Origin of the sequence: Luteimicrobium album (genome assembly GCF_030161555.1) — a bacterium.
GTDB lineage: Bacteria > Actinomycetota > Actinomycetes > Actinomycetales > Cellulomonadaceae > Luteimicrobium > Luteimicrobium album.
Genome location: NZ_BSUK01000001.1, coordinates 2,551,557 through 2,608,289, shown reverse-complemented (window position 1 = coordinate 2,608,289; position 56,733 = coordinate 2,551,557). Strand labels below are relative to the sequence as shown.

The 56,733-nt window shown below is 74.4% G+C and carries 46 protein-coding genes and 11 pseudogenes (1 of these 57 cut by a window edge); 23 read left to right on the top strand and 34 right to left on the bottom strand.

Annotated features, from left to right (window positions below; all coding sequences use genetic code 11):
• Positions 1–145 precede the first annotated feature (145 nt).
• Both QQK45_RS13465 and QQK45_RS13460 read left to right on the top strand, forming a co-directional pair.
• Positions 146–835 carry a class I SAM-dependent methyltransferase gene (locus QQK45_RS13465; protein WP_284293686.1) on the top strand — a complete coding sequence of 230 codons (690 nt, stop codon included), beginning with the start codon at positions 146–148 and terminating at the stop codon, positions 833–835.
• A gap of 49 nt (positions 836–884) precedes the next feature.
• Positions 885–2,063 carry a DNA glycosylase AlkZ-like family protein gene (locus QQK45_RS13460; protein WP_284293685.1) on the top strand — a complete coding sequence of 393 codons (1,179 nt, stop codon included), beginning with the start codon at positions 885–887 and terminating at the stop codon, positions 2,061–2,063.
• Positions 2,064–2,144: 81 nt separating this feature from the next.
• On the opposite strand, the gene QQK45_RS22355 is transcribed toward QQK45_RS13460, so the two are convergent.
• Together QQK45_RS22355 and QQK45_RS22350 are read right to left on the bottom strand one after the other, a co-directional pair.
• The gene (locus tag QQK45_RS22355) at positions 2,145–3,458 is read right to left on the bottom strand and encodes an aldehyde dehydrogenase family protein (protein ID WP_348525233.1); all 1,314 of its coding nucleotides are present in this window, start codon (positions 3,456–3,458) and stop codon (positions 2,145–2,147) included.
• Positions 3,455–5,740 carry a proline dehydrogenase family protein gene (locus QQK45_RS22350; RefSeq protein WP_348525232.1) on the bottom strand — a complete coding sequence of 762 codons (2,286 nt, stop codon included), beginning with the start codon at positions 5,738–5,740 and terminating at the stop codon, positions 3,455–3,457. The genes QQK45_RS22355 and QQK45_RS22350 overlap by 4 nt, the downstream gene beginning before the upstream one ends.
• 88 nt (positions 5,741–5,828) lie before the next feature.
• Here QQK45_RS22350 and QQK45_RS13450 point away from each other — a divergent pair, with 88 nt between their 5' ends.
• The 3 genes from QQK45_RS13450 (at position 5,829) to QQK45_RS13440 (ending at position 8,500) form a co-directional block, all read left to right on the top strand.
• Positions 5,829–6,614, top strand: a complete 786-nt coding sequence (locus tag QQK45_RS13450; RefSeq protein ID WP_284293684.1) for an aldo/keto reductase — start codon at positions 5,829–5,831, stop codon at positions 6,612–6,614.
• 171 nt (positions 6,615–6,785) lie between these two features.
• Positions 6,786–8,057, top strand: a complete 1,272-nt coding sequence (locus tag QQK45_RS13445) for a Glu/Leu/Phe/Val family dehydrogenase (RefSeq protein WP_284295053.1) — start codon at positions 6,786–6,788, stop codon at positions 8,055–8,057.
• Positions 8,054–8,500, top strand: coding sequence for a GNAT family N-acetyltransferase (locus QQK45_RS13440; protein WP_284293683.1), 447 nt, complete (start codon positions 8,054–8,056; stop codon positions 8,498–8,500). Before QQK45_RS13445 ends, QQK45_RS13440 begins: the two co-directional genes overlap by 4 nt.
• A 92-nt stretch (positions 8,501–8,592) precedes the next feature.
• Here the strand turns inward: QQK45_RS13440 and QQK45_RS13435 are convergent, their stop codons facing one another.
• Together QQK45_RS13435 and QQK45_RS13430 are read right to left on the bottom strand one after the other, a co-directional pair.
• Positions 8,593–9,207 (bottom strand): maleylpyruvate isomerase family mycothiol-dependent enzyme, encoded by a 615-nt coding sequence (locus QQK45_RS13435; RefSeq protein ID WP_284293682.1) that lies wholly within the window; start codon positions 9,205–9,207, stop codon positions 8,593–8,595.
• A complete protein-coding gene (locus tag QQK45_RS13430; protein WP_284293681.1) occupies positions 9,204–10,103 on the bottom strand; it encodes a sulfurtransferase in 900 nt (299 codons plus the stop codon). Before QQK45_RS13430 ends, QQK45_RS13435 begins: the two co-directional genes overlap by 4 nt.
• Positions 10,104–10,268: 165 nt before the next feature.
• Between QQK45_RS13430 and QQK45_RS13425 the strand changes: the two genes are divergently transcribed.
• Positions 10,269–11,006: a FadR/GntR family transcriptional regulator gene (locus QQK45_RS13425; protein ID WP_284293680.1), complete on the top strand. Its 738-nt coding sequence runs from the start codon at positions 10,269–10,271 to the stop codon at positions 11,004–11,006.
• Positions 11,003–11,803 carry an ABC transporter ATP-binding protein gene (locus QQK45_RS13420; RefSeq protein ID WP_284293679.1) on the top strand — a complete coding sequence of 267 codons (801 nt, stop codon included), beginning with the start codon at positions 11,003–11,005 and terminating at the stop codon, positions 11,801–11,803. Before QQK45_RS13425 ends, QQK45_RS13420 begins: the two co-directional genes overlap by 4 nt.
• A gap of 244 nt (positions 11,804–12,047) precedes the next feature.
• Here QQK45_RS13420 and hemQ read toward each other — a convergent pair whose 3' ends face one another.
• From hemQ to QQK45_RS22345, 7 genes and pseudogenes are all read right to left on the bottom strand, one after another.
• Complete coding sequence (gene hemQ, locus QQK45_RS13415) at positions 12,048–12,812, bottom strand: hydrogen peroxide-dependent heme synthase (RefSeq protein ID WP_284293677.1); 765 nt, start codon at positions 12,810–12,812, stop codon at positions 12,048–12,050.
• Between the two features lie 40 nt (positions 12,813–12,852).
• Positions 12,853–13,986, bottom strand: coding sequence for a ferrochelatase (locus QQK45_RS13410; protein WP_284293676.1), 1,134 nt, complete (start codon positions 13,984–13,986; stop codon positions 12,853–12,855).
• Positions 13,987–14,170: 184 nt separating this feature from the next.
• Positions 14,171–15,136, bottom strand: a complete 966-nt coding sequence (locus QQK45_RS13405; protein ID WP_284293675.1) for a carbohydrate ABC transporter permease — start codon at positions 15,134–15,136, stop codon at positions 14,171–14,173.
• Positions 15,137–15,257: 121 nt separating this feature from the next.
• Positions 15,258–16,133 carry a carbohydrate ABC transporter permease gene (locus tag QQK45_RS13400; protein ID WP_431310341.1) on the bottom strand — a complete coding sequence of 292 codons (876 nt, stop codon included), beginning with the start codon at positions 16,131–16,133 and terminating at the stop codon, positions 15,258–15,260.
• Between the two features lie 203 nt (positions 16,134–16,336).
• Positions 16,337–17,755 carry an ABC transporter substrate-binding protein gene (locus QQK45_RS13395; RefSeq protein ID WP_284293674.1) on the bottom strand — a complete coding sequence of 473 codons (1,419 nt, stop codon included), beginning with the start codon at positions 17,753–17,755 and terminating at the stop codon, positions 16,337–16,339.
• Between the two features lie 97 nt (positions 17,756–17,852).
• Positions 17,853–19,540 (bottom strand): annotated as a pseudogene (locus QQK45_RS13390) (glycoside hydrolase family 13 protein).
• A 251-nt stretch (positions 19,541–19,791) separates the two neighbouring features.
• Positions 19,792–20,812 (bottom strand): annotated as a pseudogene (locus tag QQK45_RS22345) (LacI family DNA-binding transcriptional regulator).
• Positions 20,813–21,003: 191 nt separating this feature from the next.
• On the opposite strand from QQK45_RS22345, the gene QQK45_RS13370 reads away from it, so the two are divergent.
• From QQK45_RS13370 to QQK45_RS13350, 5 genes and pseudogenes are all read left to right on the top strand, one after another.
• On the top strand, positions 21,004–22,773 hold the full coding sequence (locus QQK45_RS13370; RefSeq protein WP_284293672.1) for a beta-N-acetylhexosaminidase: 1,770 nt from the start codon (positions 21,004–21,006) through the stop codon (positions 22,771–22,773).
• Positions 22,774–23,193: 420 nt separating this feature from the next.
• A pseudogene (locus QQK45_RS22340) lies at positions 23,194–25,200 on the top strand (hypothetical protein); the annotation flags it as partial.
• A 206-nt stretch (positions 25,201–25,406) separates the two neighbouring features.
• A complete protein-coding gene (locus QQK45_RS13360; RefSeq protein WP_348525230.1) occupies positions 25,407–25,874 on the top strand; it encodes a type III PLP-dependent enzyme domain-containing protein in 468 nt (155 codons plus the stop codon).
• A gap of 75 nt (positions 25,875–25,949) precedes the next feature.
• Positions 25,950–26,336 (top strand): RidA family protein, encoded by a 387-nt coding sequence (locus QQK45_RS13355; protein ID WP_431310340.1) that lies wholly within the window; start codon positions 25,950–25,952, stop codon positions 26,334–26,336.
• An 11-nt stretch (positions 26,337–26,347) separates the two neighbouring features.
• Positions 26,348–27,574 (top strand): MFS transporter, encoded by a 1,227-nt coding sequence (locus QQK45_RS13350; RefSeq protein WP_284293671.1) that lies wholly within the window; start codon positions 26,348–26,350, stop codon positions 27,572–27,574.
• Here the strand turns inward: QQK45_RS13350 and QQK45_RS13345 are convergent.
• From QQK45_RS13345 to idi, 9 genes and pseudogenes are all read right to left on the bottom strand, one after another.
• Positions 27,552–28,747: pseudogene (locus QQK45_RS13345) on the bottom strand (glycerate kinase). The gene QQK45_RS13350 and the pseudogene QQK45_RS13345 sit on opposite strands and share 23 nt — an antisense overlap.
• Before the next feature lie 57 nt (positions 28,748–28,804).
• A complete protein-coding gene (locus tag QQK45_RS13340) occupies positions 28,805–29,716 on the bottom strand; it encodes a prenyltransferase (protein ID WP_284293670.1) in 912 nt (303 codons plus the stop codon).
• Positions 29,713–30,081: a lycopene cyclase domain-containing protein gene (locus tag QQK45_RS13335; protein ID WP_284293669.1), complete on the bottom strand. Its 369-nt coding sequence runs from the start codon at positions 30,079–30,081 to the stop codon at positions 29,713–29,715. The genes QQK45_RS13340 and QQK45_RS13335 overlap by 4 nt, the downstream gene beginning before the upstream one ends.
• Positions 30,078–30,440: a lycopene cyclase domain-containing protein gene (locus QQK45_RS13330; RefSeq protein ID WP_284293668.1), complete on the bottom strand. Its 363-nt coding sequence runs from the start codon at positions 30,438–30,440 to the stop codon at positions 30,078–30,080. Before QQK45_RS13330 ends, QQK45_RS13335 begins: the two co-directional genes overlap by 4 nt.
• Positions 30,437–31,657 (bottom strand): phytoene desaturase family protein, encoded by a 1,221-nt coding sequence (gene crtI / locus QQK45_RS13325; protein ID WP_348525363.1) that lies wholly within the window; start codon positions 31,655–31,657, stop codon positions 30,437–30,439. The genes QQK45_RS13330 and crtI overlap by 4 nt, the downstream gene beginning before the upstream one ends.
• Positions 31,600–32,013, bottom strand: a pseudogene (locus QQK45_RS22335) (NAD(P)-binding protein); the annotation flags it as partial. The gene crtI and the pseudogene QQK45_RS22335, both read right to left, overlap by 58 nt.
• Positions 32,014–32,024: 11 nt before the next feature.
• Positions 32,025–32,921: a phytoene/squalene synthase family protein gene (locus QQK45_RS13320; RefSeq protein WP_284293667.1), complete on the bottom strand. Its 897-nt coding sequence runs from the start codon at positions 32,919–32,921 to the stop codon at positions 32,025–32,027.
• Positions 32,918–33,908 (bottom strand): annotated as a pseudogene (locus QQK45_RS13315) (polyprenyl synthetase family protein). The gene QQK45_RS13320 and the pseudogene QQK45_RS13315 overlap by 4 nt, the downstream one beginning before the upstream one ends.
• Positions 33,895–34,434: pseudogene (gene idi / locus QQK45_RS13310) on the bottom strand (isopentenyl-diphosphate Delta-isomerase); the annotation flags it as partial. The pseudogenes QQK45_RS13315 and idi, both read right to left, overlap by 14 nt.
• 108 nt (positions 34,435–34,542) lie before the next feature.
• Here idi and QQK45_RS13305 point away from each other — a divergent pair.
• The gene (locus tag QQK45_RS13305; RefSeq protein WP_284293665.1) at positions 34,543–35,076 is read left to right on the top strand and encodes a MarR family winged helix-turn-helix transcriptional regulator; all 534 of its coding nucleotides are present in this window, start codon (positions 34,543–34,545) and stop codon (positions 35,074–35,076) included.
• On the opposite strand, the gene QQK45_RS13300 is transcribed toward QQK45_RS13305, so the two are convergent.
• Together QQK45_RS13300 and QQK45_RS13295 are read right to left on the bottom strand one after the other, a co-directional pair.
• Complete coding sequence (locus QQK45_RS13300; protein WP_284293664.1) at positions 35,070–35,543, bottom strand: MarR family winged helix-turn-helix transcriptional regulator; 474 nt, start codon at positions 35,541–35,543, stop codon at positions 35,070–35,072. The genes QQK45_RS13305 and QQK45_RS13300 overlap by 7 nt on opposite strands.
• A 5-nt stretch (positions 35,544–35,548) precedes the next feature.
• Complete coding sequence (locus QQK45_RS13295; protein ID WP_284293663.1) at positions 35,549–36,325, bottom strand: isoprenyl transferase; 777 nt, start codon at positions 36,323–36,325, stop codon at positions 35,549–35,551.
• Positions 36,326–36,595: 270 nt separating this feature from the next.
• On the opposite strand from QQK45_RS13295, the pseudogene trhA reads away from it, so the two are divergent.
• Positions 36,596–37,269: pseudogene (gene trhA, locus QQK45_RS13290) on the top strand (PAQR family membrane homeostasis protein TrhA).
• Between the two features lie 128 nt (positions 37,270–37,397).
• On the opposite strand, the gene QQK45_RS13285 reads toward trhA, so the two are convergent.
• The 3 genes from QQK45_RS13285 to mca are packed head-to-tail and all read right to left on the bottom strand — an operon-like array spanning position 37,398 to position 39,569.
• Complete coding sequence (locus tag QQK45_RS13285) at positions 37,398–38,297, bottom strand: carbon-nitrogen hydrolase family protein (RefSeq protein WP_284293662.1); 900 nt, start codon at positions 38,295–38,297, stop codon at positions 37,398–37,400.
• A gap of 10 nt (positions 38,298–38,307) precedes the next feature.
• Positions 38,308–38,676, bottom strand: coding sequence for a hypothetical protein (locus QQK45_RS13280; protein ID WP_284293661.1), 369 nt, complete (start codon positions 38,674–38,676; stop codon positions 38,308–38,310).
• Entirely contained in the window at positions 38,673–39,569 is an 897-nt protein-coding gene (gene mca, locus QQK45_RS13275) for a mycothiol conjugate amidase Mca (protein ID WP_284295049.1), read from the bottom strand. The genes QQK45_RS13280 and mca overlap by 4 nt, the downstream gene beginning before the upstream one ends.
• A gap of 110 nt (positions 39,570–39,679) precedes the next feature.
• On the opposite strand from mca, the gene QQK45_RS13270 reads away from it, so the two are divergent.
• From QQK45_RS13270 to QQK45_RS13245, 6 genes are all read left to right on the top strand, one after another.
• On the top strand, positions 39,680–40,081 hold the full coding sequence (locus QQK45_RS13270; protein ID WP_284293660.1) for a DUF4307 domain-containing protein: 402 nt from the start codon (positions 39,680–39,682) through the stop codon (positions 40,079–40,081).
• A gap of 135 nt (positions 40,082–40,216) precedes the next feature.
• The gene (greA, locus tag QQK45_RS13265) at positions 40,217–40,699 is read left to right on the top strand and encodes a transcription elongation factor GreA (RefSeq protein ID WP_284293658.1); all 483 of its coding nucleotides are present in this window, start codon (positions 40,217–40,219) and stop codon (positions 40,697–40,699) included.
• A gap of 210 nt (positions 40,700–40,909) precedes the next feature.
• On the top strand, positions 40,910–41,941 hold the full coding sequence (locus QQK45_RS13260; protein ID WP_284293657.1) for a hypothetical protein: 1,032 nt from the start codon (positions 40,910–40,912) through the stop codon (positions 41,939–41,941).
• A 220-nt stretch (positions 41,942–42,161) separates the two neighbouring features.
• On the top strand, positions 42,162–43,292 hold the full coding sequence (locus tag QQK45_RS13255; RefSeq protein ID WP_284293656.1) for an MFS transporter: 1,131 nt from the start codon (positions 42,162–42,164) through the stop codon (positions 43,290–43,292).
• Positions 43,283–44,011 carry an MFS transporter gene (locus QQK45_RS13250; protein WP_431310276.1) on the top strand — a complete coding sequence of 243 codons (729 nt, stop codon included), beginning with the start codon at positions 43,283–43,285 and terminating at the stop codon, positions 44,009–44,011. Before QQK45_RS13255 ends, QQK45_RS13250 begins: the two co-directional genes overlap by 10 nt.
• On the top strand, positions 44,008–44,445 hold the full coding sequence (locus tag QQK45_RS13245) for a MarR family winged helix-turn-helix transcriptional regulator (RefSeq protein ID WP_284293655.1): 438 nt from the start codon (positions 44,008–44,010) through the stop codon (positions 44,443–44,445). Before QQK45_RS13250 ends, QQK45_RS13245 begins: the two co-directional genes overlap by 4 nt.
• Positions 44,446–44,535: 90 nt before the next feature.
• Here the strand turns inward: QQK45_RS13245 and ilvA are convergent.
• The 6 genes and pseudogenes from ilvA to QQK45_RS13215 all read right to left on the bottom strand — a co-directional run bounded on the left by ilvA (position 44,536) and on the right by QQK45_RS13215 (position 51,097).
• A pseudogene (gene ilvA, locus QQK45_RS13240) lies at positions 44,536–45,769 on the bottom strand (threonine ammonia-lyase).
• A 166-nt stretch (positions 45,770–45,935) separates the two neighbouring features.
• Positions 45,936–46,931: pseudogene (locus tag QQK45_RS13235) on the bottom strand (AI-2E family transporter); the annotation flags it as partial.
• Positions 46,932–47,068: 137 nt separating this feature from the next.
• Positions 47,069–47,512, bottom strand: a complete 444-nt coding sequence (locus tag QQK45_RS13230; protein WP_284293654.1) for a hypothetical protein — start codon at positions 47,510–47,512, stop codon at positions 47,069–47,071.
• A 95-nt stretch (positions 47,513–47,607) separates the two neighbouring features.
• A complete protein-coding gene (locus tag QQK45_RS13225) occupies positions 47,608–49,323 on the bottom strand; it encodes an alpha/beta hydrolase (protein WP_284293653.1) in 1,716 nt (571 codons plus the stop codon).
• 117 nt (positions 49,324–49,440) lie between these two features.
• A complete protein-coding gene (locus QQK45_RS13220) occupies positions 49,441–50,214 on the bottom strand; it encodes a HEAT repeat domain-containing protein (protein ID WP_284293652.1) in 774 nt (257 codons plus the stop codon).
• Positions 50,215–50,269: 55 nt separating this feature from the next.
• Positions 50,270–51,097 (bottom strand): LysR substrate-binding domain-containing protein, encoded by an 828-nt coding sequence (locus QQK45_RS13215; protein ID WP_284293651.1) that lies wholly within the window; start codon positions 51,095–51,097, stop codon positions 50,270–50,272.
• Between the two features lie 86 nt (positions 51,098–51,183).
• Here QQK45_RS13215 and QQK45_RS13210 point away from each other — a divergent pair, with 86 nt between their 5' ends.
• Entirely contained in the window at positions 51,184–51,537 is a 354-nt protein-coding gene (locus tag QQK45_RS13210; RefSeq protein ID WP_284293650.1) for a DUF5997 family protein, read from the top strand.
• A 29-nt stretch (positions 51,538–51,566) separates the two neighbouring features.
• On the opposite strand, the gene QQK45_RS13205 is transcribed toward QQK45_RS13210, so the two are convergent.
• Together QQK45_RS13205 and QQK45_RS13200 are read right to left on the bottom strand one after the other, a co-directional pair.
• Positions 51,567–51,911, bottom strand: a complete 345-nt coding sequence (locus QQK45_RS13205; protein WP_284293649.1) for an Rdx family protein — start codon at positions 51,909–51,911, stop codon at positions 51,567–51,569.
• A complete protein-coding gene (locus QQK45_RS13200) occupies positions 51,908–53,176 on the bottom strand; it encodes an aminotransferase class I/II-fold pyridoxal phosphate-dependent enzyme (RefSeq protein WP_284293648.1) in 1,269 nt (422 codons plus the stop codon). Before QQK45_RS13200 ends, QQK45_RS13205 begins: the two co-directional genes overlap by 4 nt.
• 81 nt (positions 53,177–53,257) lie before the next feature.
• Here QQK45_RS13200 and QQK45_RS13195 point away from each other — a divergent pair, with 81 nt between their 5' ends.
• Positions 53,258–53,998 carry a hypothetical protein gene (locus QQK45_RS13195; protein WP_284293646.1) on the top strand — a complete coding sequence of 247 codons (741 nt, stop codon included), beginning with the start codon at positions 53,258–53,260 and terminating at the stop codon, positions 53,996–53,998.
• On the opposite strand, the pseudogene QQK45_RS13190 reads toward QQK45_RS13195, so the two are convergent.
• Positions 53,961–55,365 (bottom strand): annotated as a pseudogene (locus QQK45_RS13190) (cystathionine beta-synthase). The gene QQK45_RS13195 and the pseudogene QQK45_RS13190 sit on opposite strands and share 38 nt — an antisense overlap.
• A 102-nt stretch (positions 55,366–55,467) precedes the next feature.
• Here QQK45_RS13190 and QQK45_RS13185 point away from each other — a divergent pair.
• A protein-coding gene (locus QQK45_RS13185; RefSeq protein WP_284293645.1) for a glycoside hydrolase family 15 protein crosses the window boundary here: on the top strand, positions 55,468–56,733 show its 5' portion. 1,056 nt of this gene lie beyond the right edge of the window; only the first 1,266 of its 2,322 coding nucleotides appear in the window; the start codon lies at positions 55,468–55,470; its stop codon lies off the right edge, out of view.

The window sequence follows — 56,733 nt, the reverse complement described above, 5'->3', positions numbered from 1 at the left end:
GGGCTATGGCTGACGCTGCGCCCCCGACGAGCACCCCTTTGTCAGGCGTCCGGTCGGCGACTACGGGATCGATGCACCCTGGATCCCCGTCCTCTGGTTCGGGCTCGCGCTCCTCTTCCTCGCGGGCGGGATCGTCACCGTCGTCGTGGCTGCTCGGGCCTCCGACGGGATCGGCGTCGGGCTGCTGATCTGGCTGCTGTACACCTGGGTCGGCTTCGTCGTCTGGACGGTGGGCGGCTGGCTCTACGTGCACGCGAGCCGGCGCGGCAAGCACGAGGTGTGGGCCGAGGTGCTCGACGACCTCGACCTGCGGGGCGACGAGCACGCGCTCGACCTGGGCTGCGGGCGAGGCGCGGTCACCGTCGCCCTCGCGTCGCGCCTGCCCCGCGGGGGCGTCGACGGCGTCGACCTGTGGCGGTCCGTCGACCAGTCCGGCAACGACCCGTCAGCGACCCGCAGGAACCTCGCCGCGAACGGCGTCCCCGAGGCGTCGCCCGACTCCGACCCCACCGGCCGGCCCGCGGGTGCGGTCGCCCTGCACACCGCCGACATGACGCGGCTCCCGTTCCACGACCACACGTTCGACCTGGTCACCGCTGGCCTCGCGATCCACAACGTCCCGACGGCGCAGGGCCGCGCCGACGCCGTCCGGGAGGCCCTGCGCGTCCTGCGGCCCGGGGGCCGGCTCGTCGTCGTCGACATCTCCCGCGTGCGGGAGTACGCGACGGTGGCGGCAGCAGCGGGGGCGCACGTCGAGACGGACCGTGGGCTCGGGTGGCGGCTGTGGTGGTCCGGGCCGTGGATGGCGACGCGCCTGCTCGTCGTCCGGCGCTGACGCCCACGACGCCCCTGCACGTGTCGGCAGGCGTCCGTAGGCTGCCGAGATGGTCGACGCACTGACACGCCAGGACGTCCTCGCCCGGCGCCGGCACGCGCAGGGGCTCGACGCCCCACCCGGTTCCGTCCACGACCCGGACGCCCTCGCCGTCCTCGACCTCGGCGTCCAGGACACGGGCGGCGACGGTGCGCTGTGGGCGCTCGTCGTCCGTGGGCTCGCGCTCGGCGACGACCCGTGGGACGGCCTCGCCCTCGCCTGGACGCTGCGCGGGGCTCCCCACGCCTACCGGCGCCGCGACCTCGCGGCCGTCGCCGTCGCCACCGCCCCGTTCTCCGCCGACGACGCCGCCAAGCGCGTTTTCGACGCCGCGAAGCCCTTGCGCGAGGCCGGTGTCCCCGTCCTCGACCCGCTCCGCGAGATCGCCGCCCTCGAACGGGAGATCGTCGGCGAGCCCACCGTGAAGGGCGAGCTGTCGACGCGGCTCACCGAGCGGCTGCGGCCGGAGCAGGTCCGCTGGTGCAACCCGTGCCAGGCGACTCACTCGTGGGAGCTGCCGTTCCGGCTCGCCGCGCTCCAGGGCGGGCTCGAGCTCGAGCCCGGCACGTCGCCGCCCGTCCTGCGCCACGTCCCCGGCCTCGAGCCGCCCGCGTACGCACGCCCCGGCACCGAGGCCGAGCCGCGGTTCGACGTCGTCCGGGCGTACCTGCACCTCTTCGGGCCGGCGACGGTGCGCGAGGTCGCGGCCTACCTCGACGCGCCCGCCCGCACTGTCCAGGAACATTGGCCGGGCGACGCCGTCGAGGTGGAGGTGACGGGCGTCGAGCCCACGCTCCTGCGGGGCAGGCCCGAGCCGCGGTTCGTGCTCGCCGACGACCTCGCCGGCCCGCGCGGGGACCGGGACGCCGACCCGCGCGGGCCGGGCGACCCGGCCGTCCACCTGCTCGGGCCGTTCGACCCGTACCTGCAGCTCCGTGACCGCGCGACGCTCGTCCCTGACCCGGCCGCGCAGAAGTCCCTGTGGCGCACGCTCGGGCGGCCCGGCGCCGTCGTCGCGGACGGCGAGGTGCTCGGCGCGTGGCGTCCCCGGACCTCCGGGAAACGGCTCACGGTGCGCGTCGAGACCTGGGCCCCGCTCGACGACGCCACGTGGGCGGGCGTCCAGGACGCGGCCGAGCGGCTGGCCGCGTTCCGGGGCGTCGCCCTGGCGAGCGTCGACCGGGCCTGAGTCGTCCGCCGAGTGCGACGTCGGAGCGGGTCGTGTCGCGACACGTCACTGTCGGCGAACAGGGCGTCACCCTCGGCGTGCTCAGCGGGGCTGCACGTGCCCGTAGCGATGCCGCGTCCGGCTCACGGCCTGCTCGCGCAGCACGGCGAGGAGCTCGCGCTCGGCGCTCGCGACCACCGGGCGGTCGAGCACGGTCACGAGTCCCGCCCGGCGAACGGCGGCCTCGCGCAGACCGGGTGCCCGCCCGACGACACGCACCCGCCCCGTCACCTCGCCGGCCGCGACCCGCGCCGCGAATGCCTCGTCGGTCTCGGGCGTCCCCGCCCCCGGGACGGCGACGCCGGGCGCGGCGCTCACGACCGCGGGGACGCCGGCGGTCCGCGCCGCGTGGAGCACCCGCCGCATCTCCACCCCGCGCGCGCCCTCGCCGACGCGCACCGTCAGCACGTCGACCGGGCGGTAGCGCAGGCTGTTCTCCTCGGCCCGCAGGCCGGACGGGTCGTGGGCGCGCGAGAAGACGGAGTCCCACGCACGGCGGTCGTCCGCCTCCGCCCACGCGAGCCACGCCTCGGGCTCGTCGTCGCGCGGGGGCACGGGGCCGCCGTCGGGCGCGAGCGCGTCCCGCCACGCCCCGAGCTGCGCGACGTAGTGCGGGCCGCCCGCCTTCGCCCCAGGCCCCACGACGCTCGCCTTCCAGCCACCGAACGGCTGGCGCCGGACGATCGCGCCCGTGATGTGGCGGTTCACGTAGACGTTGCCCGCCTCGACGCGGTCGAGCCAGCGGTCGATCTCGTCCTCGTCGAGCGAGTGGATGCCGGCGGTCAGCCCGAAGTCGACGGCGTTCTGCAGGTCGATCGCCTCGTCGAGCGTCGCAGCCGTCATGACGCCCAGGACCGGCCCGAAGCACTCGGTCCGGTGGAACCACGAGCCCGGCGCCACGCCCTCCTTGAGGCCTGGCGTCCACAGGCGACCGTCGTCGAGGGACCGGGGCCGCACGAGCCAGCGCTCGCCGGGGTCGAGGGTCGTGAGCGCACGCAGCAGCTTGCCCTCGGCCGGTTCGGTAAGGGGCCCCATGACCGTGCCCAGGTCGGTCGGCAGCCCGACCGCGAGCGAGCCCACCGCGTCCACGAGCTGACGGCGCAGCCGCGCGCCGGTCGGGGTGCGGCGGTCCCCCGCGGCACCCACGAGGATGACGAGCGACGCCGCCGAGCACTTCTGCCCGGCGTGCCCGAACGCCGAGCGCACGACGTCGGCGACCGCCAGGTCCGGGTCGGCCGCAGGCGTCACGACGATCACGTTCTTGCCCGACGTCTCCGCAAGGACCTCGCGCTCCGGGCGCCAGGACGCGAACAGGCGGGCCGTCTCGATCGAGCCCGTCAGCACGACGCGCGTCACGTCCGGGTGCGTGACGAGCCGCCGGCCGGGGTGTCGTCGCCCTCGCCGTCCGCGACGCGCACGAGCTGGACGAGGTCGGGCTCGGCGCCGCACTCCGCGAGCGCCGCCCGGGCGGCGTCGACGACGACCTCGAAGCACCGCGGCGTCGGGTGGGCGGGCTTCGCGATCACGGGCGAACCGGCCGCGAGCGCCGCGAGGACGCCGCCCGCCGGGATGGAGACGGGGAAGTTCCAGGGCGGGGTGACGAGCGTGACGCCCTGCGGCTCGAACACGGCGCCGGGGACGGCGTCGGGGTGGGCCGGGTCGAGTCGCTCGGCCGAACCGGCGTACCAGGCGGCGAAGTCGACGGCCTCGCTGACCTCCGGGTCCGCCTCGGCGACCGTCTTGCCGGGCTCGTGGACCATCGCGGCGACGAGGTCGGCGCGCGCCGCCTCGAGGTGCCGGGCCGCGGCGCGGAGGACGCGCCCCCGCTCGGACGGCGCGGTGCCCGCCCAGCCGGGCGCGAGCCGGGCGGCGCGGGCCACGACCTCATCGACCTGCGCCGTCGTCGTCAGGGGGACGGCGCGCGGGGCGCCCGCCTCGGCCGGGTCGCGCGCGACGATCTCGGCGGCCCAGGTGCGGGACGCCGCGACGGCGGGGTCGGTGTCAGCCGCGTTCTCGAACTCCGCCGTGTCAGAACGCGCGTCCCGTATCCGTACACCACTTTCTGACAGGTCGGGGGCAGGGTGGGGGCGGCGGCGGGGCGTCAGGTCGTCCGCGGTCGTCGCGGCGGCCCGCCCGACGGCGGCGCGGAACGCCCGTTCCTGGCTCGCGATCCCACCGCTCGCCCCGCCCGACGGTGTGGCGTCGCCCGCGAACATCGCGTGCAGGAAGTTCTGGGGCGCGGCGTTCTCGTCGAGCCGGCGGACGAGGTAGGAGATCGCGACGTCGAAGTCCTCGTCCCGCACGACCGGCGTGTACAGGACGACCCGTCCCCCGTGTACAGCACCGGGCTGCCGGTCGCGCGCGACCTCGTCCCGCACCGCACGCGCCTCGGCGGGGGCCATGCCCTGCAGCATCTCGACGTCGAGCGCCTCGGTGACCCCGCGCTCGCGGGCGAGCCCCACGGCGTACGCGACATGGAAGAGGTTGTGGCTCGCGCAACCGATCCGGACGCCGTGCGTGCGGGCCGGGTCGAGCGCGCGGACGAGGAGCCGGACGTAGTTCGCGTCGGTCTCCTCCTTGGTGTCGTAGGGCGCCGGCGTCCAGTCGTGGAGCTCGGCCTCGACGTGCTCCATCGCCAGGTTCGCGCCCTTGACGAGCCGCACCTTGATCCGCGCCCCGCCGCGCTCGACGCGGCGCAGCGCGAAGGCGGTGAGCTCGTCGAGCGCGGCGACGGCGTCGGGCAGGTACGCCTGCAGGACGATCCCCGCCTCGTACCCGAGCAGCTCGTCGCGGCCGAGCAGGTCCTCGAACACTGCGACGGTGAGGGCGAGGTCGCGGTACTCCTCCATGTCGAGGTTGACGAACGTCCCGGAGTCGCGCGCCGCCCGGAACAGGGGAAGCAGCCGCTCGACGACGCGCCCGCGCGACCCGTCGAGATCCCACGTGACGAGCTGCGCCGCGACCGACGACACCTTGACCGACACGTAGTCCACGGACGGGCGCCGGACCAGCTCGATCGTCCGATCGAGGCGGGCGCGGGCCTCATCGTCGCCGAGGACGGCCTCGCCGAGCAGGTTGACGTTGAGCCCGAAGCCTTGCGCACGGGTCCGGGCGAGGTGGTCGTCGAGGCCGGGGCCGGCGTCGGCGACGAGGTGCCCGACGAGCTGGCGAAGCCGCCGCCGGGCCGCCGGCACGACGACGCGGGGTGCGGCGGGTGCGAGCCTCGCCCCGGCCTGCAGCGCGAGGCGGTCGAGGGGGCCGAGGAAGCTCGACCCGGCCCGCCCGACGCCGGACGCCAGGCCGCCCAGGCGCGCGAGCCCGGCCGCGGCGACGTCGAGGTCGAGGGGGCGGGCGACGTCGTCGACGAACCGCAGCGCGAGCTCGAGGCCCGCCGGGTCGGAGACGAGGGCGCCCAGGCGGTCGGCGGTCCGTTGCTCGCGCCGGACGCCACCGCCCGACTCGGCACGCGCCCGGCCGAGCCAGGCACGGGCACGGCGGACGGCGTCGTCGACCAGGCGGGGGCCGGCGTCGTCGCCGGGGACGGTCACAGGGGCGGAGGGCGTGGACGGGCGGCCGAGGGTGGGGCCGCCGGGTCCCGCCGCGCGGCCAGGGGTGGGGCCGCCGGAAGGGTGCGTCATGCGCCCAGCGTGCCGCCTCCCCGCCCGTGACGCACGTCTCGCCGCCCCGGCGTGCGGAGCACACCGCCCCGAGGGTGAGGATGGAGTCATGGCACCGACCCCTGCATCCATCCCCCACGTGTCCCTGCCCGGCGGGGACATCCCGCTGCTCGGCCTCGGGACCTGGCAGTCCGAGGGCGACGACGCGTACCGCGCCGTCCTGCACGCGCTCGAGGCCGGCTACCGGCACGTCGACACCGCGACCGGCTACGGCAACCAGACCCAGGTGGGCCGTGCGCTCGCCGAGTCCGCGGTCGCGCGCGACGACGTCTTCGTCACCACCAAGCTCCCGCCGAGCCAGGCGCACCGCGTCCGCGAGACGCTCGAGGAGTCGCTCGAGCAGCTCGGCACCGACCACCTCGACCTCTGGCTCATCCACTGGCCCGTCGACGGCGAGGCCCGCCCCGACGTCTGGGAGCAGTTCGTCGCCGCGCGCGACGAGGGCCTCGTGCGGTCCATCGGCGTGAGCAACTACTCGGTCGCGCAGATCGACGAGCTGGTCGCCGCGACCGGCGAGGCACCCGCGGTCGACCAGATCCCGTGGAGCCCCACGGACTACGACGCCGACCTGGTCGCGGCCCTGCACGAGCGCGGCGTCGTCCTCGAGGGCTACTCGCCGTTCAAGCGCACCGACCTCGACGCCCCCGTGCTCGCGGAGATCGCCGCCGCGCACGACGCGACCCCCACCCAGGTCGTCCTGCGCTGGCACCTGGACCACGGCTTCGTCGCGATCCCGAAGTCCGTCCACCCCGAGCGCATCGACGCGAACCTCGACGTCACGGGCTTCACGCTCGACGCCGACGAGCTCGCCCGCATCGACGCCCTCGGCGCCTGACGACGCGCGCGGGACCGGCGGGTTCGCCCGGCGGTCCCGCGCGTCGGACGTCCGGCGCACCCGCCCCAGGGCGATAGCGTGGACCCGAGCCGCAGACCCCGCGGCGCGCCACGCGGCCGGCCCCGACCAGGCTCGGCAGCACCACAGGCCTCAGGAGAAGCCGCAGAGATGATGACGACGACGTCACGCCCGTTCCGCTCCGACAACCCCGCCCTCGACAACGCGCTCGGCCAGCTCGCCGGTGCCGTCCAGATCCTCGGCTACCACGAGGGCATCCACGAGACCCTCGCCACCCCGCGCCGCGAGATCAACGTCGCGGTCCCGCTGCGCCGGGACGACGGCCACGTGCAGGTCTTCCGGGGCCACCGCGTGCAGCACAACGTGTCCCGCGGGCCCGGCAAGGGCGGCCTCCGCTACCACCCGAGCGTCGACATCGACGAGGTGCGCGCGCTCGCGATGCTCATGACGTGGAAGTGTGCCGTCGTCGACCTGCCGTACGGGGGCGCGAAGGGCGGCATCGACATCGATCCGGCCGAGCACTCCGCGGCCGAGCTCGAGCGCGTCACCCGCCGCTACACGAGCGAGATCATGCCGCTCATCGGCCCCACGCAGGACATCATGGCGCCCGACATGGGCACCGGTGAGCGCGAGATGGCGTGGGTCATGGACACCTACTCCGTCAACGTCGGCCACACCATCCCCGCCGTCGTCACGGGCAAGCCGCTCGCGATCGGCGGCTCGCGCGGCCGCGGTACCGCCACGGCCCGCGGCATCGTCCACGTCGCCGACGCCGCGCTCACCCACGCGGGCGAACGCATCAAGGGCTCCCGTGTCGCCGTCCAGGGCTTCGGCAAGGTCGGCGCCAACGCGGCCCAGATCTTCTCCGACGAGGGTGCCGTCGTCACGCACGTGTCCGACGCCTTCGGCGCCGTCCGGGACGACGACGGCCTCGACATCGAGGCGCTCCTCGCCCACGTCGCGGCCGCCGGGTCCGTCGTCGGGTTCGAGCGCGGCGACGCCGTCGACGGCGCGTCCGTCCTCACCGCCGACGTCGACGTGCTGGTGCCTGCCGCCATCGACTCCGTCCTCACCGTCGACAACGCGAACGACGTGCGGGCACGGTTCGTCGTCGAGGGCGCCAACGGGCCCACCACGCAGGAAGCCGACACGATCCTCGGCAAGAACGGCGTCACGATCGTCCCGGACATCCTCGCCAACGCGGGCGGCGTCATCGTGTCGTACTTCGAGTGGGTCCAGGCCAACCAGACGTACTGGTGGACCGACGCCGAGATCGAGGACCGCCTCGCCGGACGCATGCGGTCCGCCTACGCCGAGGTCGCGCACCACGCGCACGACCACGACCTCACGCTCCGCGACGCCGCCCTCGTCATCGGGGTGCAGCGCGTCGCCGACGCCCACCGCCTGCGGGGCCTCTACCCGTGACCGACGCCCGCGTCGTCGTCAGTCCGGTGCCCGACACCGAGATCGACGACGTCGTGGCAGTCCTCGCTGACGCCGTCGGCGGCACGCGGTCCACTGTGGCTGTCCGCGCGGCGAGGATCATTCGCACGACGACCAACGTCCGTGCGTACGACGACGGGCGCCTGGCGGCGGTAGCGTGTGTCGCCGTCGATCCGCGCGCCACCGGCCGCGGTGTGGTCGAGCTCGTCGGGACTGATGCGGAACTGCGCGGCCGAGGGCACGCCCGTACCGTCCTCGAGTCTGCGGCGTGCCGGCTCGGGCTGACCGAACTCGTCGCCGAGACGGACGCCGAGGCCGTCGGCTTCTACCGGCGCTGCGGGTTCGACGTCGTGAGCCTCGGTGAGCGCTACCCCGGGGTCGAGCGGTTCCGCTGTCGTCTCGGCGACCGGCCGCCGTCGAACTGACGACGATCGTCGCAGAATCACCGGACGGACGACCATCTCCGTCAGTTCGGTGACGCGCGGCGACGCGGAGGCGCGGCGCGGCGCGGCGGCGCTCAGACCAGGCTGAAGCCGTCCGGAAGCGTGCCCCGACCCAGGAGCGCGTCAAGGACGACGTCCGCCTCGCCCGAGTCGACCGCGACCTCCGCGGCGAGGAGCGCGACGGCGCGCAGAAGCACCGTCGGGACGTCGAGCTCGAGGCCGAGCGCGCGGGCGAGGTCGCGGCTGTGCACGACGAGCTCGAGGACCCGGGTCGGGAGGTAGTCGCGCACCCGGATGCCGCCGACGATGCTCGTCATGAGGTCGTCGGGCTCGGCGCCGTCGAGCCTCGCGAGCGCGCGGCCCCGCAGGTCGCGGACGGCGGCGAGCGGGTCGTCCCCCAGCGCGCTCCCTGCTGCGCGGGCCCGCTCGTCGACCGCGCGGGGATCGCTCGCCGCGAGCACCGTCGTCGTCGCCACGTAGTACGCCGACGCCGACTCGACCGCGACCGACGACGGCCGCTCGTCGAGATACGTCAGCACGGTCACGAACGAGCGGCTCGTGTGCCCGACGAGGTCCCGCACGTTCCAGGTCCCGAGCGCCGGACGCTCCCACGCGTCGTCGGGCACGCGGGCGACGAGCCCCACGAACAGGGCTCCGGCCTCCTCGTAGAACGCGTCGCGCACGGTCACGCCCCCGTGGCGGCGGGGAGCGTCGTCGCCGCGTACTGCGACCAGCTCCCCGGGTAGAGGCGCGCCCGGCCGAGGCCGGCCTGCTCGAGCGCGAGCAGGGTGTGGCACGCGGTCACGCCCGACCCGCACATGGAGACGACGTCGCCCGCCTCGACCGCGGCCGGCGTCACCCCGGCCGTTGCGAACCGCTCGCGCAACGTGCCGACCGGCAGCAGGTGCCCGCGCTCGTCGACGTTCTCGCGGCACGGGACGCTCGCCGCGCCGGGCACGTGCCCGACGCGCGGGTCGACGTCCGCGCCCTCGCCGCGGTAGCGCTCGGCGGGGCGCGCGTCGAGGACGACGGCCGCGTCGTCGCGCGCGCCGGGGGCGACGTCGTCGAGCGTCGCGAGGAGCTCGGCGGGCCAGGGTCGCGGGGTGAACGTGGCGGGCCGGCGCGCCACGACGTCGGCCGTCACGCCGCCCGCCCACGCCCGGACCTCCGGCGCGAAGAAGCCGCCGTCGAGCAGCGCCGCCTCGCGACCGAGCGCCCGCAGCATCCAGACGAGCCGGGCCGCGATCACGCCGCCCGCGTCGTCGTACGCGACGACCGTCGTGTCGTCCCCGATCCCCAGCGAGCCCATGCCGCGCGCGAACACGTCGGGGTGCGGGAGCGGGTGCCGCCCGTCGGCTGCGGTGGCGGGCCCGGCGAGCCACGCGTCGAGGTCCACGTAGACCGCGCCGGGCAGGTGGCCCTCCGCGTAGGCGGCGTGCGCGGCGCTGCCGTCCGCGTCCGTCATGTACCAGCGCACGTCCGCGAGCACGACGTGCGGGCCTGTGCCGCCGCCGGGCGCGTGGGCGGCGAGCCAGGAGGCGTCGACGACGGGCGCGATCCGGGGTGCGGTGACGGTGTCGCTCACGCTCTGACCCTAGTGCGCCGTCGAACCTCCCGTGAGTGCGGAGTCTTTGCGCGACACGCCTGGCGTGTCGCGCAAAGACTCCGCACTCAGCGGGGGCGGGGTGGTCGGAGACGTGCGCTAACCTGAGACCTCAGGTCATCAGACAAGCGTCACCGGAGGTCTCGCATGGCGCTCCAGCGCGCGTCGCTCGCCGACCAGGCCGCCGACGTCCTCGCCGACCGCATCGGCGCGGGCGAGTGGCCCGTCGGCAGCCCGCTGCCCGGCGAGCACGCGCTCGCAGCCGAGCTCGGCGTCGGGCGGTCGACGGTCCGTGAGGCCCTCCGCGCGCTGAGCTCGCGCGGTCTCGTGCGTGCCCGGCAGGGCGCCGGCGTGTTCGTCACCGCAAGCACGCCCTCCCCCGACTGGGACGACCTGCTGCGCCGCGCCCGCGTGGCCGACGTCGTCGAGGCGCGCGTCGCGATCGAGGTCCAGGCCGCCCGGCTCGCCGCCGCACGGCGCACCCCCGCGGACCTCGACGCGCTCCGGGCGACGCTCGCCGCCCGGCGGGAGGCGGAGCTGACGCCCTCGCCCGACGACGGCGCGTACGTCGACGCGGACCAGCGGTTCCACGCGGCCGTCGTCGAGGCGTCGCACAACCCAGTCCTCGTCGAGCTCTTCGCAGCGTTCGCGCCGCGCGTCCGGGCCGGCATGCTCGACCTGCTCACCCTCGCCGGACCGGGCTCACCGCACCACCACGACCAGGACGCGCACGCGGCGATCGTCAGCGCCGTGGAGGACCGCGATCCCGACGGCGCCGCCACCGCCGCCTCCGACCACCTGCAGGCGGTCCTCGACGCGCTCTCCGGCGCCCGTGCCGCCACAGACCCTGCCACGACCAGCCCCGACCCCGAGGAGACCCGGTGACCGACGTCGTCCTGCGCCTCGACCACGTGTTCGTGGTCCGCACGTCCAACGTCCTGCTCGACGACGTGGAGCTCGAGGTCCGCGCGGGCGAGCACTGGGCGCTGCTCGGGCCGAACGGCGCCGGCAAGTCGACCATGCTGGGCCTCGTCGGCGCGCAGACGCACCCGACGCGCGGCACCGTCGACGTGCTCGGCCGCCGCATCGGCCGGATCGAGCTGCAGGCCCTGCGCCGCGAGATCGGCCACGTCGACCCCCGCCACCCCGTCCGCGGGCCGCTGACCGTCGAGGAGGTCGTCCTGACCGGCCTCACCGGCACCAACCTGACGATGCTGCGCTGGGAGCCGACCGACGCGCAGCGCACGCACGTCCGCGAGCTCGTCGAGCAGCTCGGGCTCACGGGCAAGGCCGACCGGCCCTGGGCCGTCCTGTCCCAGGGCGAGCGCGGGCGGACGCTCATCGCCCGCGCGCTCGTCAACGAGCCGCGGCTCCTCCTGCTCGACGAGCCCGCGACCGGCCTCGACGTCGCCGCGCGCGAGCAGCTCCTCGAGACCGTCGACCACCTGCACACCCTGTGGCCCGACCTGACGTCCGTGCTGGTGACCCACCACCTCGAGGAGCTCCCGGTCACGACGACGCACGCGGCCCTGCTGCGTCGGGGTCGTCTCGTGGCGACGGGCCCGGCGGACGACGTCCTCACGACCGAGCAGGTCAGCGCGACCTTCGACCACCCGATCCGGATCGCGCGCGAGCACGGCCGGTGGCGTGCGTCGTCGGGCCGCGCTGCCCTCGCGAGGTAGGCCCCCGCGGGCCCCTCTCGCGAAGTACCCCGGCAGGCACGACCTCACCAGCAGCCCCTGCCTGCCGGCCCGCACTCCCCGGGGCGGTGCGACGACCGCGCAAGGCGTGGGGCGGGGGTGTCGCGCGCGGTCGTGGCGGGTCTGGCGGGAGCCGAGCGAGGAACGAGCGAGGCGGATGGAAGACCGCGCGCGACACCCCCGCCCCACGCCGACCCGACCATGAAGCTCCGGCCACGCAGAGACGTCAGGCCAGCGGCTGCTGCCCCGCCCACTCGACCAGGTCCACCCGCGGCCCGGTGTAGAACGGGATCTCCTCGCGCACGTGCAGGCGCGCGTCGACGGCGCGCAGGTCACGCATGACGTCGACGATGCGGTGCAGCTCGTCGGCCTCGAACGCGAGGATCCACTCGTAGTCTCCGAGCGCGAACGCGGACATCGTGTTGGCGCGCACGTCCTTGTAGGCGGCGGCCGCCATGCCGTGCTCGCGGAGCATCGTCGACCGCTCGGCGGGGTCGAGGAGGTACCAGTCGTAGGACCGGACGAACGGGTAGACGCACGCGTAGCCGCGGGGCGCCTCGCCGGCGAGGAACGCCGGGACGTGCCCGCGGTTGAACTCGGCGGGACGGTGGAGCGCGGCGACGGACCAGACGGGCTCGAGCTGGGAGCCGAGCTCGGAGGCGCGGAGCCGGTGGTAGGCGCCCTGGACGGACTCGATGGAGGGGCCGTGCCACCAGACCATGAGGTCGGCGTCGGCGCGGAGGCCGGCGACGTCGTACCAACCGCGGACCGTCAGGTCGCTGGTGGCGTCGGCGGGGTCGACGCCGTCCGCCTCGCTTCCGCCCACGGCCCGCTCGGCGGCCCGGACGAGGGCCTCGCGGGCGCCGTCGTCGGCGGGGAGCTCGCCCGTGAGGGCGAACACCGAGTACATGGCGTAGCGGATGCCCTCGTTGATGGACTGGGTCTCCACCGTCTCGCCGGTGTCGCCGTGGACGTGGTGCTGGTCGGTCATGACCTGGTGTGCCTTCCGGGAGCGGGTCTGGGGGTGGAGGTCAGGCGTCGAGCGCGACGCCGCAGAGTGCCGGGATCCCCGAGGGCTCGCCGTCGCGCCGCAGGCAGCAACCCGGGGCGCACACCGAACGGAAGGCCGGCAGCGAACCGACCGTCGCCTCGTCGACGTCCTCGCCGCGCGCGATCGCGGCGCGCTCGAGGAGAAGGTCGACCAGCCCGGAGACGAACGGCTCACGGGTGCCCACCGTGCCCGCTCGGACGGCGGTCATGCCGAGCGCGCCCGCCGTCTCCATGGCTTCGGTGTCGAGGTCGTAGGCGACCTCCATGTGGTCGGAGACGAACCCGATGGGCGAGAGCACGACGTCGCGCACCCCGTCGGCGGCGAGCTTCTCGAGGTGGTCGTTGACGTCGGGCTCGAGCCACGGCTGGCTCGGCGGACCGGAGCGCGAGCAGTAGGCGAGGTCCCAGGGCACGTCGAAGCCGAGACGCTCGGAGACGTTCGCGGCGACGACGGCCGCGAGATCCAGGTGCTGCTCCGAGTAGGTCGCGTGCGAGATGCGCGACGCGGCCTCCATGGTCGTGGGGATGGAGTGGGTGACGAAGACGACGCGCGCGGCCCGGGGGTCGCCGCCCTTCGCGGCCAGGGCCTCGAACCCCTCGACGACGGCGTCGACGTTGGCTGCCGCGAAGCCGGGGTGGTTGAAGTAGGACCGCACCTTGTCGAACTGGACGGTGGTCGAGCCGTCGGGGCCGAGCTTCCCCAGCCCGTCGAGCGTCACGGCGAGGTCCTCGCGGTACTGCCGGCAGCCGGAGTACGACGAGTACGCGCTCGTCACGAGCACGACGGCGTGCTCGGCGCCGAGGCTCTCGAGCTCGGCGACCGCGTCCTTGGTGTACGGCTCCCAGTTGCGGTTGCCCCACACGACGGGGAGCTCGATCCCTCGCTTCGCGAGCTCGGCCTCGAGCGCCGCCTTGAGCGCGAGGTTCTGCTCGTTGATGGGGCTCTTGCCGCCGAACCCGTAGTAGTGCTCGCCGACCTCCTCGAGGCGGGAGTCGGGGATCCCCTTGCCGGCCGTGACGTTCCGCAGGAACGGGACGACGTCCTCGGGCTTGTTGGGACCACCGAAGGAGTACAGGAGCAGCGCGTCGTACGGGGTGAGGCTCACGTCTTGCATCCTCCCACTCCGCTGCGTGCGGGCCCGGCCGGAGTCAGGCAACCGGGACGTGACATCGACACGACACGGTGTCAGGTCCGGGGACGTGAACCGGGCCCGGCCGCGCGGCAGGGGTCACGCGCGTCCGGGCCCGGATGGGGCGTCGTCGAACCGGGTTCGGCCGGCCGACGACGGTCTGGTGGGCTCAGCCCTTGACGGCTCCTCCGAGCCCGGCGCCCGACAGGAACAGGCGCTGGAAGACGAGGAACAGCACGACGGGGATGAGCGTCGAGATGGCGAGCGCCGCGAGGAACACGCCCAGGTCGGTCTGGGCGGCGATCGCGGGGAGGCGCACGGACAGCGGCTGCTTCGACGGGTCCTTGAGGACGAGCATCGGCCAGAGGAAGTCCTTCCAGCTCGCGATGAACGCGAACACGGACACCACGCCGAGGATCGGCTTCGACATGGGCAGGACGATCGACCAGAACAGCCGGAACGGGCCCGCGCCGTCGACCCTGGCCGCCTCGAACACCTCGCGCGGGAGGCTGTCGAAGAACCGGGCGACCAGCACGACGTTGAACGCGCTCGCGCCGGCCGGCAGCCAGACGGCGAAGAAGTTGTTGATCAGGGACGTCCCGATGACGGGCGGGTCGAGGATCGTCAGGTAGAGCGGCACGAGGAGCACGACGCTCGGGACGAACAGCGTCGCGATGACGAGCCCGTTGACGATCTTCGCCCACTTCGGGCGCAGCACCGAGAGCACGAAGCCGCCGGTCGTGGCGACGAGGAGCTGCATGAACCACGAGCCGATCGCGAGCCAGATCGTGTTGAGGAAGTACTTGCTGATCTCGACGTCGTTCCACGCCTCGGTGATGTTCGCCCATCGGACGCCGTGCGGGAAGATCGCCAGCGGCGTGCGGATGATGTCCTGCGTGGGCGTGATCGCGTACTTCGCGAGGAGCAGCATCGGCCCGACGCCGACGACGACCAGCAGCACGAGGAGCACGATGTGCAGCGTCTTCATGGTCGCGTTGACGCTGGGACGCCTCCAGTCCTGCTCGGAGACGAAGCCGCGGTCGCCGTCGAACTGGGAGCTCTTGCGCGTCTTCTTCCGGGCGGCGGCGGCGAGCACCGCGTCGCCCGCGGGGTTCGCGATGTCGCCAGGCGCCATGCCCGACGTGGTCACGGCCTCGCCGACGGCGAGCTGCCCCGCCCCTCGGGGACGGTACGGCCCGCTCCGTCGGAGGACGGGTAGGTCATGGTGGTCTCCTCCCCCGGGTCCCGGCGGCCGGTCACGACTTGCTCCACGAGCTCGTCAGCTTGAAGTACACGAGCGACAGGATCGCGAGGAACGCGGCGAGCATGACCGACAGTGCGGTCGCGGCCCCGTAGTCCCCGCCGAGCGAGCGCCCGAACGCGTAGTTGTAGATCATCAGCAGGATCGTCAGCGTCGCGTTCGCAGGACCGCCGCCTGTGAACAGGTACGGCTCGAGGAACACCTGGACGGTGCCGATGATCTGCAGGATGAAGGTGATGAAGAGGACCCCGCGCAGCTGCGGCATCGTCACGTGCCACACTTTCTGCCAGATCCCCGCGCCGTCGACCTCGGCGGCGTCGTAGAGCTCGCCGGGGACGCCGATCAGCGCGGCCAGGTAGATGATCACGGTGCCGCCCGCGGCAGCCCAGGTCGCCTCGATCACGAGCGAGGGCATGGCGAGACTGGGGCTGGACAGCCAGGCGTACGGCCCCAACCCCACGTACCCGAGGATGGTGTTGAAGACGCCGTCCGCGGAGCCGTCGTAGAAGAACTTCCACAGGAGGACCGCGACGACCGGCGGCACCACCACAGGGAGGTACGCGAGCACGGAGTAGAGCCCCTTGAGGCGCTTCACCGAGCTCATGAGGACCGCCGCGACGAGCGGGATCGGGAACCCGATCACGAGCGCCAGCAGGGCGAAGTAGAGGGTGTTCCGGATCGCCGTCGGCAGGTCCGGGTCCGTGAGGACGTACTGGAAGTTGTCCCAGCCCACCCACGTGGCCGGGGCCACGAGGTTGGTCTTCTGGAAGCTCATGACGACCGATCGCACGATCGGCCACCAGGAGAAGACCCCGAAGATCACCAGGACGGGGAGGGCGAACACGAGGGTGCTCAGACCCCCGCGCTTCACCCAGGTCACCGGGTTCCGGCGGACCCGCCGGACGGGCGGCGGCCCCGCCGCCTCGACGGCGACCGTGCCGTCGGGCCGGCCGCCCGACCGCGGCAGTGCGCTCGCAGCGCTCACGTCACATCACTCCTCACCCGGGGCGGCGGGGCCGCCGGACGTCTCCGACCGGCGACCCCACCCACCTGCGGTCATTCTTGCTGTTCGGCTCAGCGGCCGGCCGAGTCGATGGCGCGCTGCGCCTTCGTGTTCGCCTCGTCCAGGAGCTTGTCGATGTCGGCGTCCTTCTTGGTGAGCACAGCCTGCACCACCGGGTCGAGCGCCGCGTAGACGTCCTGGGTGGCGACGGCCGGCTCGTTGACGAGCGTCGCGTCGAAGATCTTGCTCGTGAAGCTCGTCATCTGGTCGAGCGGGACGTTGACGTACGGCTTGATCCAGGTCTGGTACTTCTCGTACTGCGCCTGGCTGAAGATCGGCAGCTCAGGCGTGCCCACGGGCTGCTTGCTCGCGACCTGGGTCTGCGCGTTCGTCACCGCGGCCTGCTCGTTGGTGTACTTGCGCAGGTAGTGGAAGTCGATCCACTTGATCGCGGCGGCCTTCTCGTCGTCCGTCGCCTTGCTGGAGACGGCCGCCATGGTGCCGCCACCGAGGACGCCGGAGTTGTCACCCTCGAGCGGGATCATCGTGAGGCCGTACATCTTCGGGTCGATGTTGTTCGTCTGCACGAGGCTCGTGTAGACGTCCTGGCCCGAGGTGTACATGCCGACCTTGCCAGCCGCGAACGCCTGGTTGATCGTGCCCCAGTCGTAGTTGAAGTTGTTGCCCATCGAGTTGTCGGTCCACCGCAGGTCCTGGAGGAACTGCAGGGCGGCCTTGGTGCCGTCGTTCGTCAGCGTCGCCGTCTTGCCGTCCTCCGACTCGACACGGCCGCCGCGGGCGTACGTGTCGACGGTGAGCTGCCAGCCGCCCGTGCCGCTCTGCGACATCTGGGCGAAGCCCGCCTGGCCGGTCTTGTCCGCGATGGCCTTCGCGTCGGTACGGACCTCGTCCCACGTGGTCGGCGGCTTGTCGGGGTCCAGCCCGGCCTGCGTGAACAGGTCACGGTTGTAGTGCAGGCCCACGGCGTAGATGCTCTTCGCCGGGATCGCGTAGACGTCGCCGTCCTGCCCCTGGCCGTACTGCAGCAGGTTCTTGTTGAAGTCCGCCGCGTACGGGAGCTGGTTCAGGTACGCCTGCATGTCGGTGATCTGCTGGTTCGCGATCAGCGTCTTGGCGTCCGTGAACGGGATCTCGAACACCGTCGGCAGCGTGCCGCCCGCGAGGTCGGCCGCGAACGTCGTGGCCTTCCACTCGTAGTCCTGGGTCTGGACCGTGATGTTCGGGTTCTCGGTCTGGAACTCCTTGACCTCGTCGGCGAGCGCGGCCTGCGCCTCCTTGGTCGAGCCCGGGAGCAGGCCGACGACCTTGAGCGTGACCTTCGTGTTCGGGTCGAGGGTCGGGGCGGCACTGGCGGACGGCGTGCTCTTGCCGCCGCCGTCGCCGCTGTCGGACGAGCACGCGGCAAGGGTGCCGCCGAGCGCGAGCGCACCCACGAGGGTGTACGCCAGCGTGATGCGTGGAGACTTCATCGTCGCTCCTTGTCAGGTGCAGGCATCCGGTCCTGCACTGGGGTGAGATCGACGGGATCGTTCCCGTCGGGTCGTCGGTGAGGTAGGTGGGTCTCCGTCAGGCTCCGGACCGGGTCCGGATCCAGACGGCGGTGTCCGTGGGCAGCGTGTCGCCGGGGAGGTCCCCGGAGGCCAGCAGCACCGCGGTGTGCGGGGGCAACGGCGCCGGGTCGACGCCGAAGTTCACGAGGCACGCGACGTCGCCGCGCGCGAAGGCCAGGACGTCGCCGTCCGTGCCGGGCAGGTCCAGCCAGGCGAAGCCGCCCTCGCGGAGCCCGGCCTCGGCGCGCCGCGCCGCGAGCGTGGTCCGGTACAGGGCGAGCATCGAGGTGGGGTCGGCCTCCTCGGCGTCGACGGCGTAGCGGCCCCACCACGTGGGCAGCGGGAGCCACGGCTCGGCCGTCGTGCCGTCGGCGGCGGGCGTCGAGAAGCCGTGCCCGCGGGCCGCGTCGGCGGTCCAGGGCAGCGGCACGCGGCAGCCGTCGCGGCCGGGGTCGACGCCGCCGGACCGGAAGTGCATCGGGTCCTGGATGGCGTCCCGCGGCAGGTCCTCGTCCTCGGGCAGGCCGAGCTCGTCGCCCTGGTAGAGGTACAGGCAGCCCGGGAGGGCGGCCGTGAGGAGTGCCGCGGCACGGGCCCGGCGGGTGCCGAGCTCGAGGTCGGTGGGGGTGCCGAAGCGCTTGGCCTCGAACGCGAACGACGAGTCCTCGCGCCCGTAGCGCGTGACGGGGCGGGTCACGTCGTGGTTCGACAGGACCCACGTGGCCGGCGCGCCGACGAGAGCGTGCGCCTCGAGCGTCGTGTCGATCGACTCGCGCAGCGCCTTCGCGTCCCAGGGGCGGGCCATGAAGTCGAAGTTGAACGCCGTGTGCATCTCGTCGGGACGCAGGTAGTCGGCGAAGCGTCGCGCGTCGGGCAGCCAGATCTCGCCGACGAGGACGCGCGGGTCCTCGTACGAGTCGGCGACCGCACGCCAGCCGCGGTAGACGTCGTGGAGCTCGTCACGGTCCGTGAAGGGGTGCCCGCCGGGTGCCGGGTCCGCCGGGACCTCGGGCAGCGCGGGGTCCTTGATCAGGAGGGCCGCGGAGTCGATGCGGATCCCCGAGACGCCGCGGTCGAACCAGAACCGCAGGACGTCCTCGTGCTCGCGGCGGACGTCGGGGTGGTTCCAGTTCACGTCGGGCTGCTCGGGCGTGAAGAGGTGGAGGTACCACTCGCCGGGCGTGCCGTCGGCGTTCGTGGTGCGGGTCCAGGTGCTGCCCTGGAAGCTCGAGACCCAGTGGGTCGGGATCTGGGAACCGTCCTCGCCCTTGCCGGGGTGGAACCAGAAGCGCTCCCGCTCGGGCGAGCCGGGCTCCGCCGCGAGCGCGGCCTGGAACCACTCGTGCTGGTCCGAGATGTGGTTCGGGACGACGTCGACGATCGTCCGGATCCCGAGCGCGGCGGCCTCGGCGATGAGCGCCTCGGCCTCCTCGATCGTCCCGAAGGTCGGGTCGATGGCGCGGTAGTCCGCGACGTCGTAGCCGCCGTCCGCGAGGGGCGACACGTACCAGGGGTGAACCACACCGCGTCGACCCCGAGGTCCTTGAGGTACGCAAGTCGCGAACGAACGCCTGCAAGATCGCCGGTGCCGTCGCCGTTCCCGTCCGCGAAGCTGCGCGGATAGATCTGGTAGATAACGGCGTTGCGCCACCACTCGGCGGCGGCAGACGGGTGTCCCGGCAGGCTGCTCGGGCTCGTGCTCACGTGTGGACTCCTTCGTCCCTGGTGCGTCAGGGTCGTGCCTGCGCCGCGGTAGTCGGCGTTGCACCGACCGTAACTACCTGACAGCCAGAACGCAAGAACCGAACATCGTTGTTATCGAAACGCGATCTTCGCTGTCGTTCGATGTCATCCCCGCGCGACCCTCGTGGCACGCCGAAGACCCGTCAGGCGCTCGCGGGAGCAGAGTCCCGTGGGCGCCCGACAGGTCGAAGAGGGGAGGCGGGTGCCCCCGGTCAGCGGGCTCCGACGCGGGCCGGTGCGGCCGCGGTCGAGGCGCGGACCACGAGCTCGGGCTCGAAGAGCAGCTCGTCAGCCGGCACGTCGACGCCCGAGATCTGGCGCGCCAACAGGTCCACCGCGGCCCGTCCCATCGGCTCGATCGGCTGCCGGACGGTCGTCAGCGCGGGGTCGGTCGAGTTCATCAGCGCGGAGTCGTCGTAGCCCACGACCGACACGTCGCGCGGCACCCCGAGCCCCGCCCGCCGGACCGCCCGGACCGCGCCCAGGGCGAGGGGTCGCTCGCGCACACGATCGCCGTCGCGCCCGCCTCCAGCAGCCGGTTGGTGGAGGCCTGCCCGGCCTCGAGCGCGTACTGGCTGTGCGCGACGAGCGCCGGGTCGATCTTCTTGCCCGCGCGTGCCGCGAGCTGCTCGGCGGCGGCGAGCTTGCGCTCCGACGGGATGTGGTCCTCGGGGCCCAGGAGCAGCCCGATCTTCTCGTGCCCCAGCGAGAGCACGTGCCCGAGGGCCTGCTGCATCGCGACGATCTCGTCGCACGAGACCCGCGGGAAGTGCAGGGACTCGATCGCGCCGTTGACCAGCGCCACCGGCAGGCCGATCTTCTCGAGACGGTGGTAGTGGGAGTGGTCGGCGTCGCGCTCGGCGAACAGGCCGCCCGCGAAGATCACGCCCGACACGTGCTGGTCCAGCAGCAGGTCGACGTACTCGGCCTCCGTGATGCCCCCGGCCGTGCGGGTGCACAGGACGGGCGTGAAGCCCTGCTGCGCGAGCGCCCCGCCGATGACCTCCGCGAGCGCCGGGAAGATCGGGTTCACGAGCTCCGGGAGCACGAGGCCCACGAGCCTGCCGCGCTCCCCCGCAGCTTGGTCGGGCGCTCGTAGCCGAGCACGTCGAGCGCGGTCAGGACCGCGTCCCTGGTCGCCTGGGACACGCCCGGCTTGTCGTTGAGGACGCGCGAGACGGTCGCCTCGCTCACCCCGACCTTCTTCGCCACGTCCGAGAGCCTCTTCGCCATGAGACGCAGTCTACGCATTCGCGCAAGTGGCTTGCGCGGATCTTGCGAGCGCCGCGAAAACTTGACGACGGCGCCGGCGTCCTGAGCGGTGCTGCGGGACGATCGCCTGGTCGGCGAGCCGTGACCAGTGACTGTCCCGGCGGGCGGTCGGCGGCGGCGGGCGTCGACGCCGCCTCGATAGGCTCGGACCCGTGCCTGACGACGGTCCCGATCCCCTGCCCGACCCCTCCGCGCTCCCGTGGCCCGTCCCCGGCTTCCGCCGGGCGGTCGTGCACGCGCCGCTCGCGGGCCCGTTCGTCGTCGGCCCGACGACGGCCGTCCGCACCGCGCCCGAGCTCACGGCCGCGGCGGCCACCTGGAAGCGGCAGACGGAAGACGCGACGGGGCTGACGCTCGGCTGGGAGACCGACGACGCACGCGACGACCGCCCGACGGTGTCGTTCGTCCTCGACGCGACCGTCGCACCGGGTGGCTACACCCTGCGGACCGGCGCCGACGCCGTCGTCGTCACCGCTTCGGACGTCGCCGGGGCGCACGCCGGGGCGCAGACGCTCCGCCAGCTCGCCGGCCCGCGCGCGTTCCGCCGCGCCCCGGTCGACGGCACGCCCCTCACCGTGCCCGGCGGGCTCTCCGCGAACGACGACCCCGCCCACGAGTGGCGCGGCGTCCTGCTCGACGTGGCCCGCCACTTCCTGCCCAAGCACGACGTCCTCCGGTTCGTCGAGCTCGCCGCCGCCCACCACCTCAACGTCGTCCAGCTCCACCTCACCGACGACCAGGGCTGGCGGTTCGAGTCCCGTCGGTACCCGCGCCTGACCGAGGTGGGGTCGTGGCGGCGCGAGTCGGGCGTCGGCACGTGGCGCGCCGGAGTGTTCGACGGCCGCCCCCACGGCGGCTTCTACACACAGGACGACCTCCGGGAGGTCGTCGCCCACGCCCGCGCGCACGGGGTGACCGTGGTCCCCGAGATCGACGTGCCGGGTCACGTCGAGGCGGCCGTCGCCGCGTACCCCGAGCTCGGCACGCGCAAGCAGCCCCACGAGGTCCGCACCACCTGGGGCATCAGCACCGAGGTCCTCGACCCGTCCGAGGAGACCCTCGCGTTCTTCCGGGACGTCCTCGACGAGGTCATGGACGTGTTCGACGCCCCGTACGTCGCGCTCGGCGGCGACGAGGTCCCGATCGCGCTGTGGCGTGCCAACCCGGACATCGTCCGACGCGCGGCCGATCTCGGTCTCGACGACGTCGCCGATCTCCATGGCTCGTTCCTCGGCTCGCTCGCCCGGCACGTCGTCGCCGGTGGGCGCCGCCCCGTCGTCTGGGACGAGGCGTTCCGCCCCGGCCACGACACCCTGCCCCGCGAGACCGTCGTGACCGCCTGGCGCGGGTGGACCGTCGGGCTCCAGGCCATGGCCGCCGGGCACGACGTCGTCATGGCCCCCGAGCAGGCCGTCTACCTCGACCACCGCGCCGGCGACGGCCCCGACGAGCCCGTCCCGGTCGGGTTCCTCCACACCCTCCGGGACGTCCACCGGTTCGAGCCCCTGCCCGCCGGCGCGCTCGCCGAGGCCGGCGTCACCGACCCGGGCGCGCTCCCCGGCAAGCTCCTCGGCGCGCAAGCTGAGCTGTGGACCGAGCACCTCGACTCCGCCCGGCGCCTCGACTACGCGGCGTTCCCCCGCCTCGCCGCGTTCGCCGACGTCGTCTGGACCGGGCAACCCGTCGACGAGCGCGACACCGACGCGTTCGTCGAGCGCCTCGAGCGCGACCACCTCCCTCGGCTCGCCGCGGTCGGCGTCGAGTTCCGGCCGCTCGCGGGCCCGCACCCGTGGCAGACGCGCCCGGGCGTCGCCGGCCACCCCCGGGACCTCGCCGCCGAGCTCGCGGCGGGCGGTTTCGGGGGCGTCGGGGGTTGGGTCGAGGACTCGTCGGGGGTCCGGACGAACGAGGTCGGGGGCTGATGGTGGTCGGTGTCGCGTCCGGGTCGGGTTCTGTCGGGGGCGGGGAGGGGGTCGCGGGTCTTCCATCCGGTCACTCGTTCCTCGCGACCTCCCGCCAGACCCGCCACGACCCGCGACCCCCTCCCCGCCCCCTCTCCCACCGTGTCGCCTTCCAGCACGGCTCGGCCGGGCAGCCTCCTCCTCCGGGGCGTCCGCGTCCCGTCCTCCGAGTTTCCCGACGGCGGCCCGCTCGTCGACGTGCTGGTCACCGCGGGGCTGATCCGCGAGATCGCGCCCACGGGCAGCCTCGACAGGCGCCTCCTGGCGGCACCGGAGCCCGTCGACGTGATCGAGGGGCGGGGGCGGCTGCTGCTGCCCGGGCTGATCGACGCGCACGTCCACGGCGAGGCGGCCGTGTTCGACCCCGACGTGCAGCTCGCGATGCTGCGCCAAGGCATCACGACGATCGTCGTGGGCCAGGACGGCATCGGCTTCGCCCCGACCCCACCGGACGGCGACGCGTTCGGGTTCTCGACCGAGTACTTCCGCGCGATCAACGGCGCCCACCCCACCTTCGCGGGCGGCACGGTCAAGAAGCTCAAGGCGACGTATGCCGGGCTCCCGCTCAACGTCGAGGTGCTCGCCCCGCACGGCACGATCCGGTACGCGGTGACGGGCGCGGACGCCCGCCCGGCCACGGACGACGAGGTCGCCGCGATGGTCGCGCTGCTGGAGCGGGCCCTGGACGACGGCGCCGTCGGGATGTCGACGGGGCTCGAGTACGTGCCGGCGGCGTACGCGGACGAGGCGGAGCTGGTGGCGCTCGCGCGGGTGTGCGCGGCGCGCGGCGTGCCGCACGTGAGCCACATGCGCGGCTACGAGGAGAAGGCGGGCCGGGCGTTCGCGGAGCTGGTGCGGATCGCGCGGGCGTCGGGGGTGGCGACGCACGTGTCGCACTACCACGGTCCCGCCGAGGAGCTGGCGGGGTACGTGGACGACGCGCGGGCTTCGGGCCTGGACGTGACGTTCGACTCGTACCCGTACCTACGGGGCAGCTCGATCCTGTCGATGGTGACGCTGCCGACGTGGTTGCCGATCGCGGAGCCGGACCGCACGGTGGCTCTGCTGCGGGACCCGGCGGTGCGAGAGCGCCTGCGCACGGAGCACTTCCCGGGGCTCGCGGACCTGTGGGCGCGGGTGACGATGGCGAACGTGCCGGGCGAGCTGCGCTGGACGGAGGGCCTGGCGCTGCTGGACGTCGCGGAGCGGCTGGGGCTGGACGCGGAGGACACGGCGCTGGAGCTGCTGGTGAGCACGCGGCTGCAGGCGGGCTGCGTGTTCGCGCAGCCCCCGACGAACTCGGCGGGCTCGGTGCGCGCGCTCGCGAACCACGAGGCCCAGCTCGCGGGCTCGGACGCGATCTACGCGGGCGGCCGGCCGCACCCGCGCGGCTGGGGCGCGTTCGCCCGTTTCGCGTCGGAGCACGTGGGTGCGGGAGACTGGTCCTGGGCGGACGCCACCTGGCACCTGTCCACGCGGGCGGCTCGCCGCTTCGGTCTGGCGGGTCGCGGCGAGGTCCGGGTGGGCGCGGTCGCGGACCTCGCGCTCGTCGACCCGGCCACCGTGCGGGACCTGGCGACCTACGAGGACCCGCGCACGCCCGCGCAGGGGGTGGACGACGTCGTCGTCGGGGGCGGCACGTGTTGGCGGGTGGGGCGCTGGTCGACGGATGACCCGCGCGACCACCGACGGAACAGGAGACGGCATGACGGAGCGCCTCGATCGGCCGCTGGAGCCGGTCGTCGTCGGCCCACGCACCAAGGGGCTGCGCCTGCGCGGCGAGACGGCGGGCGACGGGCTGATGATCGGCACCGCGACGGTCGACGACGGCCCTTCGGGCTGCCCATCCTGACCCTGCAGACCGGTTCCCTCGACCACAACGTGGCGGTCATGGCGACGTCGGTCCGCGAGGCGGGCGAGGCGGCGGGCGCCCCGGGTTCGGTGGAGCACGCCCCGCACGTCAAGACGCACATGTCGGCGCAGATCTTCGCGCGCCAGCTCGCGGCGGGCGCGTGGGGTGCGACGGTCGCGACCCCGAACCAGCTCCGGGTGGTCCGGGACTGGGGCACGCGCCGCGTGCTGCTGGCCAACGAGCTGACGGACCCCGACGAGATCATCTGGGTGCGTGACGACCTGGAGCGCGACGAGGGCGCGAAGCTGTGGCTGTACGTCGACTCGGTCGAGGGCCTGACGATGCTGTCGCGCGGGCTCGCGGGCGCGTCGGACGACGTCCGCGGCCGCCTCGGCGTGCTCGTGGAGATCGGGGTGCCCGGCGGCCGGACGGGCGTGCGCTCGACGGCGGACGCCCTGGGTCTGGCGCGCGCGGTGCGGTCGAGCGGGCTCACGCTCCGCGGGGTGGCGGGCTACGAGGGCTCGGTCGCGGGCGAGTCGACGCCGGAGACCCGAGAGCGGGTCGCCGACTACCTGCGCGGCCTGCGCGACGTGGCCGAGCAGCTCGTCGCGGAAGACCTGGTCACCGGCGGGGACGTCGTCGTGAGCGCGGGCGGGAGCGCGTTCGTGGACGTGGTGCTCCAGGTGCTGCCCGGCCCGTTCCCCCGGGCGGGCCGGCCGCGGGGCACGCGCCGCGCGTCGTCGTGCGCTCGGGCTCGTACGTGGTCCACGACCACGGCCACTACGCGCACCTGGACGCGTTCTCCCGGGTGCCCGGCGCGGAGCCGCTGCGCGCCGCGGCGACGGTGTGGGGCTCGGTCGTCTCGGTCCCGGAGCCCGGTCTGGTGCTCGTGGGCGTCGGACGGCGCGACGTCCCGTACGACCTCGACCTGCCGCGCGCGCTGTGGCTGCGTTCCCGCGGGGACGACGGCCGGACGCTCGGCGCGCCGCTCGAGCTCTCCCGCGCGACGGTCACCGACCTCAACGACGAGCACCTCTTCCTGCGCCTGGACATCGACTCGGCGCGCCTCGGCCCGGAGACCCTGCACGTGCACCCCGGCGACGTGATCGGGTTCGGGATCTCCCACCCGTGCACCCTCTTCGACAAGTGGCGCGTGGGCATCGTCGTCGACGGCGACCGCCCGCTCGGGCTCGTGTCGTTCGACTTCTGAGCCCACCCCCACCCGTACGCCCGTAGCCCCAGCAACACCGAAGGAGCCCTGCACCATGACGACCGAGAAGACCCCCTGCGGACCGACGGCGCGCCCGCGCCCGCCCACACGTTCCACCAGGGCGTGCGCAAGGGCCCGTTCGTGCAGGTGTCGGGCCAGGGCCCGCAGGACCCGGCGACCGGCGAGTACCTCTTCCCCGGCGACGTGGCCGCGCAGACGACCCGCACACTCCAGAACGTCAAGGCGATCGTCGAGGCGTCGGGTGCCACGTTCGACGACGTCGTCATGCTCCGCGTGTACCTGACCAAGCGCGAGGACTTCCCGATCATGAACGAGGCGTACGGCGCGTTCGTCGCGGCGAACTCGCCGTCGGGCGTGCTGCCGAGCCGCACCACGGTGTTCGTGGGGCTGCCCCGCGAGGAGATGCTCGTCGAGATCGACGCGTTCGCGGTCGCCGATTGATGCCCACCGCCGTGAGTGCGACGACGGGAGACTTCAGCCTCCGCAGCATCGCGGTCGCGGCGTTCGGCCCGTCGATCCTGTTCGGACTGGCCGAGGGCGCGATGCTGCCCGTCGTGCCGCTCACCGCGGTCGACCGTGGCGCGTCGCTGGCCGTCGCCTCGCTGATCGTCGCGCTGCTGGGGATCGGCTCGATCCTGTCGAACATCCCGGCCGGCATCCTCACCACCCGGGTGGGCGAGCGCTGGTCGATGGTCGCCGCGGCCGGGATCAGCGTCGTCGGGCTCGCGCTGTGCCTCGTCGACGCCGGGCTGTGGCCGCTCGTGGCCGGCGTCCTGCTCGTCGGGTGCGCGAGCTCGGTGTTCAACCTGGCCCGGCAGTCGTACCTGACCGAGGCCGTGCCGATCCACCTGCGCGCCCGCGCCATGTCGACGCTGGGCGGCAGCATGCGGGTCGGCGTGTTCGTCGGCCCGTTCCTCGGCGCGGCCGTCATGCACGTCATGGGCAAGCCGGGCGGGTACGTGGTGGCGCTCGTCGCCGTGGTCGCGGCAGGCCTCCTCGCGTACCGGGTGCCGGACCTCGAGACCCCGACCCGGCGGCACACCGCCGTCGCGGGCGCGAGCGCCGAGGCCGCCGCCCCCGTGACGACGCGCGGGATGCTCCACGACCACTGGCGCACCTTCGCCACCCTGGGCTCGGGCGTCTTCCTGCTCTCGGCCGTCCGGGCGAGCCGGCAGGTCGTCATCCCGCTCTGGGCCGCGCACATCGGCCTCGCCCCCACGACGGCGTCGATCGTCTACGGGATCGCGGGCGCCGTCGACATGCTCGTCTTCTATCCGGCGGGCAAGGTCATGGACCGGCGCGGTCGCGAGTGGGTCGCGGTGCCGTCGATGCTGCTCATGGCGTCGGCGATGGTCATGATGCCGCTCACCCACGCGATCGTGCCCTTCACCGCCGTCTCGATGCTCCTGGGCTTCGGCAACGGCATCGGGGCGGGCATCGTCATGACGCTCGGCGCGGACACGTCGCCGTCGGTCGGGCGGCCCACCTTCCTGGGGATCTGGCGCGAGCTGGCCGACGGCGGCGCCGGCGTCGGGCCGCTCCTCCTGTCCGCGATCACGGCGCTCGCGAGCCTCGCGGCGGGTGTCGTCGTGTCGGGGGCGCTGGGGTACGCCGCGGCGCTCGCGCTGTGGCGGTGGATCCCGCGCCGGCCGCGGCTCAGCGCAGCACGAGCCGCGTGACGTTCTCGGCGACGTCGGCGAGGCGGGTCGGCGTGTGCACGACGAGCTCCGCGAGCGTCGCCGGCCCGCCGGCGAGGCTGAAGGCGGCCGTGATCCCCGCCTCCGCGGCGCGCGACGCGGGCAGCAGCACCTGCCCCGCGACCACGACGACGGGCGGGCGCGCGGGCGCACGGCCCGCGACGGCCGCCACCTGGTCGGCGACCTTGCCGCCGACGGACTGGGAGTCGAACGAGCCCTCCCCCGTGAGCACGAGCGCGGCGTCGGCGACGGCGTTCGCGAGCCCGACGGCGTCGGCCACGAGCGCGGCACCGGGTTCGAGCGCGGCCCCGAGGACGGCGTGCAGCCCGCCCGCGACTCCGCCCGCCGCCCCGGCTCCCGGCAGCTCCCGCACGTCGACGCCGGTCGCGTCGGCGAGCACTCCGGCCCACCGCTCGAGGCCCGCGTCGAGGTAGTCCACGTCGACGTCGCTCGCCCCCTTCTGGGGGCCGAAGACCCGGGCTGCCCCGCGCGGCCCGACGAGCGGGTTCGTCACGTCCACGGCGAGACGCCACCGCGCGGCGCGCGCCCGCGGGTGGAGCCCCGCCAGGTCGAGGCTCGCGACGCGCGCGAGCCCCTCACCGCCGTCGGGCACGGGCTCGCCGTCCGCGTCCAGCGGGCGCACGCCGAGCGCCCGCAGGATCCCGGACCCGCCGTCCGTCGTCGCCGAGCCGCCCAGGCACAGGAGGATCTCGGACGCACCGGCGTCGAGCGCCTCGCGCAGCACGAGCCCCGTGCCGAACGTCGTCGCGAGGAGCGGTTGCGGCAGGACGTCCACGACGCCGGGCAGCCCGCTGGCCTCTGCCAGCTCGACGACGGCGAGGCGGCCGTCCGCAGACGTCGCCCACCGTGCCGTCGTCGGGCGCCCGAGCGCGTCGACCGTCTTTGCGCGCCGCTTCTCGACGCCCCACGCGGCGGCGAGCGCGTCGAGCGTGCCCTCTCCCCGTCGGCCATGGGGAGCCGCACGACCTCCGCGTCGGGACGGGCGCGCAGCACCCCTTCGGCCAGGAACTGCGCCACGTCGGCCGCGGGCGCCGAGCCCTTGAAGGAGTCCGGGGCCACCACCACCCGGGGAGCTGAGCGCACGGCCTGCCGGTCCTCGGTGTGGGGGCTCACGCTCGCGACCCTATCGACCATCGCGGCGTCCCGCGCGCCCCGGCGACACGGCCTCCGTCCGGAGCACCGCCTCCGCGATCACGTGCCGACCCAGGCCCACCAGCACAACCAGAAGACCACGAACCCGCACCCGTAGTTGAGCCGGAGAAAGACCCGCCAGCCCCGGTTCGCCCGGGCCGCGTCGGCGTCGGCGAGGTTCCGGTAGGGCCACACGGTGATCACGTAGGGCACGACGAGAACGGCGGCGCACGCGGCCGGCAGCCCCGCGAGCAGCACCACGAGGCCGGCGAGCAGCCAGAGCGCCACGGCCGCCCGCACGGTCCGGCGTGCACCGAGGGCGGTCGCCACGGACGCGATCCCCGCCTCGCGGTCCGGGCCGACGTCCTGGACCGCGCCGAACGCCTGCGCGGCCATGCCCCAGCAGAAGAACGCCACGACGATCGCGAGGACCGTCCGGGTCGGCTCGGCGCCGCCCGCGACCAGCCCCACGACGGCGGGTCCGACGAAGTGGGAGCTCGAGGTCGCGGAGTCGAGGCCGGGGCGTTCCTTGAAGCGGAGCCCGGGCGCGGAGTACGCCACGACGGCGAAGAGCACGACCGCGAGCGCCAGAGCCGTCCAGCCGCCGCGCCCGGGCTCCTCGACGGCCGCGAGCACGGGCACCGCGACCGCGAACGGCACGGCGAGCCCGATCGACCAGCGCAGGAGGGACGGGAGGCTCGAGGCCGCCAGGAGCGCACCCTCAGCGCCGCCCTTGCGCGGGTTGCGCGCGTCCGACTCGTGGTCGAAGACGTCGTTCACGCCGTACATGAGCAGGTTGTAGGGAACGAGGAAGAACACCGTGCCGACGACGAGCAGCGCGCCGACGTGCCGGCTGCTGAGAAGCAACGCCGCGGCGAACGGGAACGCCGTGTTGATCCAGCTCAGCGGCCGCGAGGCGGCGACGAGCTCGCGCACGGTCGCCCTCCGACGGACGGGGGCGGTGGCGGTCATGGCACTCTCCCGCTGCGGTCGTCGGTGCCCTCGCTCGCGCGGGCGCGGGCCTCGTCCCGGTCCGCGCCGAGCAGCTCCCACACGCTGGGCAGCAGCAGGACGGCGCCCACCGGGTAGGCGAGGTCCTCGAGGGGCGCGCGGCCCACGTGCAGTCCGACGAGGGCGGACGCGTCGTAGGTGAACAGCCCGGCGGCGATCATGAGCGAGTCGAAGACCGCGGTGACGACCAGCAGCGCCACCGCGACGAGCCCGAGCGCCGCGAGCCGCCGGGCGAGCACGCCCCGCCGGGACCATCGCCGCGCGGCGAGGGCGAACGGCACGGCGAGCGCCGCGAGCGCGATCGTGTCGAGGACGAGGTAGCTCATCGGCGGACGTCCCGCCCGCTCGTCGCGCGCCCGGCACGCCGGACGGACGCCGCGCGGACGAGCCGTCGCGCGCCCTCGGTGAGCTCGAGCGTCACGTAGCAGAGCAGGAGCAGGAACACCGGTTCCTCCACGGGCAGGTGCGGGAGGAGCTCGACGCCCGAGGACCAGCGCCCGTCGCCGCGACGGAAGATCCCGAGGCCGATCCCGGCGAGGTCCCACGCGAGGAAGGCCACGAGCCCCACGCCGACGGTCGCCGCCCCGCGACGCAGGTCCCTGGCGAGGACCAGGCGGAACCGCGCGTCGAGCACGCCCAGGCCCGCGAGGCTCAGCGTGAGCGCCAGCAGGTACGCCGCCCTCACGACGCGGTCCCCGCGCGGGCCCTGTCGGGACGCGACGCCACGCGGCGTGCGGCGAGCTCGGCGCTGATGAGGCACATCGGCAGCCCCACGCCGGGGATCGTCGAGCCGCCGGCATAGACCAGCCCGTCGACCCGTGCGGACGCGTTCCGCCCGCGCAGCAGTGCCGACTGGCGCAGCGTGTGCGCGGGCCCGAGCGCGCCGCCGGACCAGGCGTGCAGGTGCTCGGCGAACCACGACGGCGTGAGCACGCGCCGCACGACGACGCGCGCCGCAAGGTCGTCGACGCCGGCGCGCCGGCCCAGGTCGGCCAGGACGCGGTCGACGAGCGCCGTCACGCGCGGGTCGTCGGGGCGCAGGCCGGGGTCCGGTGGCACGGGGACCAGGACGAAGAGGTTCTCGTGCCCGGCGGGCGCGACCGTCGCGTCCGTGGCGGTCGGGCGGCACACGTAGTAGGACGCGGGGTCGGGCACGGCCCGGTGGGGCCCGAAGACCGCGTCGAAGTTCGCGCGCCAGTCGGCCGTGAAGACCAGCGAGTGGTGGGCGAGCGCGTCGAGCCGACCGCGGACGCCGAGGCAGACGAGCACCGCTCCCGGTCCCGGGTCGCGCCGGCGCCACCAGCGTTCGGGGTAGGTGCGGTAGGGCGCGGGAAGGAGGCAGGTCTCGGCGTGGTGCAGGTCCCCCGCCGCGACCACGACGTCGGCGTCGAGCAGCTCCGCGGTCCCCGTGGCGCGGTCGCGCACAACGACGCCACGCACCGTGCCCCGCGCCCGGCGACGCCCGCGCCACCCGGGCGCGACGGAGGGGTCGGGGGTGACGGGATCGACGACGACGCGCTCCGCCTCGGTGAGGGTCCGGATCGTCACGCCCCGGGCGACCGCGAGGCGCTCGAGCGCGGCAGCGAGCGTGCCGAAGCCCCCGCGGGGATACCGCACGCCCTCGACCAGGTCCAGGTGGCTCATGAGGTGGTAGAGGGCGGGCGCCCGGTAGGGCGAGGCGCCGAGGAAGACCGCCGGGTACGCCAGCACCTGGCGCAGGCCACGGTCGTGCGCGACGCGTCCGGTGCGGCGCCACAGCGACGTCGTGACGAGCCCCGCGAGCTCGGCGAGGTCGCGCGGGCCCAGGCCGCGTACCGCGGCGACGACCGCGCGCGGCGACGCGTAGTCGGTGTAGAGGAACCGGTCGACGGCGGTGCGGTACGCGCGGCCCGCGGAGCCCAGGTAGGTCGCGAGGCGCTCCCCGCGCCCGGCTCGCGGGCCTCGAACGTCCGGGCGGTCCGCGCCACGTCGTCGGTCACGTCGAGCGGCGGCGCGTCGTCGAAGTAGGCGCGGAAGGCGGTCGGGAGGCGGACCAGGTCGAGCTCCGCGTCCGCGCTCGTGCCGAGGAGCGAGAAGAAGCGCTCGAACACCTCGGGCATGAGGTACCACGAGGGCCCGAGGTCGAACGTGAACCCGCCCGCACGCCACACGCCCACACGCCCGCCGACCGTGGCGAGCCGCTCGACCACGGTGACGTCGTGGCCGTCCTGGGCCAGCAGCGCGGCCGCGCCCAGCCCGGCGACGCCCGCCCCGACCACCACGACCCGGCTCACCGGCGGCCGCCCGCCAGCCGCGCCTCGAGCACGGCGCGGGCGGTCAGCGCGACCTTGACCGCGTCGGGGACGCGCACCCGTCCGGCGACGATCGCCGCCGGGTCGGTCCGGCCGAGACGGCGCGCGAGCTCGGCGAACAGGGCGTGCGTCGCGAGGACGCCCGCCCGCGAGCCCGCCGTCAGCAGCGGCACGACGCCACGGGCCGTCGCGAGGTCGCGTCGGACGTCGGCGAGCAGCCGGTCCCGAGTCGCCGCGTCGAGCCGCTCCGGGTCGACGCCGGGGAAGTAGTGCCGGCCGAGGGTCCGGGAATCGTCGCCGAGGTCGCGCAGGAAGTTGACCTTCTGGAAGGCCGCCCCGAGCGCGCGGGCCCCCGCCTCGAGCCGACGCACCTGGGACGGCGTGGGTCGCCCGACGCCGCGCCGCGCGTCGTCGGCGAGGAAGCACCGCAGACACATGAGCCCCACCACCTCGGCCGAGCCGTACACGTACGCACGGAACGACTCGGCGGTGTGCACCCGCACGTCCAGGTCGGCGCGCATCGACGCGAAGAAGGGCACGACGAGGGCGGGCGTCACGCCGACCCGGCAGGCGACCTCCGCGAAGCTCTGGACGATCGGGTTGGTCGAGTAGCCGGAGCCCATCGCTGCGAGGGTCTCCGCCTCGAGCGCGTCGAGGACGGCACGGCAGCCCGGCGCCTCCAGGCCGGCGTCGGTCGCGGCGCCGTCGACGACCTCGTCCGCGAGGCGCACCAGCGCGTACACGGCGACGACGTCGCGCCGGACGCGCCCGCCGAGGAGCCTCGACGCGAGGCCGAACGAGGTCGAGTAGGTGCGGATGACCTGGAGCGACGCCCGTCGGGAGGCGAGCCCGTACCGCTCGAGCGCGAGGGTCATCGGGCCCTCGCCACCACGGACCGGGCGTGCGGCTCGAGGGCCGCGCGCAGCGCGGGCGGGACCGCCGGGTCGTCCAGGAGGCGCAGGCCGTGCTCGGCGTAGTGCACGACGAGGTCCTCGAGGTCGGCGCGCACGCCCGTGCGCTCGAGGGCAGCCCGGACGCGCCGGGCGTCGTCCGGGGAGGCGTCCGGGTCGCCCAGGTGGGCGGCCACCTCGGGCCACGCCGACGTGCGACGCGCGAGCACGACGAGCGCCGTGACCTTGCCCTGGGCGAGGTCGCTGCGGATGCTCTTGCCGGTCGTCCGCTCGTCGCCGAAGGTCCCGAGGATGTCGTCGCCGAGCTGGAACGCGACACCCAGGCTGCGGCCCGCGGTCCGGAGGACCTCGACCAGCGCCGGGTCCGCTCCCGCGAGCTCCGCGCCGACGACGAGCGGCGCGACGACGGTGTACTCGGCGGTCTTGCGGGACGCGGTCCGCATCACGTCCGTGAGCCCCTGGCGGACAGGCGCGACGACCGCGAGCACGTCGTCGAGCTCCCCGGCCGCCGAGCGCTGCACGACGTCGTCGAGCAGGTCGAGGAGCCGGACCCGGTACGTGTCGTCGACGGGCGCGGTCGCGACCAGCCGGGTCGCCAGGGTGAGCGCGAGGTCGCCGGCGAGGATCCCGGCGGCCGTGCCGCTCGGTGTCGCGGTCGATGACGTCGTCGTGCAGGCAGAAGGCGGCGTGGAGGAGCTCGAGGGCGACGGCGAGCTGCAGGGCGGCCTCGTCCTGCCCGCCTCCGAGCGCGCGGTGGGTCGCGAGCAGGAGTCGGGGCCGCAGGCGCTTCCCGCCGCGGACGGCGTCCCGGACGTCGTCCCAGAGCGCCTCGGAGCCCGGACCGGCGGCCCGCGCCCTCGCGCGGGCGTCGTCGAGCCGTCGCTGGAGCTCGGTCTCGACGGCGGCGTCGAGCGCGGCGCCGGGAGCGGTCGCGAGGTCACCGTCGGGCATGTGTCGCTCCCTCCGCGGGCCGGAGCTCGGCGAGCTGGGCGACGAGCCACGGGCTGAAGGCCCAGGGCGCCGCGGTCACCGCCCTGGCGAGGTCGTCGGGCGAGACCCAGCGCCAGTCGGCCACCTCGGCCGGGTCCGGCGACAGTGCGGGTGCGTCGTCGTCGAGCGTCGCGGCGAGCACTGGGCAGAGCTCGTTCTCCTCGGTGCCCGCGTCGTCCACGGCCCGGTAGGAGAACGCGGGCAGGACGACTCGGGGCGGCCGTGGGAACGTCAGGCCGAGCTCGTCGGCGCCGCGCCGGAGTACGGCGGCGACGACGGGCTCCCCGGGGCGCGGGTGTCCGCAGAAGGCGTTGGTCCAGACGCCCGGCCAGCTCCTCTTGGCCAGCGCGCGGCGGGTGACGAGCACCAGCCCGGACGCGTCCGACACGTGGCACGAGAATGCGAGGTGTCGCGGGGTCGACCTGCCGTGCAGACCGTCACGGGGAGCGGTGCCGCAGGGCTCCCCCGCGTCGTCGACGAGCACGACGCGGTCCTGGGCGCCCGTGGCGCGCGGCGGTCTCGCCCCTCCGTCCGATCATGAGTCGCTAGGCTAGTTGCTAGACAGGCTAGATACAAGCCATCGTAGACTCGCGCCATGACCGAGCAGCCGTCGACCCCGCGACGCAGCACGACCTCGACGCCCAGCTACTGGTACCCGCGCGAGGGTTGGGGCGACGCCGAGGCTCTCGACGCCGTCCGCCGCTTCCTGCGGGCCGACGAGGCCATGCGCCGCAAGCTGCAGCGCGACATGGACATGAACGAGACCGACCTGCGCGCGGTCCGGTACCTCGCAGCCGCCGAGAAGGACCGCCGAGCCGTCGCGCCGCGCGACCTCAGCCGCGAGCTCGGGATCTCGACCGCGTCGACGACCAAGCTGCTCGACCGCCTCGAGACCGCAGGACGCCTGCGCCGCGTGCAGCACCCCACCGACCGCCGCGGCCTCCGGATCGAGCTGACGCGCCACGTCCACGCCGAGGTCCACGACACCCTGGCCGCGATGCACACCCGCATGCGCGCCGTCGCCCAGACGCTCGACCCTGCCGAGTCGGCGACCGTCGTCGCGTTCCTCGACGCGCTCACCGAGGCGGTGCGCCCCGAGGCCGCCGAACCCGGTCCGGCGGCTCAGTGACCTCGCTCGCGCGTCACGTCCGGGATACGTTCTTGGGCCGCCCCCAGCCGTGCCGTCAGGCGCCGCAGCGCGTCGAGCTCGTCGTCGTCGAGCGCCCCGCCCACGTAGGCGGCGATCGCCTCCGCGTGCCGGCGCCCCACCTCCGCCTGGACCCGGACGCCGTCGTCGGTGAGGACGACGAGCGTCCCCCGCGCATCCCCCGGGACCGCCTGGCGCGCCACGAGCCCGCGCGCCACGAGCCGGTCGACCATGCGGGACAGCGACGGCTGGCTGAGCAGGCTCAGCGCCGCGAGGTCACGCAGCCGGGCGGCGTGCCCGGGGCGCGACCGCAGCGTGAAGAGGACGTCGTACTCGCGGAACGACACGTCCTGCCAGATGTCGTCCGCGCCGAGACGCCGGAGCACCGCGACCTGGGCCCGGAAGAGCGACTCCCAGGTCTCGACGGCGCGGCGCTCGTCGGGCGTCATCGGAGCTACTTCCCGAGCCGGCGCTCGCGCGTCGAGTAGGCGCGCAACGCACGCAGGTAGTCGACACGCCGGAAGTCCGGCCAGTACGCCTCGCAGAAGTAGAACTCCGACTGCGCCGACTGCCACAGCAGGAACCCGGACAGCCGCTGCTCCCCCGACGTGCGGATCAGCAGCTCCGGGTCGGGCTGGCCCTTGGTGTACAGGTGGGCCTGGATGTGCTCGACGTCGAGGTCGTCGGCGACCTCCTCGAGCGTCGCGCCCTCGGCGGCGCGGGAGCGCAGCAGGTCACGGACGGCGTCGGCGATCTCGTGGCGGCCGCCGTACCCGATGGCCACGTTCACCTGGAGGCCGTCCCTCACGCCGGCGGTGCGGGCCTCGGCCTCGCGAAGCGCGGCCGCCGTCGCGGCGGGCAGGAGATCGAGGCGGCCCATGACGCGCAGGCGCCAGCGGCCCGTGCGCTCGCCCGTGTCGGCGAGCTCGCCGACCGCGTCGTTGATGATGTCGAGGAGGTCCTGCAGCTCGCTCGCGGGGCGGCCCAGGTTGTCCGTGGAGAGCATCCACAGCGTGACGACCTCGATGCCGAGCTCCTCCGACCAGCCGAGGAACTCCTCGATCTTGTCGGCGCCGCGCCGGTGCCCGGTGGCCGCCGGCTCGCCGAACGACCTCGCCCAGCGCCGGTTGCCGTCGAGGATGACGCCCACGTGCCGGGGCATGCTGCCCGCAGGCAGCGACCGTGCCAGACGCCGCTCGTAGACGCCGTACAGCACGTTCGGCAGCCGCACGCGCCCCTCCTCGCTGGTCGTCGTCGCAGGTCGTCGAGCCGTGCTCGCGGGCCTCGGGGCCCCCGGCCCCGCACCCGCGCGACCCCCGGTGACACCGTACCGGAGCCTGTGAGGTTCCCCGTCGCCCTGGACCACCTACGGAGCCGTAACCTACGATGGCGTAGGTTGGCCGTCCGGCCCACCGCCCGGCGTCACCGTCCACCAGGAGGCCCTGTGACCCACGCCGACCCCGCCCGCCCCGCCCCGCTGCGTCTCGACGTCACCGGTGCCGTGACGGAGGCCGTGTCCGGCGTCGCAGGGAACGTCGCCCGAGTCGTCAAGCCCCGGCTCCGCGGCTGGATCCACGCGGGGGCGTTCCCCTCGTGCTCGCCGTGTCGATCGTCGTCGTGTGCCTCGCGCCCGCGGGCGCGCCGCGCTGGTCGTGCGCCGTCTTCGGCCTGAGCTCGTGCCTCCTGTTCGGCACGTCCGCGGTCTACCACCGCGGCACGTGGTCGCCCCGCGTCGCCGCCGCGCTGCGACGCGCCGACCACTCGAACATCTTCCTCATCATCGCCGGCACCTACACGCCGCTCGCCGTCATGCTGCTCGCGCACGGGACGGCGGTGACGCTGCTGTGGATCGTGTGGTCCGGGGCCCTGCTCGGACTCCTCGCACGCGTGTTCTGGCTGAGCGCGCCGCGGTGGGTGTACGTCCCGATCTACGTCGCGCTCGGCTGGGTCGCGGTCGGGTTCTTCCCGCAGTTCTGGCGCACCGGCGGCCCGGCGGTCGTCTGGCTGGTCGCCGCCGGCGGCCTCGCGTACACGCTCGGCGCCGTGGTCTACGGGACCAAGCGCCCGAACCCGAGCCCGCGCTGGTTCGGCTTCCACGAGGTGTTCCACGCGCTCACCGTGGTCGGGTTCGCGTGCCACGCGACGGCCATCGCGATGGTCGCCGTCGCCGCCTGAGGGGGCGTGGGACGGGGCCTGAGGGCTGCGCGCGATCTTCCATCCGCCTCGCTCGTGCGTCGCTCGGCTCCCGCCAGGCCCGCCACGATCGCGCGCAGCCCTCAGGCCCCGTCCCCCTCGCAGCCCGCTTACCGGGGCACGACGACGTAGCGCCGGTTCACGAGTGACGGGTTCGTCGCGCGGACCTCGCCCAGGCGGCGGGGGTCGAGCTCGACGGTGACATACCCGGGCTCCTCGCCGGCCTCGGCCAGCACCTCGCCGTCGGGCGCGACCACGAGCGACCGGCCCAGCACGCCGGGGCCGCACTGCCCGACCCCGACCACGAACGCCGTGTTCTCGATCGCCCGCGCCCGCAGGAGCGTGCGCCAGTGGTCGGCCTTCGCTGCACGCTCGGCGGCCCGCTCCGGGCTCGACGGAGCGGCCCACGCCGCGGGGACGAGGAGCACGTCGGCGCCCGCGTCGACGAGGCGGCGCGCCGACTCGGGGAAGCGCAGGTCGTAGCACGTCAGCACGCCCGCGAAGAGCCCCGGGGCGCCGTCCGTGGCGTCGGGCGCCCACGACGTGCGGTCCAGGACGAGCGGCGGCGCGCCCGCCGGCCCCGGCTCGAGGCGGTCCGACTCGCGCTGCCCGAACGCGTCGTACAGGTGCACCTTGCGGTACGCCCCGACGAGCGCCCCGTCGCTGCCGACACCGACCACGACGTTGACCGCCCGCGCCGGGTCCTCGCCCGGCACCGTGGTCCCCGCGACGACCGCGACGCCGGCGTCCCGGGCCGCGGCCCGGAGTCCCTCGACGAACCGGCCGTCGAGCGGCTCCGCGAGCTCGGGGTCCGGCCCGTGCGGGTCGAACGCCGACGCGTACTCCGGCAGGACGACGACGTGTGCGCCGTCGTCGGCGGCCCGGCGCACCGCGGCGCGTGCCAGCGCGAGGTTGGTCGCGCCGTCGCGCGTCGAGGCGACCTGGGCGAGCGTCAGCCGGAGGGAGACGGGCGCCGGGCGGTCCTCGGGGCGTTCGGGCACGGTGGGCATGCGACCGGTCTCAGGACACGCCGGACGAGCCGCGGCCGTCCGAAGGACCGCCGTCGGGGCCGCGCCCGGGTGACGAGTCGGGACCGCGCCAGCCCTCGGGGTTCTGCGACGTCGCGATGCCCGACGCCGGGCGGTCGTGCTCGGGCTCGAGCTCGCCGTCCTCGACCTTGCGCGTGTAGTTGCGGTTCATCCGCCGGAGCTGGCGCGCCATGAGCAGGCCGATCCCGATGCAGGCGAGCGCCAGCAGGATCGACACGACGAAGAACGCGAAGCTGTCGCTCCCACCCCCGCCGGTGGTCTCGAGGTCGTCGTTCGGTGCGGGCGTCGGGGTCACGGCGCTGGCGACGTGCCACGCCACCGCGGCGATCCGGCCGGTCATGCGTGCTCTCCCTCGGTCGACACGGTCGCGCCCACGGTCTCCACCACGTCCCGGACCCCCGCGAACAGGTCGTCCTCGGGGAGCGTCGTCGGGACCCGGGACTCCGCGAGCTCGTACTCCTCCCACGGCCACACGTCGGCCTCGAGGTCGCGGGGCACCGCGAAGAAGAAGCCCTCGGGGTCGATCTGGCTCGCGTGCGCGACGAGCGCCGCGTCGCGCTGCGGGAAGTACGCGGACACCTCGACGCGGGTCGTGACCGGGCGCTCGGGGATCTCGCGCGCGGCGCGCGACTCGATCCAGTCGCCGAACGGCGAGACGAGGCCCTGGCCCTCCATGGCCTCGTGGATGGTGCGCATGCGCGTGAGCGAGAAGTCGTGGTTGTAGTACAGCTTGAAGACCTCCCACGGCGCGCCCGTGCCCGGGTAGCACGACGGGTCGCCCGCCTTCTCGAAGGCCTCGAACGCGACCTTGTGGCACATGATGTGGTCGGGGTGCGGATAGCCGCCGCTCGGGTCGTACGTCGTCATGACGTGCGGTCGGAACGCCCGGACGAGCTCGACGAGCGGACGGGCCGCCACCTCGACGGGCTGCAGGCCGAAGCTGCCCTCGGGCAGCGGCGGGAGCGGGTCGCCCTCGGGCAGGCCGGAGTCGACGAAGCCGAGCCACCGCTGCTGGACGCCCAGCGCCTCGCGCGCCCGCGCCATCTCGGAGCGGCGCAGCTCGCGCATGCCCTCGAGCGACGTCGGGCCGGGACCGAAGGACGGGTTGAGCACGTCGCCGCGCTCCCCGCCCGTGCAGCTCACGACGAGGACGTCGACGCCCTCGGCGGCGTAGCGTGCCGCGGTCGCGGCGCCCTTGCTCGACTCGTCGTCGGGGTGGGCGTGCACGGCCATGAGGCGCAGCCGCTCAGGGGCGCCACCGCTCTCGGGTGCGACGGACACGTGTGGCTCCAGGGGACGGCGTACTGGGAACACCGTCGAGGATAGTCGGAGACAATGGGTCCATGACCGCCACCTCGCTCCCTCCGGGGCGCTACGGACCCGCGTCCACGCGCCGTGGCCCGCGCCGCGCCGTCGTCATCACGCTGCTCGCCGTCGTCGTGGCGGCCGCGATCGGGGTCCTGGTCTGGTTCGGGCTCGCACAAAGCACCGGGGTCAGCGTCGAGACGTACGGCTACCAGGTCAAGGACGCGCAGAGCGTCGACGTGACCTTCAGCGTCACCACCAAGCCGGGCACCGCTGTGGTCTGCACGCTCGAGGCCCTCAACGACGACCACGCACAGGTCGGGAGCAAGGACGTGCACATCCCGGCCGCCAAGGACCAGGTCACCCGGTACACCGCGACCGTCGCCACGGCGGAGCGCGCGGTGACCGGGACGGCCGACTCCTGCCGCACCGCCGACTGAGCCTCCGCCCGGGCCGACGCCCGCTTTGATACCCTGGGACATTCAGCGCGTGCCACCCCACGGGGTTGCACGCGTGATTCTCATCACCTCGCGGAACTCTCCGCGACGACACGCTCTCGCAGGAAGGAGCGAACCGTGACCGACACCTCCGTCACCTGGCTGACCCAGGAGGCCCACGACAGGCTCCAGGCCGAGCTCGACCGACTCTCCGGCCCCGGGCGCACCGAGATCGCCGAGCGGATCGCCGCTGCGCGCGACGAGGGCGACCTCAAGGAGAACGGCGGCTACCACGCCGCGCGCGAGGAGCAGGCGAAGAACGAGGCCCGCATCCGCGAGCTCACCGAGAAGCTGCGCACCGCACAGATCGGCACCCCACCCGACAACGGCACCGTCGAGCCCGGCATGCTCGTCACCGCCAAGGTCGCGGGCGACGAGATGGTGTTCCTCCTCGGCTCGCGCGAGATCGCCGGCACCACCGACATCGACGTGTTCTCGCCCGGTTCCGCGCTCGGCGCCGCCATCAACGGCAAGTCCGTGGGCGACAAGACGAGCTACACCGCGCCGAACGGCAACGAGATCCCTGTCGAGATCGTCGACGCCAAGCCTTTCCAGGGCTGAGCACCCGCTCCCGGCCCACGACGACGCCCGGTCACCTCCCGCACGGAGGGGCCGGGCGTCGTCGTGCACGGGATGGGGTTGGGGACGCGTGAGGCGTACGCCCCGGGTGAGTCTATCCTGACGCGGTGAGCGTCGCCCACAGGCGCACGCACCATCCACAGCCTCACGACGCGGCGGCCGCCCCGGCGGTGGTGGGTCAACGCTGGGCCGATGACGCCCCGACAGCCCCGCCCACGCGCCGACCTGCCGCAGCTCCCCTTCCTCGTGAGGGACGCCGTCGCGAACGGAATCCCACCGGGAGCGCTGCGGTCGAGGTCGCTGCACACGCCCGTGCCGGGAGTCCGCATGGACGCCGACCTCGCGGACGACCTCGTCGCGGTGTGCCGCGCCGTCGCCCTGCTCCTGCCCGGCGGTGCGGCGTTCTCCCACCTCACGGCGGCACGCCTGTGGAAGCTGCCGGTGAGTGCGGCCGCCGAGCAGAGGCAGGAGCTCCACGTGACCGGGGCCGGAGCCGACCGGGTCCTACGTACGCCGCGGGTCGTCGCGCACCGGGGGCTCGGAGCCGCGGAGGTCACAAGCACCAAGGGCGTCCCGGTCACGAGCCCCGGCCGGACGTGGCGTGACCTCGGCGCGGTCGATCTCGCCGCGGACGGCCATCCGGTCGCGGGTGTCGAGCCCGACCACGAGGAGCTCGTCGTCCTCACGGACGCGCTGCTCTCGTGCCACCCGCTGACCGACCTGCCGCGCTACGGCCTGCGGCCCCGCGACCTCGTGTCGATCGTGCGGTCCATCCCCGGCGAGCGGGGCGTCGGCCGGCTACGACGCGCCCTGGCGGAGGCGAGCACGTTCGTCGACTCGTCCATGGAGACCCGGACCCGCCTCCGGGCGATCGCCTCCGGCTTTCCCCGGCCCGTCGTCGGTGCCGACCTCGTCGGGCCCGACGGCGCCTGGATCGCGCGGCCCGACCTGTGCTGGCCGCAGGTCCGGGTCGCGATCGAGTACGACGGCGCGAGCCACGTCTCGCGCAGCCGGCTCGGATCCGACACCGCACGCCGGGAGGCGATGGAGCGGTACGGATGGCGATCGGTGGTCCTGTACGCGACCGACGTGGGCGCGCGCTGGTGGGTGACGTGCGAGCGCCTCCGTGAGGCCTTCGCGCTCCAGGGTTGCCCCGACCCGGCGCGCATCCCACCGGCGATCCGGGCGCTGGAACGTCCGAGAATCGTCGGCGTCCCGCTCTGACGGGGCGCTCGACGGGCGGACCGCCAGCCGAGCGGTCACGATCTGCACTGAACGGAACGCGAAGCTGCCGATCGTGACCGCTCACCGGCAGTCGTCGTGCACGGCCCCCGCGCCGGGCGTGGGACCACCGCGATCCGGACACCGCCTCCGCCCCGCGCCGCGCGGGCGTAAACTGCTTGGCACATCGCAACTTTCCTCGAATCGTGCTGTCCGGAGACCCGTGAACTCGCGCTCGCTCTTCCTGCCCAAGGACCACCCCCGCTACAAGTGGGTCGCGCTGTCCAACACCACCCTCGGCATGCTGATGGCGACGATCAACGCCTCGATCGTGCTGATCTCGCTGCCCGCGATCTTCAAGGGCATCGACCTCGACCCGCTCCAGGCGGGCAACGTCAGCTACCTGCTGTGGATCCTCATGGGCTACATGCTCGTGACGGCGGTCCTGGTCACGACGTTCGGGCGCCTGGGCGACATGTTCGGGCGGGTGCGTGTCTACAACCTCGGCTTCGTGGTGTTCACGGCCGGGTCGATCCTGCTGTCCTTCGACCCGTTCCACGGGGGTCACGGCGCCCTGTGGCTCATTGCGTGGCGCATCCTGCAGGGCGTGGGCGGCGCGATGCTGTTCGCGAACTCGACCGCGATCATCACGGACGCGTTCCCCGCCGACCGCCGCGGCATGGCCCTCGGCATCAACCAGGTCGCCGCCATCGCCGGCTCGTTCATCGGGCTGCTCGTGGGCGGCCTCCTCGCCGTCGTGGACTGGCGTGCCGTGTTCTGGGTGAGCGTCCCGATCGGCGTCATCGGGACGATCTGGTCCTACCGCTCGCTGCACGAGACCGGGACGCGCAACCCCGGCAAGCTCGACTGGCCCGGCAACCTCACGTTCGCCGTCGGCCTCACCGCCCTGCTCACCGGCATCACCTACGGCATCCAGCCCTACGGCGGCCACTCCACCGGCTGGACCAACCCGTGGGTCCTGTCGGCCATCATCGGCGGCATCGCGCTGCTCGTCGTGTTCGTCTTCATCGAGCTGCGCGTCAAGGCCCCGATGCTCGACATGCGCCTGTTCCGCATCCGCGCGTTCTCGATGGGCAACCTCGCCGGGCTCATGGCGTCGATCGGCCGCGGCGGGCTGCAGTTCATGCTCATCATCTGGCTGCAGGGCATCTGGCTGCCCCGGCACGGCTTCTCCTACGAGGACACCCCCTGTGGGCGGGCATCTACCTCCTCCCGATCACCATCGGGTTCCTGCTCGCCGGCCCGCTCTCGGGCACGCTGTCCGACCGGTTCGGGGCGCGCGGGTTCGCGTCCGGCGGCCTCCTGCTCGTCGCGGCGACCTTCGTGGCGCTGATCTTCCTGCCCGTGAACTTCGAGTACTGGCAGTTCGCGATCATCACGCTGCTGTCCGGCATCGGGTCGGGCATGTTCGGCGCGCCCAACCGCTCCGCGATCATGAACGCGGTCCCGGCGAGCGAGCGCGGAGCGGCGTCCGGCGTGGCGGGCACCGTGCAGAACGCCGGCTCGTCGCTGTCCATCGGTGTGTTCTTCTCGCTCATGATCGTCGGCCTCGCCTCGACGCTCCCCGACGCCCTGCGCACCGGGCTCACCGCGCACCACGTGCCCGCCGGCGTCGCCGACCAGGTCGCCCAGCTCCCGCCGGTCGGCAGCCTGTTCGCCGCGTTCCTCGGTTACAACCCGATCCAGTCGCTGCTCGGCTCCGACACGCTGTCCCAGCTCCCCCAGGCCGACCAGGACGCGCTCGTCGGCAAGGAGTTCTTCCCCCAGCTCATCTCCGACGCGTTCCACCACGGCCTCGTCGTCGTCTTCACGGTCGCCGCCGCCATGTCGCTCGTCGGCGCGGTCGCGTCGCTGTTCCGCGGCAAGCGGTACGTGCACGACGACGGCACCGGCACCGAGCCGGTCGGCGCGCCCGACGCGGTGGTCGAGGAGGGCGAGGGCCCGTCCGTCGCCGCGGCGGCCCCGGTGCCGAGCGAGGGGGCCGGCGTCGGGGCAGGGGGAACGCACGGACTCGGCGCTGACGCCCCCGGCGTGGGAGGATCCCCCGCGTGAGCACCTCCCCGGACCCGTCGGACGTCGCCGCACGCCTCGCGGTCGTCGTCGGCCGCGTCGCGCGGCGCATCCGCCCCACGCACGGCGACCTGTCCGCCGGGCACTTCTCGACCCTCGCGACGATCGAGCGGCTCGGCCCGCAGCGGCCCAGCGACCTCGCCCGCATCGAGCGCATGGGCGCGCCCGCGATGACCCGCATCGTCGCGCTCCTCGAGTCCCGTGGCCTCCTCGAGCGCAGTCCCGCGCCCGACGACGCCCGCTCCGTGCTCCTGCACCTCACCGACGCGGGCAACGGGGTCGTCCAGGACGTGCGGACCGAGCGCGCGGGGATCGTCGCCGAGCTCATCGCGGACCTCGGACCGGACGAGCTCCGTGCCGTCTCCGAGGCGCTCACGCCGCTCGAGCGCGTCGCGAAGGCGGCGACGGAGCGCTGAGCAGCCGCGGTGAAGGCGTGACGCGGTCCTCCGCCCGCGAACCCGACCACGGCACGTCACCATCGGCGACCACGGGGTCGCCCACGGACGTCAGTCCCGGACGACCCGGTACCCGACCTCGCGCAGCCGCGACACGATGTCGTCGCAGTGCTCGGGACCCTTGGTCTCGATCTGCATCGGCACCCACACGTCGTTGAGCCCGAGCCCCACGTCGGTGCGGGTGTGGTCGATGTGCATGATGTTCCCGCCGAGCCCCGCGAGCTCTCCGAGCAGGCGCGCGAGGGAGCCGGGGCGGTCGTCGAGCATGACGCGCATCTTGAGGTAGCGCCCCGCGGCGACCATGCCGTGCCGGATCACGCGCAGCAGCACGAGCGGGTCGATGTTCCCGCCCGAGAGGACCGCGACGACGGGTCCCTCCAACGGCTCTCCCCCGCCGAGCCCGCGGCGAGCAGCGCCGCGACGCCCGCGGCCCCGGCCGGCTCGACGACAAGCTTGGACCGCTCCGCGACCAGCAGCAGCGCGTGCGACAGGTCCTCCTCGGACACCTCGCGCACCTCGACGCCGAGCCGCTGGAGCACCTCGAACGGGACGTCGCCGGGCCGCCCCACGGCGATGCCGTCCGCCATGGTCGGACGCACCGGCACGGCGACGGGACGGCCCGCACGCAGCGACTCCGCGAACGCGGGGACCCGCTGCGTCTGGACCGCGACGACGCGGACCTGAGGCGCCAGCTCGGCCAGCACGGTCGCGATCCCGGCCACGAGGCCGCCGCCGCCCGCGGGAACGAGCACGGTCCGCACGTCGGGCACCTGCTCGAGGAGCTCGAGCGCGAGCGTGCCCTGCCCCGCGACGACGTCTGTGTGGTCGAACGGGTGGATCAGGACCGCGCCCGTGCGCTCCGACTCCGCGCGGGCCGCGACGAGCGCCTCGTCCACCGACGCCCCGACGAGCCGGACCTCGGCGCCGTAGTCGCGCGTGGCGGCGACCTTCGGCAGGGCCGCGTCGACGGGCATGTAGACGACGGCGCGCAGCCCCAGCAGGCGCGCGGCGAGCGCCACGCCCTGCGCGTGGTTCCCGGCGCTCGCGGCCACGACCCCGCGGGCCTTCTCGTCCTCGGAGAGCCGCGCCATGCGCACGTACGCGCCACGCACCTTGAACGAGCCGGCGCGCTGCAGGTTCTCGGCCTTGAGGAGCACGGGCAGCCCGGCCGCGTCGGACAGCGCGCGCGACGCCAGCACGGGGTGCGGCGTACGACGCCGTCGAGCAGCTCGGCCGCGGCGCGGACCTCGGCGAGCCTGACAGGGGCGGGACCGGGCGCGGTCACGCGCGCTCCCCGCCGTCCTCGGGGAGGTCGCGCTCGGCGTCGGCCACCATCGGCGGGATCCGGCCGGGTTCGTCGGAGGCCGTACCTCTCCCCGGATCGTCAGATGGTCGTCGGTGCCGAGCTCGGGGAACTTGTCGTGCCCGTGCAGGTAGAGCGTCACGGTGTTGAGGACGGCGACCAGCGGGACCGCGAACAGCGCCCCGACGATGCCGCCCACGAACGACGCCGCCGCGACCGACAGCAGCACGGCGACCGGGTGCAGCGACACGGCGTGCCCCATGAGGAACGGCTGGAGCACGTGGCCCTCGATCTGCTGCACGAGCAGGACGACGCCCAGCATGATGAGCGCGATCACCCAGCTCTTCGCGACGAGCGCCACGAGCACCGCAACCGCGCCCGTGACGACGGCGCCCACGATCGGCACGAACGACCCGACGAACACGAGGATCCCGAGCGGCAGGGCGAGCGGGACCCCCAGGATCAGGGCGCCCAGACCGATCCCGACGGCGTCCACGAACGCCACGAGGATCTGCGTCCGCGTGTAGGCGGACAGCGAGACGAGCCCGCGCCGGCCGGCCTGGTGCACGCGGTCCCGGGCCCCGTACGGGAGGAGGCCGACGACCCAGCCCCAGATGGTCCGGCCGTCGTGCAGGAAGAAGAACGTGCAGAACAGGGCGATCAGGGTGCCCGCTGCCACGTGGCCGACCGTCACGGCGGCGCCGAGCGCACCCGACACCCAGGTGCTCGTGTTCGACGAGAGGGACTTCGTCGCGGTGTTGACGTACTTCGTGATGTCGTCGGCGTCGAGGTTGAGGGGGCCCGTGCGGAGCCAGTCCATGAACTGGTCGAAGCCCGCCTGCGCCTGGTCCTTGAGGTCCCCGAACCCGGACGCGATGGACCCGCCGGCGGCCGCGACGAGCCCGAGGACGACGATCACGAGGCCGAGCAGCGCCGTCGCGCACGCGAGCGCCCGGGAGAAGTGGAGCTTGTTCTCGCAGAACCGCACCACAGGCGTCAGCAGGACCGTCAGCATGAGCGCGATCGCGACCGGCACGACGATCACCTTGAGCACGATGACGACGTACCCGACGACGACGAGCGCACCGGCGATCGCGAGGAAGCGCCACGACCAGGCGGCGGCGGAACGGACCGACGGGGGCACGGACGACGCGGCGTCGGTGGACGCGGCGGGGCCGGGCGGTGGGGCAGGGGTGGCGCTCACGGGATCACCCTACGGCCCGGCACCGTGCTCGCACGGGCTGGCGGAACACGCGTCGCGGCCGTGCTCGTCGCGCCCGGTCAGCCGTGGGAAAGGAGGTCCCGGCGCGCGGTCGCGTGCTCGTCGGCGCTGATGACACCACGCCGTGCGAGGTCGTCGAGCTCGGCGAGGCGCACCTCGAGCGGGCGACCACCCGTCGACGTGGGACTGGCGCCGGTGGCGGACGACGCCTGGCCGAAGGCCACCGTCATCGCGCTCGCTGCCGCGGCGCCCGGCGGGGGCGTGGCAGGGAGGTCGCCGCGCAGCACGTGGGCCATGAGCTCACCCTCGGTGGAGAGCGGGTTGATCCCGGCCTTCCGGAGGCGCAACGCACGGAGCACCGCGAGCACCACGATCACGACGGCGGCCAGCACGATGACGACCAGGACGACGCTGAAGATCGTGTCGTAGCCGGACGGAAGCATCGGATTCTGCCCTCCGTCGACGGAGTCGCCGAAGCCACCGAGGTCGTCGAGTGCGAACATTCTGCGGTCCCCCTGCCTGCCGGCCGCGGCCGGCGCCCTGCGCCGGGCCTGCGCACCGGTCGTGCGCGCACGCTAGCACGCCGCCGAACCGCAGGTCAGAAGCGCGGCTCACGCTGCTCGACGACGCTCTGCAGGAACGCGGTGTCCGCGTCGGTCCACCCGTCGGGGGCGCCGAGCGCCGCGAATCCCTGCGCGTACTCGAGCTCGAAATGGTGACCGGAGCCCATCGGCACGTCGGCGCCGGCGGCGAAGAACAGGTCCACCGTGAGCTGCTCGAACGTCACGACCGGGAACCACCGGGTCGCGGGGACGACACCTCGTCCGCGCGGCTCCGACAGCCAGTCCGGCCGGTCCCAGATCGTCTCGGGCGACCACCAGGTCACGCCGTCGGACGGGTGCTGCGCGTAGACGACCCGGGGCTCCTGCCAGGTCGCGGGCAGCGCGAGCGGGTCGCCCGAGCTGCCCGGCGGACCCGTGAGGAAGCGGACCTGCGCCCCCGCGTCGATCACGGGAGCGACCTCCGGCGTCCCGGCGTCCCTGCCGTCCGTGACGGAGCGCCACATCGGGGTGAAGCTCGGGGTCCCGACGAACAGCGCGCCGTCGGTGCGGCTCGCGACGTCGTGCGGGCTGCTGAAGGCCGCCTGCATGCCGAACGAGCCCAGCGAGATGCCCGAGACCTCGAGCTTCGGGCGGTGGTCCGCGGGGAGCTGCGACCAGCGCGCGTAGATCGCGTCGAACAGCGCGAGCCCGGCGTGCGCGGGGTGCTCGCGGTCGCCGATGAAGCTGAGCCAGCTCGGGAGGTTCGAGTACTGCATGGTCGCGATCGCGGTGTCGCCGCCGTGGAGGAGCTCGAACGTGTCGGCCATGCTCCAGTCGACCCAGCCGGAGCCGGTCGTGGTGACGACGAGCAGGTACTTCCGGTCCCAGGCGTGCGTCCGGTCGAGCTCGGCGACGACCCGTGCCGCGCTGTCCTCGACGTCGTCCTCCTTGCCGGCGTAGACGCGGATGGGCTCCTTGACCTCGCTCGCGCCCACGTCCGTGCCCGACGGGAGGGCGGACTCGAAGTCCGCGAGCTGCGCCGTCGTCGGGCCGCCCGTGACGAACCGGCGGCCCTCGCGCCCCAGGTGGTCCCAGGACTCCAGGGAGTCGGGCGAGCCGGACCGCTCGGCCGCCGCCGGGCGCTCGACGCCGGGGTCGTAGGAGGCGTTGACCGCGGCGAACGACGCGTTGAGCGCGTTCAGGACGCCGTCCCAGATCACGCCCGAGAACACGCCCCACGCCAGGGCGCCCACCACCACGACCGACACCGCACGGGCGATCGACGCGGGCACCACCCGGCCCACGAGCCGGGCGAGCCGGCGGGTCACGTTCCGCAGCCAGCGGGCGAACGCGAGCACGGGCACGGCGACGGCGACCGCCACGAACGGCACCAGCACGTACGCCCAGGAGCCCCACGCCGACACCGACGGCATCCCCAGGGCCGCCCGGACGTCCTGGTCCCAGCGTGCGCCCGCGACAACGGACACGACGAGCGCGACCGGTGCCACGACCGCGACCACGCGCCGCACGGGCCGACGCGCGGGGGCGAGCCGGTCGCGCAGGTCGAACGACCGCACGAGCCAGCCCAGGACCGCACCGATCCCGTACCCGGAGACCGCGACGAGACCCGTGAGCGCGCCCTGGACCGCCCAGCCCCGCGGGATGAGGCTCGGCGTCAGGGAGGCGCACGCGAACACGAGCGCCACGAGGGACGCTGCCGTCCCGAGCCGCGACGGATACGCGCGCGCCCAGGCCTGGACACGGCTTCGCACGCGCCACCTCCAAGGACTCCGGTCCGACGGCGTAGCCCGCCGCCGCGCGGACCGTACCACGGGCGCGATTCCCCGCCACCGAGGGCGACGCCGTGTCCGCCGACGGAGACGGGAACGTCACTCGATGGCGCGGCCCGCGGCGACCAGGGCGCGCTGCAGGCGGGCCTTGCGGAGGTTGGAGCGGACGACCCAGTCGAGGTCGCGGTCGTCGGCCGCGAGGGTCCCGACGTCCTCGAACGCGGGCAGCCCCGCCTCGGGCGCCCCGGCGACGACGACGCTCCAGCAGTACCCGAGCGCCTGCCGCAGGGTCCGCACCGCGGGCTCCCGGCGCCGGTCGACGGGGACCGCGGCGAGCAGCGCCGTCGCCGACCGGCACGCGCCGATCGCGGCCTCCGCCGTGTCCGGGTCGCGCAGCAGCCGAGGCTCGCAGACCCCGGCGACGGCGGCCCGCGCGACCAGCGGGTCCGGCCCCTCGGCCCACGCACCCACGACTCGGCGCAGCCGCGCGGGGTCCGCGTCGCCGAGTCGCTGCAGCGCCATCGCGACCGCCTCCCGCTCGCGCCAGCCGTCCGACGCCGCCGCCGACCGGAGCCGGTCGACGAGCGCCCGGGCCGCGGGGCCGTCGTCGTCCGCCTCGAGCAGGAGCCGCCCCAGCCCAACGACGCCGCACACGCGCTCGTACTCGTCGCCCGACCCGGCGAGCACCCGCAGGAGAGACCCGGGCAGGACGTCGGCGCACACCGCGACCAGCTCGAGGTTCGCGCGCGGGCCCGGCAGCCCGGACCGCTCGGCGAGGTAGGCGCGCAGCGCGTCGCCGACCGCCTCGTCGGTGCTGTCGCCGACGACGAGGAGCGCGGTCAGGTCGGCGCGGTAGTCGTCGCGACGTCCCATGTCCTCACCCTCTCCCGCTTCCGCCGCCGGGGCACGGTCCGCGGCGGCGCGTCGCTCAGCGCGGCCGGCGCCGCGACCCTCCGGTGCGCCGCGCACCCGGCTTGCCGCTGCGGCCCTTCGCGGCGCCGCGGCCGTGGCCCCCGCCGTCCTTCGGGCGCTTCGCCGACGACGACGCCGCCCGGCCCTTCGACGCCGGCTCCGCGTCCTCCACCCGCCGCCCGCGTGACGAGTTGGCCGTCCGGCCGCGGACGATCCCCACGAAGTCGTCGACGTCGTCGGTCGTGGCGTCCACGGGCCAGGCGAGGGCGACGGGCGCAGAGGGTGCGTCGTCGAGCAGGCGGTACGTGAGGTCCTTGCGGTGGTGCAGCCGGGCCAGCGACTGGGGCACGACGAGCACCCCGACCCCCGCGGCGACGAGCTCGACGGCGAGCCCCGTCGTGGTGGGCTGTTCGACCGGGCGGCGGCCGGGGACGGGCCCGGGCCAGGCGAGAACGTCGTCGGCGGGCTGGAGCAGCACCTCGTCGTCGAGCTCGGCGAGCGGCACGTGCTCGGACTCCTCGAGCGCCGCGAGGAGGTGGTCCTTCGGCACGACGACGACCGCCACCTCCTCGTACAGCGGGATCACGTGCAGGTCGTCACGGTCGGCGGGCAGGCGCACGAGCGCCGCGTCGACGGCCCCGCCCCGCAGGAAGTCGGCGGCGTCGCCCACCGGGACGGGCACGAGGTCGAGAGGGAGGTCGGGGCGCCGCTGCGCCCACGTCCGGGCCCACTTGCCCGGGGTCGCGCCGGGGACGTACCCGAGCCGGAACGCCGGGGGCGCGTCCGCGCCGTCGGGCGTGGGGCCGTCGTCCGGTCCCTGCGTCACGTCGTCCGTCTCGTCCACCCGACCAGGCTATCGGCGCCCGGCGTGCACCGGCTCGGTACGCTGGGCGGCATGAGCTCCCCGCCGCGCGCCCGTCGTCCCACCGCATGAAGCCCGCGACCGCGGCCAAGAAGCTCGGCATCTACCTGCCGGCGACGCCCGAGGAGTTCCAGCAGGGTGCCGTCACCCGCGACGAGCTCGCCGAGCTCGAGAAGAACCCGCCCGCGTGGCTCGAGACGCTGCGCCGCGAGGGCCCGCACCCGCGCCCGGTGGTCGCGGGCCGGCTCGGGATCTCGATCGCGGGGCTCGCGCGCGGCGGCATCACCGAGCCGCTCACGACCGCCGACATCGACGAGCTCCGCGACGACCCGCCCGCCTGGCTCGTCGCCGAGCGCGAGACGCACCGCCAGGTCCTCGAGGAGGAGGAGCGGATCGCCGCACGTCAGCGCGGCGAGAGCTAGGCCCTCCCCGCCCGACGACGTCACCCCGGTCAGGCGTCCGGCGCGCCCTCCGCTCGCCTCGCCGCGCGGTCGGTGTGACCCAGCGCGAGGTCGGGGGCCACGACGTCGCGGAGCCTCGCCTTGAGCTGAGGCAGCTCGGGGAACACGTCCTCCACGGCCCGGTCCCAGATCACCCGCTCGGCGGCGCCGTCGTCGGGCCGCACCGTGACCCGGAAGACCCCGCCCGTGCCGGGGACGAGCGCGACCTCGCCGAGCCGGGTGCCGAACGTCGTGAGCAGCTCCTGCGCAACCCATGACGCCCGCAGCATCCACCGGCACTGCGTGCAGTACTCGACGCGGACCTTCGGCAGGCCGCCGCCAGCGACCTCGGTCACGCGAGGGCCTGGTCGAGGTCGGCGAGCAGGTCCGCAGCGTCCTCGATGCCCACGGACACGCGCACGAGGTCGTCGGGGACCTCGAGCGCCGACCCCGCCACCGACGCGTGGGTCATGCGGCCCGGGTGCTCGATGAGCGACTCGACCCCGCCCAGCGACTCGGCGAGCGTGAACACGCGGGTCCGCCCGACGACGTCGAGCGCGGCCTCCTCCGAGCCGACCCGGAACGACACCATGCCGCCGAAGCCGCGCATCTGCCGGGCCGCGAGCTCGTGGCCCGGGTGCGAGGCGAGGCCCGGGTAGAGGACCTGGGTCACGCGCGGGTGCTCGTCGAGGAACGCCGCGACGGCCGCGGCGTTCGCGCCGTGCCGGTCCATCCGGACGGCGAGCGTCTTGAGCCCCCGCAGCGTCAGCCAGGCGTCGAACGGGCCGGCCACCGCGCCCGACGCGTTCTGGTGGAACCGGATCGCGTCCGCGAGGGAGGTGCCGCCGTCGGGCGCGGGCCGGCCGCCCGGGAGCGCGACGGGCGCTCCGGCGGTGCCCCCGTGCCCGACGCGCGGCCCGACGACGAGCGCTCCCCCGACGACGAGCGCTCCCCCGACGACGTCGCTGTGCCCGCCGACGTACTTCGTCGTCGAGTGCACGACGACGTCCGCACCCAGCGCGAGCGGCGTCTGGAGGTAGGGCGTGGCGAACGTGTTGTCGACGACGAGGAGCGCGTCGGCGTCGTGCGCGACCTCCGCGAGGGCGGCGATGTCGCTGATCCCGAGCAGCGGGTTGGTCGGCGTCTCGACCCAGATCGCACGCGTGCGGCCGGGCTGGACCGCCGCGCGCACGGCCTCGACGTCGGCGAGGTCCGCCGCCGTGTGCTCGACGCCCCACGCTCCGAACACCCGCGCGACGAGGCGGTAGGTGCCGCCGTAGGCGTCGTCGGGGATGACGACGTGGTCGCCCGGGCGGAGCGCGGCGCGCAGGAGCGTGTCCTCCGCCGCGAGGCCGGACGCGAACGCGAAGCCGGCCGTGCCGCCCTCGGCGGCCGCGAGCGCCGTCTCGAGCGCGGTGCGGGTCGGGTTCGCGGAGCGCGAGTACTCGTACCCGCCGCGCAGCCCGCCGACGCCGTCCTGCTTGAACGTCGAGGTCGCGTAGATCGGCGGGACGACCGCGCCCGTCGTGGGGTCCGGGTCCTGGCCCGCGTGGATCGCGCGGGTCGCGAAGCCGGAGCCGGACCAGTCGTCGTGGGCGCCGGGGCTCGTCTCGGGGGTCATGGCACCAGGTTATCGACGGGGAGCGACGTCGGGGCGGCGCACCTCTTGCCAACGCTGGTTATGTCTATTAGCTTTTTGGCTATGACCACTCGCCACAGCATCTCCGCCACTCTCAGCGGCCCCGCCGCGCAGCCGTCCGGGCCGACGGACCCGGCCCCTCCGGCGAGCGCGAGCCAACGGCCCGCAGTCGCCGCGCTCGCCGCGCTGGGCGCGCTCGTCCTCCTGTTCCCCGCCCTGCGTCCGTGGCCCGACGAGTCCGTCGCCACACCCGCCCTGGCTCGAGCGATGGCGTCGGACCGATGGATCGTGGCGCACCTGTGCGGCGCGGCCGCCATCGCCCTCTGGCCGTTCGCCGCGGCGCAGGTCGCCCGCCTCCTGCCGGCCGGCCGCGCAGGCCGGTCTGCGCGGGCCGCCGTGCTGACGGGCGGCGCGGGCGCCGCGCTCGTCCTGCCCTACTTCGGTGCCGAGATCTTCGCGATCCACGAGCTCGCCGGGCGCGCGGTGACCACCTGGGACCCGACGTTCCTCGACTCGATCGACGACATCCGTCTCCAGCCGGTCGCCGCCACGATGTTCGGGTCCGGCCTCCTGCTGCTGGCGGCGTCGGGCGTCCTGCTCGCCGTCGCGTGGTGGCAGGCGCGGGACGGCGCGGTCCGCTGGGCCGCGGTGCCTCTCGCGGCCGCGCTCGTCCTGTTCCTGCCGCAGTTCTTCGCCGGCGAGACGGAACGGGTCACGCACGGCGCCCTCGCCGGGATCGCCGCCTGGCTGCTCGCCGCGGCCGTCGTCAGGAGCCCAGGAACCCCAGCAGGTCGTGACGCGTGAGCACGCCCACCGGCTTGCCGTCGTCGACGACCATGACCGCGTCGTCGCGCTCGAGCGCGGAGCGCAGCGACTCGACGCTCTCCCCGCTGCCGACGAGCGGGAGCGGCGGGCCCATGTGCGTCTCGACGCGCTCGGCGAGCGACGCGTGCCCCGCGAAGACCACGTCGAGCAGGTCCCGCTCGGTCACGGCGCCCGCGACCTCGCCGAGCACGACGGGCGGCTCGGCCGACACGACGGGCATCTGCGAGACGCCGTACTCACGCAGGATGTCGATGGCGTCGCGGACGGTCTCGTGCGGGTGGGTGTGGACGAGCGCCGGCATCTCGCCGCTCTTGCCGCGCAGCACGTCGCCCACGGTCACCCCCGACGCGGCGGGCAGGAACCCGTACGACCGCATCCACGCGTCGTCGAACACCTTGGACAGGTAGCCGCGGCCGCCGTCGGGCAGGAGAACGACGATCACCGCGCGCGCCGCTGCCGCCGGGTCCTCGCGCTGGAGCCGCTCGGCCACGCGCAGCGCCGCGACGACCGCCATGCCCGACGACCCGCCGACGAGCAGCGCCTCCTCGTGCGCCAGGCGCCTCGTCATCTCGAACGACTCGGCGTCGCTCACCGCGATCACCTCGTGCGGCACCGCCGGGTCGTACGCGGACGGCCAGAAGTCCTCGCCCACGCCCTCGACGAGGTACGGCCGACCGGTCCCGCCCGAGTAGACCGAGCCCTCCGGGTCGGCGCCGACGATCCGGACCTCGCCGCCGTCGGCCGCGTCGCGCGACGCCGAGACCTCGCGCAGGTACCGGCCCGTGCCGGTGATGGTTCCGCCCGTCCCGACGCCCGCGACGAAGTGGGTGACGCGGCCGTCGGTGTCGGCCCAGATCTCGGGGCCGGTCGACGCGTGGTGGGACGCGGGTCCGTTCGGGTTGGAGTACTGGTCCGGCTTCCAGGCGCCGGGGATCTCGCGCACCAGCCGGTCCGAGACCGAGTAGTACGAGTCGGGCGAGTCGGGCGCGACCGACGTCGGCGTCACGACCACCTCCGCCCCGTACGCCCGGAGCACGTCGCGCTTGTCCTGCGACACCTTGTCCGGGCACACGAACACGCAGCGGTAGCCCTTGCGCTGCGCGACGAGCGCCAGCCCGACGCCGGTGTTCCCGCTGGTCGGCTCGACGATCGTCCCCCGGGCCGCAGCGCGCCCGACGCCTCGGCCGCCTCGATCATCCGCAGGGCGATCCGGTCCTTGACCGAGCCGCCGGGGTTCACGTACTCGACCTTCGCGAGGATCGTCGCGTCGAGACCTTCTGCCAGTCGCGTCAGCCGGACGAGGGGGTGTTCCCGACCAGCTCGGACACGTGCTCCACGTAGCGCATGGCTCCACGCTAGCCGGGCGCCCGCACCGACGACGGCGCAGCGGCCGACCGCGGGCGTGCCGCCCACGTGACAGCGACGTCACGATGAGGTGAACGCGGACCGTGGAACTGGCGTCGGGCGGGCGCGAAGGCGCAGGCTGGCGTCATGAGCACGACGTCCGACGCCCCCGAGGCCACCCCCGCGCACCCCTGCACACGCTCGAGCCCACCTCGGCCCCGAGCGTTCCCGACGAAGACCGACCGCCGGCCAACGTCCCGGCCCACGGGCTGCACCTCGAGGCGAGCGACGAGACGTACCGGCCGGTGCGCGACGGCCGCAGCCCGTTCCCGTCCATCGCGGACTACGCGTTCCTGTCGGACTGCGAGTCGAACGCCCTCGTGGCCCCGAGCGGCGCCGTCGAATGGATGTGCGTGCCCCGCCCCGACTCGCCGAGCGTCTTCTCCGCGATCCTCGACCGGGGCACGGGCTCGTTTCGCGTCGGCCCGTACGGCGTCGCCGTCCCGGTCGCGCGTCGCTACCTGCCCGGCACGCTCGTCCTCGAGACGACGTGGCAGACGACGACGGGCTGGCTCGTCGTGCGCGACGCCATGGTCATGGGGCCGTGGCACAACGTCGAGGAACGCTCGCAGACGCACCGCCGCACCCCCACCGACCACGACGCCGAGCACATCCTGCTGCGGACCGTGATCTGCGTGAACGGCACCGTCGAGCTCGACGTCGTGTGCGAGCCCATGCCGGACTACGGCCGCCGCGCCTGCCAGTGGGAGTACGAGGGCGACGGGTACAACCGCCTCGTCGCACGACGCGGCGACGGCCCGAACCCCGACCTGCGGATCACGAGCAGCCTGCGCCTCGGCGTCGAGGACCGCCGCGTCCAGGCGCGCACCCGCCTGCGCGCGGGCGAGCACGCCTACGTCGCGATGTCGTGGTCTCCGCTGCCCGCGCCGTCGGACTGGGAGGAGGCGCTGCGCGCCATGCAGCGCACCGAGCGGTACTGGCGCGAGTGGCTCACCCAGGGCGTGTTCCCCGACCACCCGTGGCGCTCCTACCTGCAGCAGTCCGCGCTCACGCTCAAGGGCCTCACGTACGCCCCGACCGGCGCCCTCCTGGCCGCAGCGACGACGTCGCTGCCCGAGACCCCAGGCGGCGAACGGAACTGGGACTACCGGTACGCGTGGATCCGCGACTCCACGTTCGCGCTCTGGGGCCTGTACACCCTCGGGTTCGACCGGGAGGCCAACGACTTCTTCGCCTTCGTGCACGACGTGTGCGCCGACGACCAGCCCCTGCAGGTCATGTACGGCGTCGGAGGCGAGCACCGGCTCGACGAGCACGAGCTCGACCACCTGCACGGCTACGAAGGCGCC

What these genes read in the sequence shown, in the direction of transcription:
- QQK45_RS13445 (WP_284295053.1), top strand. Translation starts at nt 6,786, where the DNA reads ATGACGACGACGTCACGCCCGTTCCGCTCCGACAACCCCGCCCTCGAC.
- QQK45_RS13195 (WP_284293646.1), top strand. Translation starts at nt 53,258, where the DNA reads ATGACCACTCGCCACAGCATCTCCGCCACTCTCAGCGGCCCCGCCGCG.
- QQK45_RS13300 (WP_284293664.1), bottom strand. Translation starts at nt 35,543, where the DNA reads ATGACGCCCGACGAGCGCCGCGCCGTCGAGACCTGGGAGTCGCTCTTC.
- QQK45_RS13425 (WP_284293680.1), top strand. Translation starts at nt 10,269, where the DNA reads ATGGCGCTCCAGCGCGCGTCGCTCGCCGACCAGGCCGCCGACGTCCTC.
- QQK45_RS13395 (WP_284293674.1), bottom strand. Translation starts at nt 17,755, where the DNA reads ATGAAGTCTCCACGCATCACGCTGGCGTACACCCTCGTGGGTGCGCTC.
- QQK45_RS13460 (WP_284293685.1), top strand. Translation starts at nt 885, where the DNA reads ATGGTCGACGCACTGACACGCCAGGACGTCCTCGCCCGGCGCCGGCAC.
- QQK45_RS13270 (WP_284293660.1), top strand. Translation starts at nt 39,680, where the DNA reads ATGACCGCCACCTCGCTCCCTCCGGGGCGCTACGGACCCGCGTCCACG.
- QQK45_RS13260 (WP_284293657.1), top strand. Translation starts at nt 40,910, where the DNA reads ATGACGCCCCGACAGCCCCGCCCACGCGCCGACCTGCCGCAGCTCCCC.
- QQK45_RS13230 (WP_284293654.1), bottom strand. Translation starts at nt 47,512, where the DNA reads ATGTTCGCACTCGACGACCTCGGTGGCTTCGGCGACTCCGTCGACGGA.
- QQK45_RS13410 (WP_284293676.1), bottom strand. Translation starts at nt 13,986, where the DNA reads ATGCAAGACGTGAGCCTCACCCCGTACGACGCGCTGCTCCTGTACTCC.
- hemQ (WP_284293677.1), bottom strand. Translation starts at nt 12,812, where the DNA reads ATGACCGACCAGCACCACGTCCACGGCGACACCGGCGAGACGGTGGAG.
- mca (WP_284295049.1), bottom strand. Translation starts at nt 39,569, where the DNA reads ATGGCCGTGCACGCCCACCCCGACGACGAGTCGAGCAAGGGCGCCGCG.
- QQK45_RS13285 (WP_284293662.1), bottom strand. Translation starts at nt 38,297, where the DNA reads ATGCCCACCGTGCCCGAACGCCCCGAGGACCGCCCGGCGCCCGTCTCC.
- QQK45_RS13340 (WP_284293670.1), bottom strand. Translation starts at nt 29,716, where the DNA reads ATGACCGCCACCGCCCCCGTCCGTCGGAGGGCGACCGTGCGCGAGCTC.
- QQK45_RS13450 (WP_284293684.1), top strand. Translation starts at nt 5,829, where the DNA reads ATGGCACCGACCCCTGCATCCATCCCCCACGTGTCCCTGCCCGGCGGG.
- QQK45_RS22350 (WP_348525232.1), bottom strand. Translation starts at nt 5,740, where the DNA reads ATGACGCACCCTTCCGGCGGCCCCACCCCTGGCCGCGCGGCGGGACCC.
- QQK45_RS13405 (WP_284293675.1), bottom strand. Translation starts at nt 15,136, where the DNA reads ATGGCGCCTGGCGACATCGCGAACCCCGCGGGCGACGCGGTGCTCGCC.
- QQK45_RS13220 (WP_284293652.1), bottom strand. Translation starts at nt 50,214, where the DNA reads ATGGGACGTCGCGACGACTACCGCGCCGACCTGACCGCGCTCCTCGTC.
- QQK45_RS13305 (WP_284293665.1), top strand. Translation starts at nt 34,543, where the DNA reads ATGACCGAGCAGCCGTCGACCCCGCGACGCAGCACGACCTCGACGCCC.
- QQK45_RS13335 (WP_284293669.1), bottom strand. Translation starts at nt 30,081, where the DNA reads ATGAGCTACCTCGTCCTCGACACGATCGCGCTCGCGGCGCTCGCCGTG.
- QQK45_RS13200 (WP_284293648.1), bottom strand. Translation starts at nt 53,176, where the DNA reads ATGACCCCCGAGACGAGCCCCGGCGCCCACGACGACTGGTCCGGCTCC.
- QQK45_RS13210 (WP_284293650.1), top strand. Translation starts at nt 51,184, where the DNA reads ATGAAGCCCGCGACCGCGGCCAAGAAGCTCGGCATCTACCTGCCGGCG.
- QQK45_RS13320 (WP_284293667.1), bottom strand. Translation starts at nt 32,921, where the DNA reads ATGACCCTCGCGCTCGAGCGGTACGGGCTCGCCTCCCGACGGGCGTCG.
- QQK45_RS13280 (WP_284293661.1), bottom strand. Translation starts at nt 38,676, where the DNA reads ATGACCGGCCGGATCGCCGCGGTGGCGTGGCACGTCGCCAGCGCCGTG.